Raw genomic sequence first — 57,365 nt, 5'->3', positions numbered from 1 at the left:
GCGAAATCGACACGCTCGACGACGGTACCCGCGTCGGCGCGCATCCCGATGAACTCAATATCGGTGCGCCGAGCTGATCAAGCCGCTCGCTTGGTGGGGCGAAGCGCATCGAATCCGTTTCGCCTCACCATCGTTCCGAGGGTCTTCCACCACGGCCGAGCCGGATCCGGCTCGCTTCCGTCGCCCATTCGGTGCAATTGATCGGTGTGCCACTGCAGGTCGAGTGCACCGTCGAGCATCGAGATGTCGGCAACCTTCCCCAACAACTTCCGCGCTCCGAACTCCACAGTCGGGACGTTCAATCGTTCCCGATCCGATTCCAGGAGAACGGTTGCCGCGTCGGGAATCGTGATCGTCGGCCGGCCGAGGCCGATCACGTCGCACGCGCCGGAAGCGAGTGCCTCGACCATCGCCGATCGCGAGCGGAAGCCGCCGGTGACCGCCAAGGGAATGTCGCCGGCAATCGCTCGGACTGTCTCGGCATACTCGAGGAAATATGCCTCTCGATCGCGAGTGCTCTGCTTCTGCGCTTTACCCATCATGGCCGGCGATTCATAACTGCCACCGCTGATCTCGATGAGATCGACCGACTCTTCGGTCAACGCGCGTACTACTTCTCGCGACTCGTCTTCGGAGAACCCGCCGCGCTGGAAATCAGCCGAGTTGAGTTTGACCGACACCGCGAATCCCGGAGCAACGGTAGAGCGTATCCGCCGAACGATTTCGATCAGAAAGCGTCGTCGACGCTCGGGATCTCCACCCCACTCGTCCGTCCGCTGATTGGACAAGGGCGAAAGGAACTGCGCAACAAGATAACCGTGCGCTGCGTGTATCTGCACGCCACCAAATCCGGAGGACTCGGCGACGCGAGCCGTTTCCGCGAACTTGTTGATGATCTCGTCGATCTCAGCAGTCGAGAGTTCTCGCGGCGTCGCCATTCCCGGAATCTTCAGCGCGATCGCGCTCGGGGCGACCGGTCTACCTCTGCTGGCAATCGGGTTGGATTGCCGCCCTGGGTGGTTCAGCTGCATCCAGATCTCGGCGCCGCCGTTTTTGGCAGTCTTGGCCCAGGCAGTCAGTGCTTCGGCATCACGATCGTCGTCGACCACGACGTTGCCCGGTTCGGCGATCTGTGATCGATCGACCATGACATTTCCGGTGATCAGCAACCCGAACCCACCATTGCCCCAACGACCGTACAAAGTCTCCAGTCGGGCTGACGGTCCATGTGCCCGGTCCCCTAGAGCCTCACTGAGCGCAGCTTTCATGGTCCGATTTCGCAGTATCTGCCCGCAGGGCAAAGTCAGCGATTCTCCGAGCGTGGTCATGAATGCCTCTCGCGTAAATGGGGGAAGAAGGTCAATGGCGGGGCGCAGAACCGAAGTGCCGCTTGGTATCGCGCACGAAGCTCGAGAAGATCAGTGAGTTGACCGGTAGCCCGCCGCGCACCGCGAGCGACAGCTTCGGACGCGGTGAGAATGCAAAGGTCCACTGCAGTCTCGAACCCACTGCGAGCTCGTCGACGCGGTAGTCCTCCGCGAAGGATTGGAACAGCGGCACATTCGATTGTTCGACGTAAAACGAGTGCCGACGCGTTTCGTCGTCCCAGGTGATGAACTTTTCGCGCATCTGCATTGCACCGCCGCCCACCTCCGCGATTCGTCGCGTGCCGACACCGTACGGGCGAGGCGAGGTGTAGTGAACTTTGGTGAGCATCCGGCACCACGACAACGGTTCGTCCGCGGTCAGACCAGCCCAGACGTCATCCGGTTGGGCGGTGAGGTCGATCGAATACGTGAAGATATGCGGTGCCGTGTCGAAAAAATCGGCACCGACCGGCTCGAGGTCGAACCAATGTGTCATCGCCTACTCCTGCCCAATTAGCCGTTACATGAAGTTACGGATACTTGACGACCGAAGTCAACCCCCGAATGCTCAGTTGGACCGAGCTTCAGAGCGCGAGAGCCCCTGCAGCGAAGCGATGACCTGTTCGAGCGGCTCGATACTTCGAGTCGTCTGGCACACCGCCACTGCACCTTCGACCGACGTGATCGTCAGGTTTGCCATCGATATTGCCTGCGCCGCAGGATAACCCGCCGTTTCGAGTTGCGATTCGATCAACTTCTGCCATCCCAGCATGACCTCAGCCGATACTTCCGCGACTTCTGGCTCACTGGCGCGTGCCAACCCGCCGGCAATCACCGGGCAGCCGATCGCGAAGTCCGAACGCGTGAGATTGAGTCGCCAGATGTCTCCGACCGCTTCGATCACGTCGGCAGTGGAACCGGTAGCCGCAGCCGAGCTGATTCGTCTGGTGATGATCGCACCGGCCGCGCGCACGGCTTCGACCATCAATTCGGTCTTACCGCCTGGAAAGTGATGGTAGATCGACCCACGGGGTGCGCCACTGTGTTTGATGACGTCACTGAAGGATGTCGCATCGACGCCGTTGCGGCTGATCAGTTCGACCGCACTGCGAATCATGCGATCACGTGAGCTCAGCTCTGCCATGTCACAGATCCTTCGGCCGTCGGTACACCTGTCAACTCATACGCTACGTTATGTATGACGACCGACATAGTGATGGGATGAAACAATGAGTGACGAGACAACCGCAACCGTCGATCCGGCGCAGATGACAGGCCTCGAACTTCTGCGCTGGATGGGAACGCAGGTCAACGACCGACCCAGCATTGGACGCCTCCTCGGCATGGAGATGCGCGAGGTCAACGAGGGATCCGTGAGCTTCGCCCTGACCCCGCGCGCCGATTTCAGCAACCCGCTCGGCACCGTGCACGGCGGAATCTGCGCAACGCTGCTCGATTCGGTCATGGGCTGCGCGGTACACACGACGCTTCCGGCCGGCGTCGGCTACACGACCCTCGAACTCAAGCTCAACTACATCCGCACTGTGCCTCTCGACGGTGACGAACTGACCGCCCACGGCAGTGTCATTCATGTGGGTGGGCGTACCGCGACCGCGGAGGGCAAGGTCTTGGACAAGAACGGCAAGTTGGTGGCGCACGGAACTACGACGTGCATGATTTTCCGCTGAGCCGACGAAGGATGGCGAGAACGCAACTGTGCCTGACGTGAGCAGGGCGCGAGTGCCGATGTACGATCGGCTCGTGACCCTGCTCACTGCGCACCTCTGGTGGCCCGACCGCTGACGGTCAGCCGCAACTGCGTGCTGCCCGGACCGACATCGGGTGGTCCAGCAGGCTCCTCTCAGGATCCCCGATCCGGCAAATGCCGTACGCGTCGTCGCTACGACCGCCAAGATCAGGTACCGAATCCACGAAGGAGAGTTAGTTGACCACCACCCCACTCAACCGTTCGCTCGAGCCTTTGGGCGTCTCCATCCCGTCGAAAGTGCCGACGCACTGGTACAACCTGGCGGCCGACCTCCCCGAGCCTGTTCCCCCGCACCTGCATCCGGGCACTCGTGAGCCGCTCGGCCCCGAGGACTTGGCGCCGCTGTTCCCGATGAACCTCATTGCGCAGGAAGTCGCAACCGAGCGCTACATCGAGATCCCGGAGACGGTTCGCGAGATCTACGGCATGTGGAGGCCCTCTCCCCTGTTCCGCGCACACCGACTCGAGCGCGCTCTGGGCACACCCGCCCGCATCTACTACAAGTACGAAGGCGTCAGCCCGGTCGGTTCGCACAAGCCGAATACTGCTGTCGCGCAGGCTTACTACAACGCAATCGAGGGAACCACCAAGCTCACCACCGAAACCGGTGCAGGCCAGTGGGGTGCGTCGCTGTCGTTCGCGGGCGCGCTGCTCGGACTCGAGGTCGAGGTATGGCAGGTTCGCTCGTCCTTCGATTCGAAGCCGTACCGCCGCATCCAGATGGAGGCGTACGGCGGAATCTGTCACCCATCGCCTTCCGATCTCACGGAAGCCGGACGCGCACTGCTGAAGTCGCATCCCGACACCACCGGCTCGCTGGGTATGGCGATCAGTGAGGCCGTCGAGGTCGCCGCGCAGGATCCGAACACACACTACTCACTCGGTAGCGTGCTGAACCACGTCATGCTGCACCAGACCGTGATCGGTCAGGAAGCAATGGTTCAGCTCGAAGAAGCCGGCGACGCCGTCCCCGACACCGTGTTCGGTTGCGCGGGTGGCGGTTCAAACCTCGCCGGACTCACCTTCCCGTTCCTGGGACGAAACCTTCGCGAAGGCACCAAGACTCGCCTGGTCGCCTGCGAGCCTTCGGCATGCCCGTCCCTCACCCAGGGCGAGTACCGCTACGACTTCGGTGACGTCGCCGGCCTCACCCCGCTGCTCAAGATGCACACTCTTGGCAAGGACTTCGTTCCGCCGGCCATCCATGCCGGTGGCCTTCGCTACCACGGCATGTCGCCGATGGTCTCGCATGCGGTCAACCTCGGACTCATGGATGCGATTGCCGTCGATCAGGACGACGCTCTCCAGGCCGGTCTGATCTTCGCGCGCGCCGAAGGAATCATCCCGGCTCCGGAATCGACCCACGCGGTTGCCGGCGCCATCGCTCACGCTCGTGCCGTCACCGAACCCGAGGTGATCGTAATCGGGCTTTCAGGCAACGGTCAGTTGGATCTCCCGGCGTACTCGCCCTACGTCTGACTCCGGCGGTGTGGTGGTCTCGAGTGTACGAGGCCACCACACTTCGTCACACCGAGCACGTTCTCTATTCGTATCCCAGTTCGTCGACGGAACGGACGGTGATCGAACTTGTCCCCAACACAGTGCCGGGGGCTATCCAAGGATCTTCCGGAACGGCGCCCGCGACCCGTCGTTCGCCGATGAACTCACCGGTACCCGGATCGATGATCAAGTCGCGACGCTCGTGAACACCGCTGAGCCCGAGTGCGATTCCGACCCGACCGTCAAGCGTGGTCTGTTCCACGGTCTCCACACCATCGATTCCGGCGATCGCGCGATACCACTGTGCTTTGAGGTCTGACGGCATCATGCCGGCTCTCAGTATTTCAATCGCGATGTGGAACATCGCTTCCGGCGTCGAACCGCGCGGCGCCGTGTAGTCGCGCAGCCATCGAAGCAACCCCTCGGGGTCAGCGGGCAGCGACCGATAGAAGTTGGGATCGTCCCAGTCGTCCGGAACGCAGTTGAAGTTGTCGCGATTGTCGTCGAAGAATCGGCCGCAGCGGGCGCGCCATTCCCCGTTTCGGGTTTCGTCGATGTACAGAGCTGATTCACTCTCCGGCGTCGTGCCGCCGAGCCACCGCGACTGGCCGGTTGACCGCCGCTCGAGCCATTCTTGTGTTTCGTCTGCCGGAATCCATAGCTGCGAACGGGTTTCGAGCAGGTAGGTGTAGCCGTTGCGTGGAGCGTCGGGACCTGCTTCGTAAGGAGATCCGTACTCCATCCCCTGTTGGACCCACGCGTGCTCCTCGACGAGTCGAAACGGTCCCTGTCGAGCGGAGATCATCTCGACCGATTCGAGCGAACGCGCGGCTTGCTGTAGGACGTGTTCGGCGGAGGCGAGTTCGATGGATGGCACCGGCAGCGACACACCACCCGTACTGCCTGTCTGCTCTGAAGGTGTGAACTGCACCAGCACCGCAGCCAGGCAGACCGCCATGAGCACCGCGGCACCGGCGTAGACCGAAGCGGGCACGCGCCGCAGAGCGAACCTGCGACTGGGTACCGGCGGAGAACTTTCGGCCGCTTTCGCGTCGGCGAGGACCCGATGCCGAATCGCTGCCAAGGCGTCGACGTCCGGCTTGTCGAGCGCATCGCGGAGTTCGAGCAACGTGTCGTCCAGGGGATCGGTCCGAGGATTCGGCATCAGTTCTCTCCCGAGGCTTGTTGGAGGTTTTCGGAGTCGAGCAGCAAAGTCCGCAGGCGAGTGCGCGTGCGGTGCAGCCTGGACCGGACGGTGCTGGCCGGCACGGACAGGATCTCCGCGATCTCGGTCGGCTCGAGATGGGCCCAGGACGAGAGGAGCAGCACGTCGCGTTCGTCCTCCGTCAGCTCGGCGAGTGCCGACGCGATCACCTCGAGGCGACGGGACGCGTCCACCCGAGCCGTGACAAGGTCTTCCGGCGCTGTCTCGGACACGACGCGTTCGCCATGTACCCGCGCGAGTGCGCGTTCGGCGCGATCCTGGGAACGAAAGTGTGCCCGGAGCAGGGTGTGGGTAATGCCGAACAGCCAAGCGCGAACGGGAGCCCGGCTAGGGTCATAGGTGGATCGACGATCGATCGCGACGGCAAAAGCCTCGGCGACGAGGTCGTCGGCATGATGTTCGCCTGCTCGAGCGCACACGTACCGGCGAAGATCGGCAGCATGGGCGTCGAAGAGCTGAGCGAAGACCTCCGCCACGCACGGGCCGTGCAGGTCCGGATCCGGTGTGCCGCGATCACCGGGCGGGCTCGAAGATGTCACGGTGATACTTGGTCGGTGCGGCCCGTAGCGTCCCCGGGCTGCCGCAGCGGGTAGCGATAGCGACACACGATCCGCACTTCCCCCGAGCATTCACCACGCGCAGCAGTCGGTTCTCAGTCTCTTGATCGGAGACCAAACGCTACCCGGCACTGACGCGAGGTAAGCCGTGGGAACGATCTCGCGGCAAGGATCAAGCCCGACCGGAGGCAAAACGAACCGTTCAGTTTGCTCGATCGGTTACGGTCTTTCGATGCAGCTTCGGTTGAAGGAACACTGGAAACTGGTCGCCCTCGGACTGGCGTTGATCGTGGCGATCGCGTTCATCGTCGTATCGGTGCTCTCCGACTCCAGTGAGGCGGCCTCGCCGAAGCAGAAGTTGGGCGGTCCGATCGTCGAGCAGGGCATTGTCGACGTGGACCTCTCCGGCCCTCCGCAACAAGCCTGGGAACTCGATGTTCGAACGCTCACGGATAACTCCGGCGACGTGCTGCTGTCGATGCCTTCCGGCCTCGATCGCTGCTACGGCTACGGAAACACGTACCAGGTCGGTGACGTGCTGGTGGCCGCGACTGCTTATCCCCTGCCCAAAACCGATGAGTCTTCGTCGAGTCAGGGAGTCGGTGCCGTTTCACTGGTCGGTGTGAATCCCGACGACGGAAGTCCTCTGTGGAAAACGCGAATCGGCGGAGTCATCGGCCAGTGCAGCCAGCAGAACGAATCCACGATCATCGCGTGCTGGGGCGATCGACGGATGATCTTTGTCGATACCGCGACCGGAACTCTGTTGTCCGACCTCGGAACCGACTTCGATCTCAGTGGTGCCGCCATCACCGGAGACACTGTGTACACGTCCGGTGAGAGAGTGGACGGAACCGTTCGCACACGAATTCTTGCCAGCGGCAACACCACCAATGTGACGGCCAACTTCGTTCGTACCTTCGAACCAAGTGAAAAGTTCGGATCGGTCTACACGATCCCGAGCACCAACACTGTCATTGCAATGGAACAGGGCGATGGCGGGGACCCACAGTACCGCTATCGAATCTACGATCTGGATTCCGGCGCAGAACGATTCAGATTCGAGGGTGATTCGCTTGTCCCTGCCGGGAACGGATTGTTCCTCACCAGTGTCGGCGGCAGATCAGGCTATGTAGGAACCCAAAATCTTTTGGCTACCGACGGATCCACGATTCGTGCGATACCGATTCCCTCTTCCTCATCGTCGTCCTACCCGAGTAAGCCCTCGACAGCGGTGCCGATGTTTCTCGGCGACGGCGCCTACGACCCGGAGTCCGGTGACGAACTTTGGCGCAGCTCACAAATCATCAATACCGAGATGGCCGGGACGGGAAGCGCCATTGCCGCAGTGGTAGGTAAAACAATCCTGGTCACGTCGCCGGAGACCCGCACAATCTCGGGTCTCGACGTCGAGAGTGGTCGACAGCTATGGCAGACACCCTGGCAAGACGCGTACTGGATTCGAAACGGAGCGACCGATGGCGACCACTTCGTCTTCAGCGACTACACCGGAATGCATTCGATCCGGGCTCGCGACGGAAAGATGATGTGGTCGGTACCCCTTCCGCCAGAGGTCGATCCGCGCGGGGTCGTCGTCTCGAATGCCGGCAAAAACGTGTCGTTCTCCTGGCAGAACCATTTCACCGTTTGGCGCTAGATGGCCGACTTGCCCTGAGCACTTGACGCTGCAGCCTGTCCCAACCGTGTTGGGCATTGGGCCTCAGTCATTGGCCAGATCTCGCTACTACATCCGCCTCGATGTGACGCTCGCAGCCGCTCCGCCCCATCGGCTGACGGTATTCGTGTCCCCGAAATCGGAGGACGGTCGGGGGGTCAAAACGCGCATCCAAATCCACAGAGGCGCGCTCTATCGCGATTTGATTCCCAGCGCGAGTTGCGAATTCGAGACGGATCAGAGCGGAGGGCTTTCTACCTCTTCGCTCAAAACCTCGGTTCCAGACAGCGAATATGACGCCGCAGATGCTTCGTAGAGCCACGAGACGAGCCCCGCAGCAAACTGGGTTGGTTCGCGAACCATCGGACCGCCGCCGGGAAGAAAGAAACGGCCGAATGTCATCTGATTCGTACTGGGGATTTCGATCTCCAATTGGAAGTATCGCTGCTCGAGTATCCGCTGAAAGCTGAACCTGACGATTCCGCCATAGAGCCAGTCGAGGGCGAGGGCTCGGACATCGCTTCTGATCGCAGATCTACGAGACAAGGCGCCCAGGGTGGCGGCGAATGTTTCGCCGAGACCGGAACTTTCGAGTGGCACGGTGACGCACATTCTCCAGAATCTTCCTCGCCGGTCCATGTACGGCTGGTAGAAATCGCGATTCAGGGAGCGATAGACGGGTAGAAGCGATCCGCGAATCTTATCCGCCAGGAAGACAGAAAAGCCCCGAAACATGTTCGAATACTTACGTCAATCGAAATCCTGTGGGGCTTCGATCATCGTTCCAGAACCTGAGAATAACGCGGCAACAAGGTACCGTGACCACGTTTCCTCGAGATCCGGTACGTAGATGTAGACAGGCCCCAGATTTATCGGTGCGGCGTGCCGAACTACATTAATAGCGGTCGACGGTTGCAGAACAGAATCCGTGACGACGAAGCCGAGCATGCTGTTTCCTGTGGCAGGGACGAATGTTCCGTCATCGTCGACAGAGCGTTGGCTGACCCCAATCCGGACCGGTTTGCCGCCAACTTCTGCCGAATACCCGGAATGGGGAACTCTACTTCCCCGCAGAATGGCCTGGATGTCGATGCCGCCGTCCCCGACTGGCACCGACTGGAACTCACGCACGTTGTGCAGTCACGATAGAGGTGAGCAGCGAGCGGATGCGATCGCGGTTTTTCGTCACGTAGGTACGCTCCTGATGACTCCGCGCAGAGACGAAGAGATGAACTCTACAAGCTTCCGGTTGGGGTTTGAACGAGGGTGCGGGACTTCGCAGCAACGCCACACCCACTGGCTGCTCTGAGCGGCAAGCATAAGGAGCTCAGATCAGGACTCCCTGCTTAGCATCGTTGTGTTAATACGAGGACGTAGAGGTCCTCACCAATCAAGTGAGCGTTGCGTTGCCAATCTGGTTCTTCCAGCCGGAAGTCAAGCAAAGTGATGAGCTTGTCCGAACCGCCAATTGCGTCGACGTCCGGCGCTTCGAGGGGCAAGACGTAGGTGGCTTTCCGGTCAGACGATTCCAGTTGCCAACAAAAAGACACGACGACGGTCCTTCCAACTGGACGTACAAGGACCTCGCTCATGTTCACCCAAGGCGTTCGGCCATACACGGGGGAATCTGGCATCTGGGCGTACCAACCTTCTGCGCCCTCTTCAGCCGGCGCAGAAGGTTCACTCAGGAAGGAACATGCGGCTTGAAGATAGTCCTCGACTTTCGCTGCGATTTCCCGCACGAGTGGGTCATTCAGCATGCTTCAGCTCCCGGCGTTTGAATCACCAACGGCTACTAATCTTTTCGGTATTGCAAATTTTCAATTCTCGGGTTCGCCGACGTGATACATGATGAACGGTCCCGGGTCGGGCATTATCAGAATGCTTCCGGGCCCTGACTCCGCCTGGCGTTCTTGGTAGACGCCTTCTGAGGCATCACGTGCGAAGTCGTCAGCAGTGAGTGGGTGGGTACCGTCCTCGATAACAGGGTCTTCAGGATCCGCATCATCGTTTATCTGCATGGGTTCATCGGTCATGACTGTCTGCTCTGTTCTTGGTGGCTGATCGGAGCTGATCGGTGAAATTTCGAATATGAGAGCACACGTGAACGAGATAGCTAACGTAGCCAGTGCCGCCGCACCGATCTGCAATCCACGACTGTTCAGTTCGTCATCTCCTCGCGCGGGTGGGCACTGAATTCTACCCATCCTCACCCGACAGTATTCCGATGTCCAGGGTGAGTCCTGAATAGACCGGAGAACCAGCGGTTCGAGTGACTACTTCACACACAGTGTTCTTACGCAGTTCGTCACTCCAATGACTCGCCACCGGCATTGCCATCGAACTAGGTCGCGGGCCATGGTCGAACAGAGCAACCGACGGCGTCTACACCGGAATGCACTCGATCCGGGCTCGCGACGGAAAGATGATGTGGTCGGTTCCCCTTCCGCCAGAGGCCGATCCGCGCAGGGCCATCGTCTCGAATGCCGGCAAAACGTGTCCTTCACGGCGCGTCGTACGGACGGATCTCACGGCGCAGCCCACTTGCCCTGAGCACCTGACGCTGCACTCCCGCCCGCACGGAATCCTCGGTGCCGATTACTCTCACATGGTTTCTGGCGCGAGTGATCGCCGTGTACAACAACTCCCGGGTCAGCAGTGACGACGCTTCGGCCGGCAGCATCACCGATACCGTGTCGTACTGACTGCCCTGGCTCCGGTGAATCGTCATCGCGTAGACGGTTTGGACTGACGAGAGCTGGCTCGGGTGAAGCAGAAACGCATCACTACCCCGCTGGAAGGCGGCAATAGGAACGCCATCCTCACGCTGCACGATCACCCCGGCGTCCCCGTTGTAGATCTTGGCCTCGTAGTCGTTGGCCGTCACCAACAGCGGCTGGCCCGGATACCACCGCGTCGGGTCCAGGAATTGCCCTGATGCCGTGCCGACCCACTCCATCGCTTGCTGCGCCCACCGCCCGACACCGTACGGTCCGTCACGATGGGCGCACAGAAGGCGGTGCGATTCCAGGCCTTTCAGTGCTCCGATCGCATCACCTTTCTCGGCCGACGCGGTAACCACCTCTGAACTCGCAACGATGTCGGCGCGCAGTGCGTCAACGTCCTCGGGAGAATGGAAGGAGACGGCGGGATCACCGCTGCGCAGGATACGCAGAACCTCAGCGGAATCTCCCGCTCGGACTGCCCTGGCCAGGAGTGCGATGGTTCCGTCGAAGCGGCGCCCACGGGAGAGTTGAATGATTCCGCCCCGCAGACGATCCTGCTCGTCCGCGCTCAGTGCCTCTTCGGATCCGGCGGCCGCGAGATCGTCACCCACCAACTGTGTCAGCGCCGGATTTCCACTGACTTCTACCGGGCGGGCGACAAGATCAGCAAGAACAGCGCCCGCGTCGACGGAGGTCAACTGATCGGGATCGCCGACGAGAAGTAGTCGGGCATCGGGGCGAACAGCCTCGAGCAGGCGCGCCATCAAGGTGAGCGAAACCATCGACGTCTCGTCGACGACGACCACGTCATAGGGAAGCCTGTTGGTGGCATTGTATTTGAAGCGGCTCGAACTCCCCCGCTGCCAACCGAGTAACCGGTGCAACGTCATGGCCGCGAGTTCTGAGGGAAGGCCAAGGCTCGCGGTCTGCTCACGAACGGACTCCTGCAGCCGTGCTGCAGCTTTACCCGTCGGCGCGGCCAGTCCGATCCGGGCGTTCGATCCCAGCTCTGCCGACAGAAGAGCGAGAATACGTGCGACCGTATGGGTCTTGCCGGTTCCGGGCCCACCGGCGATGACCGTGGTCCACTGTGTCGCGGCGAGAGCAGCGGCTATTCGTTGACGATCAGGGGCGGAGGTCGGCCCGTGCTCGTCGACGAACAACGAATCCAGGCGCGTTCGGACCGCTTTCAGGTCGGCGGGCGGCCACGTGGACGCACGCTCGTCGAGCACTCGCCGAATCGTCTGCTCCTGCAGAAAGTACCGATCGAGGTAGAGAAGCTCACCGTCGTCGGTGTCGACCAACCGGAGCGGTCTGAGAGGTCCGGCGTTGCCGCCGATCACCAGAGGGCTCAGCCGAAGGGCGGCAACGATCTCCGACGGTTCGGGCCACGGCAACGACGCAAGTTCGTCTTCCGTCGCGTTGTCGACGCTCACATCACGCATCCGTCGGAGATCGAGGCACACCGAACCTGATCGCACGGCCCGAACTGCCAACGCCGCGGCCAGCATCACTTCCTCGGAAGTTTCACCGCCAAGGCTGCACACCCGCGTCGCGACATGGACGTCAGCGGCAAGCAGAACCCCAGCTTCGTTGAAGATTCGCACGATCCCTTTGGCGCGCTGCGCCAATTGCGCCTCGGTCATCGGGCCTTCTCCCCTGCCGTGTTCGACGCATCGAGACCGGCCAGCAGATCCGATAGTTCAACCGTCAGCTGAGCAGGCGGTTTCCATTCGAATACACCACATCCCGGCGGACTGTCCGGGCCGAGCATCCCACGCACGAATTGATACTGCGCTCCTCCGAGATGGCGATGCGGATCGTAGTCGGGCAGTCGCCACCGCAGATACCGATGCAGCGCAACCGAATACAGCAAAGCCTGCAAGGGATAGTGCGAGCGCATCATCTCCGTCGCCATGAGTTCGCGCGTGTAGTTGGCAGCCGTCAGATCGCCGCGGCCGAGCCGGTTGGTCTTGTAGTCGACGATCACGAACGACGGGCCCGGGATCCGGAGGACGGCGTCGATACTGCCCGTCAGGAACCCGCGCATCGGTGACGACTCGACGCGGTCGAGATGGTCGGCGTAGGACGCAAGAATGTCGCCCGGGGGAAGGTGGCGCCTCAACAGTTCCGACACTCCGCGAAGTGTGACACTCATCGACACCGGATCGTCGCCACCGGCCAGTGGGAGTTCGAAATCGAGTTCGGGAAGGCGATCTTTCGGCGCGATCGTTGCCAAGGTTCCGAATCCCAGTGGAGTCTGCATCACCAGTAACAACGCATCCGCGAGTGCTTCGGAGTCGACCTCGGCCGCCCGAACCGAGACCGCCTCCGCGCAGCGCATACCGAGTTCCGCTCTCAGGTCTGAAGCAGCCGTGTCCACCACCTCGAGCACCTCGTGCACCAGCGTGCCGAATGCGGCGCCCGCCGGAAGTCCGTTCATCGGTGAAGGCAACGCTTCCAGCGGGGAAGAGGCGACGGTCCCGATATCTACGGAATCCTCCGGCTCGTCGTCCTTTTCGGGATCCTCGACCTCACTGTCGGTGGTCGTGACCGCGTGGTGAGCTCCGGCGGTGAGTGCCGAGTACGACGTACGACGCCACAGAGTGTCCAGGTCTCGATCGAAACGCGCCGCGGCCAGTTCGGACACGTCCGCGGCCGCCCTGGACCATTGGACAGGCGAGGGTGGATGCGGACCAACAGGTTCCACCGAGATCACGCCGGAAGCTGCTGCCGGCCAGGTTGCGAGACGTGCTGCGGTTGTACCGTCGTCGAGCACCTTGACTACCCGGGCGGGTTCGGCGATGCCGGGTGTACGTCCGAGCATCAACCGGTGCAGTGGCGAGCGCGAGGTCCCGTAGCTTGGTGCCCACCAGAGCACTAGTTGGCACTGCGCCCGGGTCAGCGCCACGTACAGCAGTCGTAGTTCTTCGCCCGCTTCTTCAGCCTCCGCAACAGTCTTTCTGGCGTTATACCCTGGGCCTTCCTGCCCACCGACGTCGAGGATGCGGCGTCCCTCCGGGCCGTGCAACAACTGCGTCGGCGAGTTGAAGCCGCCCACGCTCTCCCAACTGAACGGGACGTAGACGATCGGAAATTCGAGACCTTTGGTGGCGTGCACCGTTGCGATTTGCACTGCGGCAGCGTCACTGTCGAGGCGACGGCTTCGGTCGGTGGCACTCCCTGACGTCGGGTCCTTGATCCGATCGGAGAGCCAGCGAACCAATGCGCTCAACCCGAACGCTTCCTCAGTGGCGACGCGACCGAGAAGTTGTGCAACGTGCCGTAGATCGGTGAAATCTCGTTCGCCGGAAGGGGCCGCGAGTACACGTTTCTCCAGATTTGTTTCGGCGGAGATTCTTTCGAACACAGCCGCGAACCCGACGCGCGCGAACAGCCCGGAGTAGGAGCGCAGTTGACCTGCAAGTTCTGCGACGACGTTGTCGCCGTCCGCATCCAGTTCTTTGGAGGTGCGCCCGAAAATCGGTGAGAGGGCGGTCAACCGGACGCGATCAGACCGGTGCGGCTGCTCGATCGCCTGCAGCAGCCATAACCACTGCGTCGCACTGGGTGTTGCGAAAACACTGGACCCGCCAGTCAACACGGAAGGTACACCCACGGCATCGAGAGCATCGCGAATCATCGCCACGTGCTTGTGGGTGCGTACCAACACCGCGATGTCTCCCGGTTCGACCGGGCGTGGATTACCGTCGACTGCCAAGCGGGCATCGCTGCCCAGGAGACCGACCACGTCTGCTGCGACGTCGTCCGCGACGCGACTGCGAAGTCTGCCGACGGCCGGAAATCCTGAACGATTGAGCGGTCCGGCTCCGGTTCGCGGCAGATGGCGCACACGCATCGGCACCGGGCCGGACAACCGGGACTCCTTGTGGGAAGCCTCCACCGGATGCGCGACGATGCCCTCGTTACCGAGTGCGGCACCGCCGTAGAGGTGTTCGAGTGCCGCCAACAACCCTGGATCACTACGCCAATTGGTGGTCAGCTCCTGGTGTTCGTCCGCCTGATTGACCGCATCGAGATAACTCAGGACTTCTGCCCCGCGGAACGCATAGATAGCTTGTTTGGGGTCACCGACCAGGACCAAGGTGGTGTGCCCGTGGAAGGCCAACCGCAGAATGTCCCACTGCAAGGGATCGGTGTCCTGGAACTCGTCGATCAGCACGACCTTGAATTTCTCGCGCACCCGACGGCACGCGACGGGGCCGTGCTCCGGATCCGTCAATACGCCGTGCAACAGCGTCAAGAGATCGTTGAAGTCGCGAATTCCTTTGGTCCGCTTACGTCGTTCGACCTCGACACGAGCAGCAGCCGCGAACAGAACTCGCTGGCCGGGTGCGGTCTCCTCCTCGCCATCGGGTTCGAGAATTGCCTGGCCATCGCCGACCGCGCTTCGCGCAATGGCCAGCGCGTCCTTCGTGGAAAACGGCGGAGACGAGTCCGTCCGGCTGTAGCGGCCGAGGTACAAATCCGAGACGACCTCACTGATCAGGTCGTCGACCGATTCCACAAAACTTGTGTCCGGCTCACGTTCCCCGGCGATGCCGAGTCCGTCGAGCATCCGTTGGCAGAAACTGTGGGTGGTCGTGATGGTGCCGGCGTCGAACTCCGCGAGGGCACGCAGGAGTCGACGACGCCGCACGCCGATCTCCTCGTCGTCAGCTGTGGCGAGGTATGCCACCAGATCATCTTCCGACCGCCGTGCCGCCTCTGGGTCAACCAGTGCTGCGGACACTCCGGCGAATCTCTCCCTGGCACGCTCACGAAGTTCTTGAGTGGCAGCCCTACTGAATGTCACCAGCAGAACTTGCGAAATGTCAGCGAGGCCTTCGGCAACACAACGGGTCGCGAGTCCGACGATCGCGTAGGTCTTGCCTGTTCCGGCACTGGCCTCCAACACCGTGGTGCCGGTAGGCAGTGGCCCCAAAAGGTCGAAGTCCACGGGTTACTCCGCTCTTTCGTTGGCCAGCAGCGGATCCCAGAGTCGTCGGGCGAGAACTCCGAACCGAGTTGGTTCCTCGGCCCAGACGACTTCGTCGTCCGACGGCGGATCCGCAGCCAACTCCGCCAGTGTTCGAGCTTCTCCGAAAACGTAAGCGTTGCTTGGATCGATCATCTCGCCGTACTGCCCGGTCCACTGGGTGTCTGCACCGTTTGTCGCATCGTCGACCGACTCGCCACCAAAGCGTCGGCGCGCATATTCGGCTGAGGTAGCGGCCCACATCGGCAACGGACGCTGCAACCCCCGCTCGCGTAGGTCCACCAGTTGCTGCAGGATCTCGACCGAATTGCCTGGCGCATCGAGCACCGACCGTGCCGCTGCTATCTTTCCCCGACCCCGTCCGATGGAGACTGCATCGAGCGCACCGGGTCGTCCGTGTGCTTTCAAGGCGAGCAGGTTGATCCAGGCCGTCATCCGATGTTTAGGCGCCAGTGATGAATATGACGCTCGCACAACTGAATTGCCGTGCACACCGGTTACCGTTCCGGTGAGACGACGCCCGTCATCGAGGTCGATGTCGACGTCGACGGCCTCGGAGTCGCCGTCGAGGTGAGGCAATGCAAGACCGGCAAGTTGGTCTACCACCCACTCGACGTTGCCCAGAACCGTGGCGCCCAAGTTGTAGGGCGGCAAAGTACCGCGGCGCCACTCGGCTGCGCGGAAATCTGCGGAGCTGCGTCCAGCCAAGCGCGAGAGAAGCATTCGGTCACCCAGAGCCCAGGTGGACAGTGGATCGAGCTCGGTTGCCAGCGAATCCGCGATGTCGTCGTCGAGTTCCGGTACCCGGACGCCGAGGCGTTGGCGCAGAAAACCACGCGCGGGATGTACGAGGAAGTTCACCAGATCCGCGAGGTTCACTTCCTTGGTTTCTACCAGAGGCAACTCCGTCGACAAGACTGTCGGCAATTCGACGGGTGTTCCGGCGGCAGCCCTCGCACCGGCCAGCGCTGCCGTGTCGAAGCTGAACGGCTTGTCCGGTGAGAAGTTTCGATTGTCGAACGACTGCAACGGATGTCGTGTCAGCACTCCGTTCATCGCGTCGGAACCCACCGTCGCACTGAGTACGTCGAGGAGGCCGCTGAGGGGGATCGCCGGCGGTCTGACGACACCGGTGACCGGATCGGCACCGGTATACAACAGCAACAGGTGCTCACCCGCAGACATCACGGCATCGAGAAGCAGTTGCCTGTCTTCACTGCGCAGATCACGCTCCCCCACAACGGGATCACGGGACAAGATGTCGTCGCCGTCGACTCCACCAGTTCGGGGGAAGACCTCGTCGTCGAGCCCGATCAGCACGACGACGCGATGCGGCACCGAACGCATCGGAACCATCGTGCACACCGTCAGTTCGCCGGTTCGGAAATTGGCACGCGTAGGTCTGCCCGCGAGGCTGCGCGAGAGCATCGAGCGAACATCGGCCAGACGTAACACCGTCTCTCCGCCGAATTCGACAGCAGCTACCAACTCGCGGTGTGCCCCCGCGCTCTGCCAGGAATCGGCGGGCACTGTGTCGGTCAGCAGATCCAGAGCCCGCAGCAGCACGCGAAGCCATTCGGCCGGCGAATGCGGGCCGGCAAGATCGCGAAGCGAGACGGCCAGGCGATCGACGAACTCTGCGAAACGTCCACTCAGGTCGATGTCTGTGCCGTCCACGTCATCGAGTGGCAGCGCGAGATCCAACCAGGCATTTTCCGATTCGTCCGCGCTGACCCCCAACAAGATTCGGTCCATGGCGGTGTTGAAGGTGTTCTGCGGAAATGCGTCGAGACCGAACGTGGCACGCTGCCGACTACCGATTCCCCAGCGAGCACCCGCTTCCGTCGTCCATTCCCGCAGTCTTTCCAATTCGTCGTCACCCCACGAAAAACGTGTGCGGACGGGCTCGGTCGCGGCCAGGTCGAGGACCTCACTGGCTGTGGCCCTGCCGTCGGCCAATTCGAGGAGAGAGCCGAGAACGGCCAGGACAGGATTGGTCTGACGTAATCCGCGGTCTGCCAGCCTTACTCGAAGAAGATGCCCGGGGTGGCCATGGACGCCTTGCCCGAATGCAGCACGAACCAAGGGTGCGTACGTTTCGACGTCCGGGCACATCACGAGTACGTCACGCGGCTGCAATGTCGGGTCGTCCTCGAACAATCGGAGCAGACATTCGCGAAGCACCTCGACCTGCCGTGCCGGCCCGTGGCAAGCGTGGACCTGAACTGTCCCATCAGGTTCCGCTGAAACGCTGGGAGCACGATCTGCGATGACGTCGGCTTTGACCGTCGCCAGGAGGGATTTCGGGCCCGCTGGTTCAGGAAGATGCACCGACTCGAACTCGGCGGCGCCGAGGCTGATCTGAAGTTCACGAACGTCGCGAGCGAGACTCGACAGCAACGGATTGGCGGATATCAGGGCCGACCCGTCTTCCGAACGTCGGATCGCACTTTCACTTCGAGCTGGAATGCGCGAGCTCATCTTGTTCCACAACGCGGGGCTCGGATGCGGGAGCCAGACGTGCACGTCCCGATGCGCGCTCAGGGCGCTCAAGATCATTCGCTGATCGACCGGCAGACGTGTCGGCCCGAAGACCGACAGGCGTTCCGGTAGGTCGACCAAGGCCGGATCCTCGACCAGAGCGCGGCTCACCTGCCCCAATCGATCTGCGGGGCCCGGGAGGTCGATCCTGTCCGCGGCGATGCACCACAAACGTGCCTGCCACTCGAAATCCTCCGAGAGCGGTAACCCATGCCCGTCCGTCAACCGCCCGGCAGCCCAGTCGATCAGCATCTGCGGGCGTTGCGCGGCATAGCTGCGGAAGAGTTCGGTGACATGTGTGGCGGACGCAAACCGTCGACCCTCACGATGGCCTTCGAGATGCTTCGCCAGAACTCCGCACCAGGGCTCGCCCAGCGACTCGTCGATCACATCGAGAACCGTCCACACCAATCGCATCGGCGACCATGGATCGTCGTCTGCGGTGACACCACTGACCGCGGCCACGGACTCCGCGACCAGGCGCGCGGGTGAAGGAAACACGATGTTCGCAGAAATTCCGTCCTTTGCTGACAGTCCCGACGTGCCTAGCTGGGAGGACAGCCGCTGATTGAGCCAACGCTCGACGCCCTTGGCCGGCACCGCGACAGTTTCCCGGGCGAATGGATCCGACAACGGTGTACGGAGGAGCGTGGCCAACGCAGAGACCAACGTGTCCGAACGCTCGGCCCGGTACAACTTCAGCAATCTTCGCTCCCCTCACTACGTCCAGAGGTCCATCTCACCACGGCGCTGTGACAGACACGCCGAACCAGCCTCACGCAGCGGTGACGCGCAGGCAACATGACCGCAACCGGACGTTCGTACTGTGCGGGAATGACCAGTCCCGTCACCACACCTCGCCCCGCTGGAACCGGTCTCGACATCTCCGGCCTCGGCAAGACCTTCGAGATGGGACGTCGGTCGGTGACCGCGCTGACCGACGTGTCCCTCCAAACCAGCGAAGGCTCCTTTCTGTCTCTGCTCGGGCCGTCCGGTTGCGGGAAGTCCACCGTTCTCCGCATTCTTGCGGGCCTCGATACTCCGACGTCGGGAACGGCCCTTGTCAACGGGCAGTCCCCCGCCGAATTGCGCAAGCGTCGCGAACTCGGAATCGCGTTCCAGGATTCGGCTTTGCTGCCGTGGCGGACGGTGACCTCCAACATCAAACTGCCGCTTCAGGTGGCCGGCATCGATCCCGACCCCGACCAGATCGCCGACCTGATCGCGCTCGTCGGCCTCGAAGGATTCGAGAAGGCCAAGCCCGCTCAATTGTCAGGCGGTATGCGTCAGCGTGTGTCGATCGCACGATCACTCGTCGTCAAGCCGAGCGTCCTACTACTCGACGAGCCGTTCGGCGCGCTCGACGACATGACCAGACAACGGCTCAACATCGAATTGCTCAGAATCTGGACCGAGAAGCCGGCGACCACGTTGATGGTGACGCACGGAATCGCCGAAGCCGTGTTCCTCTCCGACGTCGTGGCCGTAATGACGCCGCGGCCCGGACGCGTCCTCGAAGTCGTGCCGATCGACCTGCCGCGCCCGCGGACACCCGAGATGATGCGGACACCCGAGTTCCACGAGATTCACGATTACCTCTCCGGACTACTCTTCGGAAAAGCAGGCGTCGCATGACAATTACCGATATCGAGAACGTCGCGACCGCTGCGGCGCAGCCATCTGTGCCGCGCCGGATCCGATTGAAGCGTCCGGCGTGGTTCGGCGGTGCAGTCGGCATCTGCGGACTGATCGCTCTCTGGTGGATTCTCTCGGCGGCCGGTGTTGCGGGAGGCACGATTCCGACGCCGTGGGTGGTTGTGTCGACGATGTTCGACGACGGTTGGTCGCTGTACGGACCCAATTTCACCGTCACGGCTTCCGGTGCGCTGCAGGGCTTTTTCTGGGGAAATCTGCTGGCGATCACGCTCGCCGTGCTTGTCGTTCTCATTCCGCCCATCGAGGGATTGGCCACGCAATTGGCAATCCTGAGCTACTGCACACCGCTGTTGGCGCTCGGCCCGATCATCCTGGTCGTCTTCGGCGGCCGGACCCCCACGATCTTTCTCGCCGCGATGTACTGCTTCTTCACCACGATGGTCGGCACGCTTGCGGGCCTGAGATCGGCAGACAAGACGAGCCTCGATCTAGTCGTCGCCTACGGCGGTGGACGTTGGCAGAAGTTCACCAAAGTTCAACTTGTGAGCGCACTTCCGAGCACCTTTGCCGCCCTCAAGATTGCTGCGCCCTCGGCCGTGCTGGGTGCAATTCTCGGTGAGTATCTCGGCGGGGTGGACAGCGGAATCGGCGTCGCACTCACGGCCGCTCAGACGTCGTACAACGTCCCGCGAACGTGGGGAATGGCCATCGCCGCCGCCTTGCTCGCCGGCCTGGGATACGCCGTCGTCGCAGCGATCGCCCGACTCGTCACGCCGTGGACGAGCGCTCCGGGAGCACAGAAATGACCGCGGTACGAGGAACATTGAGATTCCTCGCTCCGATTGCCATCGCCTCGGCGCTGTTGCTTGTCATCTGGGTGGTCTTCCTCAACGCCTTCCCCCAGGTGGGTCCGCGTGTAGGAAAGACGCCGGCCGACGTCTGGGAGTATCTGTTCTCCGGACCGAAATCCGCCGACGCTCGTTCGGGCATCGTCGACAACCTGTTCATCACTCTGCGCGACGCCGGTGTCGGTTTTGCCGTCGGACTGACTGCTGCGCTCGTGGTCGCATCCGTTTTTGTCGTTTCGCGCACTGTCGAACAGACTTTCATGCCCGTTGCGATGCTTCTACGATCTGTCCCTCTCGTTGCGATGACCCCGATCATCGTCCTGATATTCGGGCGCGGAATCGCGGGTGTGACGGTCATGGTTGCGATTGTGGTGTTCTTCCCTGCCCTTGTCATGATCATGGTCGGTCTGCGCGCCGCTCCGGCTCAGGCACAAGACCTCATTGCCGCGTACGGCGGGAGTCGTTGGACCGCATTGCGAATGGTGTCCGTACCGTCCGCACTTCCGGCGGTGTTTGCCGCCGCTAGGGTGTCAGTGCCCGGCGCTTTGATCGGAGCACTGATCGGCGAATGGCTCGGTAGCGGTCAAGGTTTGGGCTCGAGCATGATCAAAGCCATACCGCGCTACCAGTACAACGAACTGTGGGCATCGATCGTAGTGATCACCGTGGTGTCCATCATCCTCTACGCCGTGGTCGGGATCTTCGAAAACATCGCTCTGTCTCGTTTCGGTCCTTCGGCAGGCAAGTCGTGACATCTGTTAACACGACCTCAATAAACTCTGTCTCCCAAGCAAACTGAACGAAACCGACTGGCCCTAGTGTTCCGATTCATGACGCCATTCAAGCCCGTCCGCCAACTGGACCGCAGGGCCTTCTTCCGCTACTCCGCGCTGACCGGCATCGCAGTCGCCGGTAGTGCATCATTGCTCGCGTGCAGCAATGACTCCAGCAGTTCGAGTGGCGGAACCACGGACGACGGTTCCGAATTCGGAACAGTTGCAGTGCAGTTATCCTGGATCAAGAACATCGAGTTCGCCGGCGAGTACTTCGCTCTCGACAAGGGCTACTACAAGAATGCCGGCTTCGGAAATGTCGACCTGGTGGCAGGCGGCGCAGCCGGCACCGGCGTCGAAGCCGGCTTGGACACCGGCAAGGTGTGGATCGGAATGTCCGCACCGCAGCTCACAGCCCCCGCCGTGCTCGACGGACTGGAGGCAAAGATCGTCGGGGCGACATTCCAGAAGAACCCGTTTGTGATTGTCAGTTCCGCTGCGGCACCGATCAACTCACCACAGGACATGATCGGCAAGAAGATCGGCGTCCAGGATTCCAATCAGCTCGTCTTCGGAGCTCTCCTGGCAGCCAACGGCCTGACCGAAAGCCAGATGACGATCGTGCCCGCGCAGTTCGATCCGAGCCCCCTGGCAAACGGCGAGGTGGACGGCTGGGTCTCCTACGTGACCAACGAGCCGATCACACTGGCCGCCAAAGGTTTCCCCAACGCCCACTTCCTCTTCGCGGACTACAACCTGCCGTTGGTCGCCGAATCGTTCACGGTTCTCCAGTCCACCATCGACAACGAGAGAGACAAGCTCAAGGCATTTCTCAAGGCCGAGATCCAGGGATGGAAGGATGCGGTCGCCGATCCAGCAGAGTCGGCACGCCTAGCCGTCGAGGTCTACGGCAAGGACCAGAACCTGGAACTCGAAGAGCAGATCAAGGAAGCCACCGCACAGAACGATCTCGTGGTGTCGGCAGATACCAAAGCCAACGGGTTGTTCACGATGACACCCCAACTGATCGAACAGAACATCGCGGCACTGTCGAAAGCGGGACTGGAGATTACAGCGGACCAACTGTTCGACATGTCAATCCTAGAAGAGGTGTACGCCGAGAATCCGAGCCTGATCTGACCTCCACGTCAGCCGAAGATCGACCTGAGATTGGCATTGATCAACGTATTGAGCCGCTTTCGCATGCTGACAACATCCGGCTCAGACAGTATCGGATCGTCGAGGAAGAGCGTCCAACGCAGCATCGTGCTGTTTCCGATCGCCTCGATGTCGAATCGGATGACGGCGTCGGGGCGGTCCGGCCAGATCGACGACCAGATAACCAACTCCGGTTCTACAGCCCTGACGATCTCCGGTGCGATCTCGCTCTCGAGCAGTTCCAGCCAGTGCCGGGCGGGCTGGCGGTGCGGATCGATCAACTCTTCGAACATGAAGCGCGCAGGCGGCGGCTGGCTCCGGCGCCTCGTCGCGACTTGCTGCATGGCTCGAGCGTAACCGCCTACTAGTGGCATGCCAGTTCCTTCACCGTGCTGGATCCACGAAAACTGGGATAAACCGGGCACCGACGGAGGACACTCAGGAGCACATCCGTCTGGGAGGGCCGCTCATGCGTAAACGCCATCAAGTTCTGCTTGCAGTTTCCGCAGCGATCGGACTGTCGCTGACGCCGATCAATGCGTCGGCAACACCGAGCACGGGGGTGCACGGCGAAATTCTCGGGCAAGTGACTTTCGACGGCAAGGATTACGTCCTGCGCCAGATCACCATCGACCCCGGCGGTTCCACCGGTTGGCACTTCCATGACGGGACGCTCTACGCACTGATCGCGCAGGGCACGCTGAGCCACTACCGATCCGATTGCTCCGTCGACGGGATCTACAGCGCGGGAAATACATTGATCGAACCCAGCGGTTCGGACCATGTCCACATCGGAAACAACTCTCAGACAACACCACTGGTTCTCGAGGTCATTTACGTCAATCCGGCGGGGAGCCCCCTCTCTGAGGATGCTGCGCCTCCCAACTGCCAACTACCCGGCTGACGGCGCCGAAGCCGTAAACCGCACCGGCATCGATTCGAGTCCGGACACGAAGTTGGCGGCGCGTCGCTGCAACGGTGCGTCGGTGGCAAATGCCATGTCCGGCAGCCTGGCGAACAGTTGCTCGAACATGATCCGTCCCTCCAACCTGGCCAGCTGATTCCCCAGACAGAAGTGAGTTCCGAAGCCGAAGGCCACGTGCGGGTTCGGCGTGCGGCCGATATCGAACTGTTCGGCGTTCAGGAACACGGACTCGTCGAAATTTGCCGATTCGAAGAGCAGCAGCATCTTCTCTCCGGCCTTCAGCTGCGCACCGAAGAAATCGGTATCACGGGTCAGGGTTCGAGCCATGTTCTTGATGGGCGACGACCACCGCAGCATCTCCTCCATCGCCATAGGAATGGCATCGGAATCGTCGACCAGCGCGCGATGCTGGTCCGGATGGCGCAGCAACTGTTCCATGCCGCCGCTGAGCACGTGCCGTGTGGTCTCGTCACCGCCGATCAGGATCAGCAGGGATTCGTTGACGATTTCCTGATCGGAGAGGGCCTCGCCGTCGACCTCACTGTGAATCAACGTGCTCACCAAATCGTCGGCCGGGTCGCTCCTCCGCTCGGCGATGGTTCGCATCATGTACGCGGTGAAATCGACGTACGCAGCCATCATGGCCTGCAGTTGCTCCGGGGAAGCGTTGCTTCCCAATGCCTTCACCAGATCGTCCGACCACCGCAGAAACATCGCGCGTTCCTCCGGACGGACACCCAACATGTCGCCGATGACGGCCATGGGAAGCGGTGCTGCCAGGTCTGCGACGAAGTCGGCTTCTCCCTTTTCGCAGACGGCGTCGATCAGTTGATCGCAGATCTCCCGGATACGGCCGGCCTTGGCTTCGACCTTCTTACGTGTGAAACCCGCGTTGACCAGGCGTCGACGCGTGAGGTGCTGCGGGTCGTCCATGTCGATCATCTGCGGCAACGGACCCGTCTCGGGGCGGATGCCACCGGCATTGGAGAACAGTTCGGGATCCCGCTCGGCTGCGACGACGGCGTCGTAGCTCGCGGCCGCGGTGATGCTGTTGGCGTCGTCTCGGTACACGGGCTCGTGATCGCGCATCCAGGCGTACGCGTCGCGCACATTGCCGAGGTCTCCGCTGTAGAAGCGCCCGTCGATCAAATCGAAGGTCGGTCTGGTAGCCATCACTCCGCCTCTCACACAACCCTTGCCTCAATAAGTAGAACCTGTTCCTATATAGCGTGGGGCGTTTTCACCGAAGCCGAACCGGAAAACCTCCAGAATCAGCACGCGAGCCCGCCGGAGCAACGACCAGGAGACACGCATGGACGACGACACCGCCTCAGCGGGCATACCCACTTTCGCCGGCACATCGATACTGGTGACCGGCGGCGGTAGTGGCATCGGTCTGGGCATCGCGCGTTCGCTTGTTGCCTCCGGCGCTCACGTCACGATCTGCGGACGCACCAAGGAGAAACTTGATGCTGCCGCCGAATCGATCCGGCAGTCGAAGCCGGCAGGAACGGTCAGCGTCTGCCCTGCCGACGTCACGATCGAGTCAGACGTCGTCGCCGCTGTCGCCGCGGCGGTGTCCGTCACCGGAAAGCTCGACGGAGTCGTGGCCTGCGCCGGTGGGAACGAAACCATCGCACCGGTCACGCAACTCGACGTCGACGCGTGGCGCCGCACCGTCGACCTCAACGTCACGGGGACCATGCTGACGATCAAGCACGGCGCTCGGGCGCTGGTGGCAGGAGGCGGCGGATCCATCGTCGCGATCTCGTCGATCGCCAGCAGCAACACACATCGCTGGTTCGGCGCGTACGGCGTCTCGAAATCCGGCGTGGATCACCTGGTGCAGTTGGCAGCAGACGAACTGGGTGCCAGCAACATTCGTGTCAACGCGATCCGCCCGGGGCTGACCCGAACGGATCTGGTCGCGCTCATCACCGACGGTGGCCCCATCCTGGACGATTACCTGGCCAACACTCCGCTCGAACGCGTCGGCGAGGTCGAGGACGTCGCCGGACTCGCTTCCTTCCTCCTCGGACCTCAATCCACCTGGATCACCGGGCAGATCATCAACGTCGACGGAGGCCAAATGCTGCGCCGCGGACCGGATTTCCGCTCGATGCTCGAACCCGTCTACGGCTCCGACGGACTCCGCGGGGTGGTCGCGCCATGAGCTACACGATTCTGGGCAAGAAGGTCGAGATGCCCGTCGAAGTTCGCACCGCGTCCGCCTTCATGGCGCTGTACTCCGTACCCAGCGCAACCGCGCAGTCGATCATCGATTACACCGGCTTGACCGTGCTCCAGTACCGCCCCGGCCGGGCGCTGTGCGGCCTGGTTTTTGTCGACTACATCGACGGGGATCTGGGGCCGTACAACGAATTCGGAGTGACATACATGGTGCGCAGCCACACTGCGCCTCCCGAGACCTCGGTGCTGGGAGATCTACGTTCACTCGCTGCCGGAACTGCGGGGGCACTCATTCACGAGTTGCCGGTGGACGGCGAGTTCACCAAGGCCGCCGGCCGGGAGATCTGGGGATTCCCGAAGGTGCTCGCCGAGTTCGACACCGAGCACGTCGGCTCGGTCAAGCGCGGATCCGTCTCTCGCGACGGCAAACTCATCACACAGTTGAGTGTGAAATCCGGCGTCAGCGTGCCTGGCGGCGGAGCCAACATGTCATTGGCCGCGTACTCACATCTCGACGGCGCCACCAGGTGCACGTCGTGGGACATGGCACCGACCGGCGTCAAATCGCGCCCTGGTGGAGCAGAGGTTCAACTGGGCAGTCACCCGATGGCGGCAGAGCTTCGGAAACTTGGACTCCCCCGCCGGGCCCTGATGACCACGACCATCAAAAACCTGGCGATGACGTTCGGGGAGGCCACAACGATCTGAGTGTCGGCCGACGGCACCCCTTTCGGTCACGTGTGACTCGGGCTACACTCCTGGACGGTTGACCAACTCGCGTCAGACCGCCCGAAAGGACACTCGTGCAGATCACCCGACGCACCGTACTGGCAGGCGCTGCCGCCGCACCTGCGCTCGCCGCTCTGTCGACGAGCCAGGCCGTCGCAGCTTCGCCGACACGCTCAGTTTCACCCGCACGCACCGACAAGTCGTCGGCGTCGCTGCAGGTGGGCGTCGGAATTTCCGATGTGACCGGACCGGTCGCCGAAGTCGGCATGATGGGCTACTCAAGCTTCGATCAACGCGCCGAAGGCCTGCACCAGCGAATGCGCGCACGCGCCTTCATCTTCGAGTCCGGCGGGTCACGGGTCGCCTACGTGTGCGTCGACAACTGCATGATCTTCCAGTCCGTTCACGACGAGGTCCTGCGCCGACTGGCCGGGAGGTTCGGTGACATCTACACCGAACGCAACGTCATGTTGACGGCCATCCATTCACACGCGGCATGTGGTGGGGCCTCGCACAACTACGCGTACAACCTCGCAGTTCTCGGCTTCGAATTGCAGGTGTTCGAAGCCGAGGTCAACGGCATGGTCGAGGCGATCAGCGCTGCACACGAGAACCTGGCGCCAGGCACGGTCCGTTTCGGGCGGTCCGATCTCACCGATGCCAGCGTCAACCGCTCGCGAGTGGCATTCGACCTCAATCCCGAAGAGGACAAGGCCTACTACCCCGGCGGCAACGATCATCACATGCGTGTCCTGCGGATCAGCGGGGGCGGCAAGGACATCGGAGCGATCAACTGGTTCGCGACCCACTGCGCCTCGCTCACGAACGAGAACCATCTCATCTCCGGGGACAACAAGGGCGCCGCGGCGTACTTCTGGGAGCACGACGACCAGGGTGTGCGCTACCTCGACGGCGACGCCAGTTTCATCGCCGCTTTTCCGCAGACCAACAGCGGCGACATGTCACCCAACCTCTTCCTCGAGCCCGGCCGCGGACCGACCGACGACGAATTCGAGAATGCACGCATCATCGGGCTCCGCCAGGTAGCGGCGGCTCAAACTGCCTTCGACTCGGCCTCCGAAACCGTGGCCGGTGGCGTGGACAGTCGGATCATGTACCTGGACATGGCCAATCAGGTGGTGAGCGGAAGATTCACCCCGGATGGGCGCGAACACCGCACCGCACCGGCCGCGATCGGCGCGGCAATGAGCGCCGGAAGCGTCGAGGACGGACCGGCAATTCCGATCTTCCCCGAGGGCACCCGAAACCCCATGATCGACGCCTTGGGTGGTATGGATGCTCCTGTGCCTCAATGGCTTCAGGACGCACAGTCCCCCAAGCTCGTAGTCGTTCCGGTCGGCCTGCTGCCACCGGGCGGATGGGTGCCGAACGTACTCAAGATCCAGATCCTGCGGATCGGCCAGTTCTACATCGTCGGTGGCCCTGCGGAATTCACCATCGTCTCCGGATTACGGGTGCGTCGAACCGTCGCCGAGGAGCTTGGGGTCCCCCTCGAGAACGTCATCTTCCAGGGATACGCGAACTCGTACTCGAGCTACTGCACCACACCACAGGAATACGATTCGCAGCAATACGAGGGCGGTTCGACGATGTTCGGTCGTTACACGCTGCCGGCCTATCAGCAGGGGTATGCCGCCCTTGCAGCCGCGATGCGCGACGGCACCGAACCCCCTCGCGGCCCCGCGCCCGCCGACCTATCCGGGTTCCAACCCAGCTTCGGGCCTGGCGTCGACTTCGACGAGCCCTTGCCTGGAACACAATTCGGCGATGCAACCGTCCAGCCCGGCGACAGCTCACCGGGTGCGCAGGTTGCCGTCGAGTTCGTCACCGGCCACCCCAAGAACGACACTCACCGAAACGGGACCTTCTACGAGATCCAGCGCAATACCGGCGGATCCTGGACGCGCGTGGCAGACGACAACGACTGGTCCACCAAACTGCATTGGCGGCGGGTCGGGAGCAACGGTTCCGTCGTGCGCATCACGTGGGATGTTCCGGCCGATACTCCGGCGGGTACGTATCGAGTCCAACACTTCGGTGCGTCGAAGGCTCGGGGTAGCGGCGCGATCTCGCCCTTCTCCGGGGTGACCGCCGAATTCCGCCTCACCTGACTCGCAGTGGCTAGGTTCAGGCTGCGGTCGGGTGTAGCGAGGTGCTCGACGTCGACTGCTCTGACGCTGCCGGGCGGTCGATCTTCGCCGCGACGATCAGGACCAGCAGACCGGCGACGGTGACTGCCGCTCCCATCCAGATCGGGGAGGTGAAGCCGAGTCCCGCGGCGATGGTGATTCCGCCCAGCCATGCGCCGAGCGCGTTGCCGACGTTGAAGGCGGCGATGTTGGCACCTGAGGCCATGGTCGGTGCTGCCGACGCGTAGTTCATGATCCGCATCTGCAGACCGGGAACCGTCGCAAAACCGAAGGCGCCCATGAAGAACAGCGAGATCACGGTCATGACCTTGCTCTCGGCGGTAGCGGCGAACACGATCAGAACGATGGTCAGGATCGCGAGAATCCAGACCAGTGCCTTCGTCAGCGAGCGGTCGGCAGCCTTGGCGCCGAGGAAGTTACCGACGAACAGGCCCGAGCCGAAGAGGATGAGCAGCCACGGAACGCTGGACGTCGCGAATCCCGTTACCTCGGTGAGTGTGAAGGCGATGTAGGTGAAGGCTCCGAACATTCCGCCGTAGCCGAGGATGGTGATGGCAATCGAGAGCCAAACCTGCTTGTTGCGGAACGCCCCCAACTCTCCGCGCAATCCGCCGCCGGTCGTGCTTGCGGGCGTCGTCGGGACGAGTGCTGCAATTCCGATCAGAGCGATGACGCCGATGACGGTGATAGCCCAGAACGTCGAGCGCCATCCGAGTTGCTGGCCCAGCAGCGTGCCGAACGGAACGCCGAGAACATTGGCGATGGTCAGGCCCGCGAACATCATCGCGATGGCGCCGGCGCGCTTGTTGGGCGCGACCATGTCGGCGGCAACCACCGAGCCGATTCCGAAGAACGCACCGTGGCACAGCGCCGCGACGATGCGTCCGCCCATCATGACCTCGTACGACGGCGCGAGCGCGGACATCAGGTTGCCGATGATGAACAGCACCATGAGCGAGAGAAGGACCTTCTTGCGCTCGAAGCGGGTGACGGCAGCGGTCAGGAGGATCGCGCCGATCGCCACCGACAGTGCGTAGCCCGAGATCAGGTAGCCCGCGACGGACTCGGTGACCTCGAAGTCGGCCGATACCTCGGGCAGGAGGCCCATGATGACAAATTCGGTGAGGCCGATCCCGAACCCGCCCATAGCGAGGGCAATGAGACCCAATGGCATCTCGATGTTCCTTTCACAGATTAACGCGCAAGCCGTTAGCGGGCGTATGCAGTAGTTGCAGGCGCGCTATAAATAGTTGCACGCGCGCGCTACATGCGCAAGCTGGTAACCTTGAGCGGCACGAAACGGACAAGGAGAATCACATGGGGATCGCCGACGACGCCGTCGAAATCCGTTCGCAAGGGTGGCGCACGCTCGCAGCACTGCACGGCGCGCTCGACACCGAACTGGAACGCGCCCTCCAGCGTGAGCACAAATTGTCCGTCGTCGAATACACCGTGCTCGACGCACTGAGCCGCCAGGACGGCTGGCACATGCGCATGGCCCAGTTGGCCCGCGCTGCCGCACTGAGCAGCAGCGCCACGACGCGCTTGGTCAATCGACTCGAAGATCGTGGGCTACTGACGCGCATCCTGTGCGCCGACGACCGTCGAGGCATCTACACGGAGTTGACGCCGGCCGGCCGCGAGCTTCTCGAAAACGCCCGGCCGACGCACGACGCCACCCTCGAAGCCGCACTCGACGAGGCATGCAAGACACCCGAACTCGCGCCGTTGGTGCGCGCCCTCCACGAACTCCCTGTCGGCTAGAAGTCCGCCGGAAGCAGGGCACGCTCTTTGATGCCCGAGACCACCTGATCGACAAACACACCCGCGTCGACGACTGCCCGCCCACCACGCGCGGGGACCAGAACGTCGACGGTGCCGCCGTGCACCTCGTTGTCCCCGATCACCGCGATATACGGATCCCGGTGGGTGCGGGTCTCGCGGATGCGACGTCCCAACGATCCGCCCTTCGAACCTTTCGATCAAAAGCGCAGTCATACGTTCCATCGACCCGAGCAAGCCCCGATGGATCATGACGGGGCGAGCCTTGGATCCGTCCTCGGCGGTGTACCCGAGTTCGAACCGCTCCGGTTGGTTGAAGTCGAGTTGCACGGTCGAGAGTGTTTCCTCGCGGCCGTGCGCGGTCTCGTACTTGGACGTCGATCTTGGGACCGTAGAACGCTGCCTCCCCCTTTGCTTCCACGTACTCGATCGAGCGTGCATTCGGTGCTCGGCGAAGTTGATCCTCGGCGTCCGCCCACTGCTCGTCGGCGCCGAGGTACTGTCCCTCTCCCCTCTGATCGAGAGGCGGTACTTCCGTTCGGCAATCCCCAGAGTCGAGTAGCAGCGCTCGAGATTGATCTGTCTGACGCGGTTCAGCCCACTGAGAACTCCGGAGAGTTCACTGCGAAACATCGAGCCGAGTTCACGAACGCGGAAAGGTAGCTCGCGATAACTACGACCGCGAGCGGCGAATACCTGAGCGCGATGAGGACAGTTAGCCGGACGAAGGAGAAATGACTCTCCGCCTATCTTCATTTCAGGGAACATGTCGTCCGAGAACTTGGACCAATGCCCAGATCTCTCGTACAACTCTTTCTTCGCCATAACGGGGGTATAGACACCCCGGCAACCGGATCGCGCTGCTTGCTCGGCGGCGAACTTTTCGACTTCGCTCCTGATGATCGCGCCGTCCGGTAACCAGAGTGGGAGGCCCGCTCCGACGATGGGGGTGGTGGCGAAAAACTCCAGCTCGCACCCGAGTTCGCGGAGGTCAACGCTCATGAGAGCTCTCCAAATCGTTCAAGGGGAGACACACGGAGCGAAGAATCAAGAAAACACCCGGGGCGAAAACTCACGGGGCTGAAAGGGTTCGGTCAGCAGTTGCTAAACGAAGCGCCGGAAGAGAACCGGCGTCGTCGTGCTGTGCGCAATACTGACCATGTACGCGAGGTTACATCAACTTCCGACCCACCTACAGCCCGAATTGTCGGGCCTCTATGCTGACGCAACTGGGAAGGCGCAGCAGTAGCCAACGAAACACCCACGAAGAGCGAAGTTTCGGCAATCATGTCCGAACGTGAGGTTCTCGGATATGAGGAGGATGTGCGACGGTGCCGGACCACTTGCTCGAACAGTTGATCACCATTCCTTTGTTCACAGGAATCATCGGGTACATCACCAATTGGTCGGGCGTCCTGATGCTCTTTGCGCCGATCAACTTCCACGGGATCAAAGTGCCCGGCCTCAAACTGCTCTTCCCATTCCTCCCCCGGCGCGTCCAGGTGATCCCCGCGATCACGAGCGACGGCCGATTCGGATGGCAAGGCATCGTCCCCTCCCGTGCGGAGAAGATGGCGTCGATCGCCGTCGACAAATCCCTCGCGAAAGTCGGCAGCATCGCCGACTTCTACCGCGTCCTGGACCCGGACAGCATCGCCGAGCATTTGGTGAACATCTCGCGCAGTGAAGTGCGCGGCGTGGTCACCAGAATCATGACGGCCGAAAATCCTCAGCTGTGGCACAACCTTCCGACGTCGGTGAAGGAAGCCGTCTTCCGCAAGGTAGAGGACGATCTGCCGGCCAGCGTGCGCATGATCACCGACCGCATCGAAGAAGACATCGACGAGTTCATCGACGCGAAGCTGATGGTGATCCGCTACCTCTCCTCGCATCCCAAACTGCTCAACGACATCTTCCGCACGATGGGCAACAAAGAACTCCGGTTCATGCAGAACTTCGGCTTCTACTTCGGCTTCCCGATGGGCTTCGTGCTTGTCGGGATCCTCCACCTGGTTCCGCAGTGGTGGGTGCTTCCCATCGGTGGCGTGATCATCGGATACATCGTGAACTACCTCGGCATCACGATGATCTTCGAACCGATCACCCCCAGCCGTTGGGTGCCGTGGAGGCAGGGACTCTTCCTGAAGCGACGCACCGAGATCATCGCCGGGTACGCAAAAACCCTCGCTGATCACGTCGTGACGCTCGAGAACATCGGCACCGAACTCCTCGAAGGTCCCCGTTCGGACCGAACGCGGCGGATGCTCGATCAGGTACTGCGCGAATCCGTCGACGACGCAGCCGGCTGGGCAAAGTCGGTGGTCAAGATGACCGTCGGTTCGCAGAGCTACAAGCGTCTGCCCGGCCTGGCCACCACCGAAGTGCTCGACCTGTACCCAAGGGTCTTCGAGGACGCGGAGTTCGCCGAGAACCAGTCGGAGAAGATTCGTGTCTTCGTCACCGAACGCATGAGCATCCTTTCACCGGAAGATTTCAGCGAACTACTACGCTCAGCCGTCAAGCAGGACGAGTGGTTGTTGTTCGTACACGGGGCCGTGCTGGGCTCGTTTGCCGGTTTCCTACACCTCGCAATATTCGGAGTATGAGCATGAGTGAGCACGACCATCGCATGATCGTCGAAGCGGAATCGTACGACTGGGCTGCGGACATCACGCCGGTCGAATCCGTCGAAAAGCGTCTGATCCGTAGCCTTGTCGGGCTGACCGCCACGACGACGCTCACGTCGATCAAGTTGACAGGATGGGCTTTCGGAACGGCGAAGGAGGCGACGCGGCAGATCGTTCAGGCCGCCGCCGAAGCCGCGGCAGAGGCTGCGGAATCCGCCAACGTGAATTCCGAACGTCGGGCCGAGAACTCCAACGGAGACGGCTCGCGGACGGAGAATCTGCGGGCAGCGATGGCAACTCGTACCAATCGCAAACAGAGCGTCGAGGCCACTCTCGCGGCGCTGCGGGCACGCGGCGACAGGTTGCTGGACCGTTCCGCGGACGTGACCGATCGCGACGATCTGCACCCGGCCTACGACCGGATCCTCGACGAGATCGCACCCGACGAAGCCCGAATTCTTCGGCTGTTGGCCACCTCCGGTGCGCAACCGAGCGTCGATGTGCGCACGGCCCGGCCGTTCGGAGTCGGCTCGGAGATGATCGACGAGGGTCTGTCGATGATCGGAGAACTGGCGGGATGTCGACATCTGGACCGCATCAGCGCTTACCTGAACAACCTGCATCGGCTCGGTTTGGTGGCGTTCTCACGCGAGCCCGTCGAGGCCGACCGGTACCAGGTGGTCGAGGTGCAGCCGTCGGTGATCGAAGCGGTCAAACGTGCAGGAAGATCCAACAGGATTGTGCGTCGTAGCATCCTGTTGACGCCGTTCGGTGACGACTTCTGTCATACCTGTTTTTCACTGTAGGGCCTCCGGCCCTGTGCGCCTTTTTGGTAGTGGTAACTACCAAAAGGCGCACAGGGGGGTGCCCCTAAAGCCAGGTATCTTCTGTCGTGGTCGTCAGGAACGCTTCCAGATCGTCACGCCAGGTAGCCGGTACAGTCTTGTCCGGCTCGATGCCCGTGTACTGCCCACGATAGAAGAGCAGCGGGCGTTCGGTTTTGATCTCACTCATCGACGACACACGTCCGAAGACGACGTAGTGATCGCCGCCGTCGTGGACGGTTTCCACCGTGCAGTCGATGTGTGCCAGGGACTTTTCGATGATCGGCGAGCCCAGAGGTGATGGCGTCCAATCGATACCGGCGAACTTGTCCGGCTCACGTGACCCGAAACGAGCACATACCGCTTGCTGTTCCTCCGCCAACACGTTGACGGCGAACTTCCCGGTCCGCTCGATCGCCGCCCACGACCGAGAGCCCTTGGTGGGGCAGAACAACACCAAAGGCGGGTCGAGTGACAGGGCGGCAAAAGACTGGCACGCGAACCCGACGGGCTCACCTTCGTCGACTGTCGTGATGATGGTGATACCCGTGCAGAACTGCCCGAGAACCGTGCGGAACTGGCGTGGATCGATCGCCTGCTCCGCACTCACCGACGCGTCGGGCGAACTCACGGCTTCATTCCCACCGTGAAGTCGTGACCCCACAGGCTCACGGCCGTACTTTCCCTCGCGATCCAGTTTTCGTCCTCGACCTCGAGCCCCTCACAACCGAATTCGATGTCGAACCCGCCCGGAGTCTTCATGTAGAACGAGAGCATCTCGTCGTTGACGTGGCGACCGAGCGTCGCCGACATCTTGACCTTCTTGCGCAGTGCTCGGTCGAGGCACAGTCCGACGTCGTCGGAGTTCTCCACCTCGAGCATCAGGTGCACGATGCCCGTCGGGTTGGGCAACGGCAGGAACGCCAAGCTGTGGTGACGCGGGTTGCAGCCGAGGAACCTCAGCCACGCCGGGTCGCCGTCCGCGGGCCGGCCGACCATCTGCGGAGGCAGACGCATCGAATCGCGAAGTTTGAATCCGAGTACGTCGCGATAGAACCGCAGCGAAGCGTCGTCGTCGTCGGTGGTGAGCACAACGTGGCCGAGCCCCTGCTCGCCCGTCACGAACCTGTGCCCGTACGGGCTCACGATCCGGCGGTGTTCGAGAGCAGCGCCGTGGAAGACCTCGAGGGAGTTGCCCGAGGTGTCCTCGAACGCGATCATCTCGACGACGCGACGGTCCTTGAGCTGCTCCGCCGTGCCTTCCTTGAACGGAACACCGGCTGCCGACAACCTGTCACGGATATCCTGCAGCTCAGCCGCATTCGCGGTTTCCCAACCCGAGACGAGCAGACGGTCCGTGTCGTTCGGAACGATGACAAGACGCGCCGGGAAGTCGTCCATCCGCAGATACAGCGATTCCGCGTCGACGCCCTTGCCCTCGATCATTCCGAGGATCTTGAGTCCGTACTCGCGCCACGCGGCCATGTCGGTGGCACCAATGCGCATGTACGCCAGAGATCGAATACCCATCATTTACCTCCGTCGAGCAGGAAGTCGGTTGCGAGCCGGTTGAATTCGTCGAACTTCTCGAGCTGCGCCCAGTGACCGCAACCGCCGAAGACGTGGAGCTGCGCGCGCGGGATCATCTTGAGCGCGACCAGTGCGCCGTCGAGGGGGTTGACCCGATCCTCACGGCCCCAGATCAGCAACACGCGCTGACGAAGCTTGTACGCCTCGCGCCAGAGCATGCCGAGCTCGAAGTCGCCGCTGGAGAAGGACTTACCCATCGCCTTGGCCGCAGCCAGCGACTCGGGAGTGCTGGCGGCAGCAAAGCGTTCGTCGACGAGTTCCGGCGTGATCAGCTTCTGATCGAAGACCATGATCCGCAGGAATGCTTCGAGGTTCTCACGTGTGGGCTGGTAGCTGAACTTCCCGAGGTTCTTGACGCCCTCGGTGGGGTCCGGCGCAAACAGGTTGACACTGAGACCGCCGGGGCCCATCAGAACGAGGCGACCGGCACGGTCCGGGTAGTCGAGCGCAAAGCGAACGGCAGCGCCACCACCGAGCGAATTGCCCAGCAGATCAACGCGACCGGTGATCTCGAGCGTGTCCAGGAGATCGTTGAGCGCCGACGCACTGTGAACGAAGTACTGCGGATGCTCCGTCGGCTTGTCGGACTGCCCGTAACCGGGCTGATCGACCGCGATGACGTGAAAGCTCTTCGCCAACACCGGAATGTTGCGGGCAAAGTTCGACCACGACGACGCACCTGGGCCACCGCCGTGCAGCAGCACGATGGTCTTGTCGTTGCCGACGCCTGCCTCGTGAAAATGCAGTTTCAGATCGGGGCGCACTTGCGCGAACCGTGAGGTGGACTCGTAGGTGAGGGCTTCTTCGGTGGTTGTCACTGAGCCTCCTCTAGACCATCGTGTCGGTGATCGGCAGACCGAATTCGCCGGTTCCGAACATGACGTAAGCGCGTTCGGGATCGTTCGCGGCGTGGACGCGACCAGCGTGAGCGTCACGCCAGAAACGCTGAATCGGCGTGCCGTTCTGCAGCGCCGTGGCACCGGAGTTCTCGAAGAGCTTGTCGATCGAAGCGATCGCACGGCCAGTGGCGCGCACCTGGTCACGTCGAGCGCGCAGCCGCAGTTCCATCGGAACCTCTTCGCCCGCAAGGATCAACGCGTACTCGTCGGCGACGTTGCCGGAGAGCTGACGCCACGCGGCGTCGATGTCGCTGGACGCCTCGGCGATGCGCACCTTGGCGAACGGATCGTCCTTCGACTTCTCGCCGGCGAACGCAGCGCGAACGCGCTTGCCCTGGTGCTCGACGTGCGCTTCGTAAGCGCCGTATGCCATTCCGACGATCGGTGCCGAGATCGTGGTGGGGTGAATGGTTCCCCACGGCATCTTGTAGACCGGTGCGGTGTTCTTCTCGAGGCCCGGGGCGGTCAGCTCACTCATCGCCCGGAAGCTCAGCACGCGATGCGTAGGAACAAAAACATCCTTGACCACAACGGTATTGGAGCCGGTTCCACGCAGGCCGACCACATTCCACACGTCGTCGATCTGGTAGTCCTCGCGAGGAATCAGGTAGCTCACAAAATCGACTGCGCGGCCATCCTTGAACACCGGGCCACCGAGAACAGCCCAGCTGGCATGGTCACAACCCGAGGACCAAGCCCAAGCGCCGTTGACCTTGTATCCACCCTCCACTACTTCACCCATACCCATCGGGGCGTAAGAGGACGAGATTCGAACGTCAGTGTCGTTGCCCCACACGTCTTCCTGCGCCTGCTGAGAGAAGAGGGCGAGGTGCCAGTTGTGTACCCCGATAATCGAGGAGACCCACCCTGTGGAACCGCACGCGCTGGCGATCTTCTTGACCGCGGAGTAGAACAGCACCGGATCGGCTTCGTATCCGCCCCACTGCTTCGGCTGCAGCAAGCGGAAAAAGCCTGTTTCCTGAAGAGCCTTGATGGACTCGTCGGGGATACGACGCAGATCCTCGGTCTCCTGTGCGCGCTCGCGCAGTGCCGGCAGTAGTGCGTCGAGCCTCTGCATCACCTCATGGCTGTCATGGTTACCCACTTCGACGCTCCCGTCTTCCTCGATCGGTTGGTTCACTTACACTTGAGACTAGAACACGTTCTCTTTTCTGTCGAGACGCTGACAAAGGTCCCGTTTGTGGCCGCAATGCTGTAACAAGTGCCCCCAAAATCTGGCGGAACCGGATCGAGTTCTATAACGTGTTCTACTAACAGCTAGAAGGGATGTGAGGTCACAATGGCGCAGATTCGCGAGATCGACGTCGGAACGGTGCAGACTCGTTTCGCCCGCGGTTGGCACTGCCTGGGTCTACTGAAGACCTTCAAGGACGGCAAACCGCACGCGATCGAGGCTTTCGGTACGAAGCTCGTGGTGTTCGCCGACAGCAAGGGCGACATCAAAGTTCTCGACGGATACTGCCGTCACATGGGCGGTGACCTCACACAAGGCGAGGTCAAGGGCGATTCCATCGCTTGCCCCTTCCACGACTGGCGTTGGGGCGGCAACGGAAAGTGCACCGGCATTCCTTATGCCCGCCGCGTGCCTCCGCTCGCACGTACCCGCGCGTGGACGACCCTCGAGCAGAACGGTCAGCTCTTCGTCTGGAACGACCCCGAGGGCAACCCACCGCCCGAGGAGATCGTGATTCCTCGTATCGAGGGCGCGTACAGCGACGAATGGACCGACTGGACCTGGAACTCCATGGTCATCGAGGGTTCCAACTGCCGCGAGATCATCGACAACGTGGTCGACATGGCGCACTTCTACTACATCCACTACGCCTTCCCGACGTACTTCAAGAACGTCTTCGAAGGTGAGATCGCCACTCAGTACCTCAACACCACGGGCCGTCCCGACATCGGAATGGCCTCCCAGTACGGCGGCGACACGCTGCTTCGCTCCGAAGCTGCGTATTACGGACCGTCGTACATGGTCAATCCCCTGTGGAACAGCTACAGCGGATACGAGGTCGAGAGTGTGCTGATCAACTGCCACTACCCGATCAGCCCGGATTCGTTCGTGCTGCAGTGGGGCGTGACGGTGAAGAAGCCGACGGGCGTCTCGGACGAGATGGCCGACAAGTTGGCCGGCAAGTTCACCGAGGGCATCAGCGAGGGATTCCTGCAGGACGTCGCGATCTGGAAGAACAAGACCAAGATCGAGAATCCCCTTCTCTGCGAAGAAGACGGCCCCGTCTACCAGCTACGACGCTGGTACGAGCAGTTCTACGTGGACAAGGCCGACGTCACCGAGAAGATGACGCAGCGCTTCGAGTTCGAGGTGGACACCACCAAGGCAAACGAAGCCTGGCACGCCGAGGTCGAGGAAAACCTCGCACGCCAGAAGGCCGAGAAGGAAGCTGCAGCAGAAGCGGCAAAGAAGGAAGCAGAGGTCTAGTCGTGAGCGCCTCGATCGGAACCGACGCACGGTGGGCTCGTTGGGCCAAGGCACCGGATTTTGCCGGGCAAACGGCACGGCTCGAGGCGATCGCGGCCCAGACGATCGAGGACAAGCACGAATACCTCGACTCGGGTCTGCAGGAAGTCGACTGCAAGGCATGCGGTGCCTGCGTACTGGTTCGCAAGAACACGTACAAGCACACCAGCGTTCAGTGGACTTCCGACCCGGCGCTGCGTTGCCACACCTTTAAAGAAGCAATTGCTTCCGGTCAGTCGACGGCATTGAAAGACGGATGCCCGAAGCTGCACGACAGCATCGCCGACGCGGTCAGGGACGGCACCATCACAGTGCGTGACCCCGAGGTCAGCTGACCGAAACCAACCAACGAGGGCCGATCCGCACTGGGTCGGCCCTCGTTTTGCATCCGGTATCCGTTTCAGGCTGCTCCCGAACCGATGACCTGATCGAGAAACGGCCCGAACATCTCCCCCAGGTTCTCGGCGATCTGATCGGGAGCACCGAAGGACAACGTCACGTGACTGATCGCCAGACGCACTATCGTGCCGCCGAACATCTCGGCATGGATGCGGTCGACGTTCGCCCAACTGGTCATGAAGATCTCGGCCAACCTCGCGCTCGCATGTTCGAGCAGCGGAGTCCCGTCGGTGGTGACCAGGCTCAGCAGGTCATGTTGCGGACGGGGACCGACAATACTGACCACCATCGGATCCCGGGCACCGGCGTCGAAGAAGGCACGGAAGGCTGCCGAGACCGCGCCCCGCGGATCCGAATGATGCAGCGTTACTTCGCGTTCCACCTCTTCGAGAAACTCGTCGACAAACCGGATGAGGTATCCGGACGCCAATCCTTGGCGAGACGTGAACTCCTTGTACAACGTCTGCCGGCTCATACCCGCAGCTTCCGCGATATGCGCCATCGTGATGTCGCTCCACGATTTCTCGGTCAAGAGTTCGCGTGTGGCGTCGAGCGCTGACGCACGGAGAAGTTGACGAGCTGCCTCGTGGTACGGGACACGGGCACGAGCGGTGGACATATCGGGAAGATTTCCATCGCCCGTGCTCGGTGTCAAAACGGTGGACACGCAAGCCGCAGAAGTCACGAGCCCACTCAACGCACAGGTGCGGGGAGAAGGCCCGCTGCAAGTTCGGTCAGATCACTGTTCGAATCGGCGAGTACGTCGACACTGAAGTCCGCGGAGCGTTCAATCAGGGTTCGAACGGCGCGAATGTCCTTCGGCCGCCCCACGCTCACAGCACCGACGATACCTCCGTCGCGCATGCAGATCGCAGTGAAGTCGTAGGAGTTCACGTCTCCTCGCACAATCACGGTGTCGTCCGCGCCTGGCCAACCTGCTACCTGAATGTTTCGGCCGAATTGGTTCGACCAACTCCATGGGACAGATTCGAAGGGTTCTTCCTTCCCGACGATGGTCTTGGCAACTGCGACGGCGTGGTCCTGCGCGGTGTTCCAGTGCTCACCGCGGTGCATGCCGCCGAGGAAACCGTTGGGCACGTTGGCCACATCGCCGATCGCGTACACATTATCGACAGACGTCCTGAGGTATCCGTCTACCGAAATCCCGTTGTCCACTCCAATACCCGCAGCAGCAGCCATATCGGTATCGGGCAAGGATCCGATTGCAACCACGGCCAAGTCCGCTGTCCACTCGCGTCCGTCACGCGCGCGTGCGGTGACACCGTCGGCACCTGTCGTCAGCGTCTCGAGGTCGACTCCCGTCTGCAAGTCGACGCCTGCCAAGGCGTGCAGCGCGGCGATCTTCTCCGCTATCGACGGTGGAAGCAGCCTGGACAGGGGCAGCGGTTGCGCTTCGAGAACCTGCACACTGCAACCCAAGTCTCGTGCCGTTGATGCCACCTCCGATCCGATCAAGCCACCGCCGACCACCAGTAGCGAGGATCCTTCGATCAGCTGGGATTGCAAGCGTCGCATGTCTGCGATATCCCGAAGATAGTGAACGCGCTCGGAGTCTTCAGCGGCCAATCGTCGGGACCGTCCACCCGTGGCAAGAATCAGAACGTCGTAGGCGACGCTGTCCCCGTCGGCTGAAAGCACTGTGCGGGCATCTGTGTCGATTGCGGTAACAGTCGCGCCGATCCGAAGGTCGATACCCTGTTCGGCCCAGAACGTCGACGGCCGCAACCGAACCCGATCGATCGACGCTTTCCCGGACAGTAGTTCCTTCGACAACGCCGGGCGTCGGTACGGCTCCTCGGGTTCGCTGCCGATCAGAATGATGCTGCCGCCGAACCCTTCCTTGCGCAGGGCCTGCGCCGCACCGGAACCGGCGATGCCCGTGCCCACGATCACGACGGTGCGTGTGTCGGGCTCGCTGACCGCTGTCATCAGCGGTCCACCTCCACCATTTCGAAATCGACTTTGGCAGCACCACAATCAGGGCAGGACCAGTCTTCGGGAATCTCGTCCCAGCGAGTACCCGGCTCGATACCGTCATCGGGCCAGCCGATCGCTTCGTCGTATTCGAACCCGCACTGGAGGCAGCGGAACAATTTGTATGTAGTGGCAGTCTCGGACATCGGTTTTCCCTTCGCCGGTGGGTATTTCGATCAGGATTGTGTGACGAGAGTGAAGTCGATCTTCTCGCGGACGCCGCAGTCGGGACAACACCAATCGTCCGGGATACTCGACCACGGCGTGCCAGGCGGAAAGCCCTCTCGCGCAGCACCTGTCGATTCGGTGTACGTGTAGTCGCAGATCGGGCAGATATAGGCGTTCATGCATTCACCCCGTAGGCTGCGAGGATCTTGGCGCGCTTCTTCGGCGCGATGTTGACCTGAGTGATGTCACCTCGGTAGTGCTCGAGAACGCGGTGGTCCATCACCTTGCGCCACAGGGGCGGGACTGTTGCGAGCATGATCATGCTGGCGTAGCCGCTCGGGAGCTGAGGGGCCTCTTCCATACTGCGAAGCGCCTGGTAGCGACGTGTCGGATTCGCATGATGATCGCTGTGTCGCTGCAGGTGATAGAGAAAGACGTTGGTGCAGATGCGATCACTGTTCCAGCTGTGTGCCGGCGTGCATCGCTCGTACCGTCCGCTTGCGGTTTTCTGACGCAGGAGTCCGTAGTGCTCGAGGTAGTTAATCGCTTCGAGTAACGAGAACCCGATGAAGGCCTGGATCACGAGGTACGGCGCAATGCCGATCCCGAATACTGCAAGCGCGACACCGAACAGGACTACAGACATGAGCCAGGCATTGAGCACGTCGTTCTTGATGCTCCAGTGTGTGGTGCCCAAACGCTCGAAGCGGGTCTTCTCGAGATGCCAGGCCGACTTCAATCCCCCGCCGACGCTGCGCGGCCAGAATCCGTAGAGGGTCTCACCGAAGCGCGAGGTCGCCGGATCTTCCGGAGTCGAGACCCGCACATGGTGGCCACGGTTGTGTTCGAGGTAAAAGTGGCCGTAAGCACTTTGCGCGAGAACGATTTTGGACAACCAGCGCTCGACGCTCTCCTTCTTGTGCCCGAGTTCATGGGCGGTGTTGATGCCGATTCCGGCCGTCACACCGATCGTCACTGCGAGTCCGATATTGGAGAGAACGCTCAAATCCCAACGCGCCCAGATGTAGCAGGACAGGAAGAAGGCCGTGTACTGCAGCGGTAGATAGGCGTAGGTGCACCACCGGTAGAAGCGGTCGTTCTCGAGTTCGTCGATCACCTCGTCGGGCGGATTCTTCCCGTCCTCACCCGCCAGAATGTCGATGACAGGAATGAGGGCAAAAGCAATCAGTGGGCCGGTCCACCAGAAAACATTCCATCCGGTGGCGGTAACAAGCCCCACGGCGATGAAAGTTGCCGATGACGGAATCAGCGCCAACAGCCATAAGTAGCGTTTCCGGTCTCTCCAAGTTGCGAGCCGACCATCTGGCTCCGTGTACACCAACGCCGCCATCGAATTCTCCAGTTCTCGTTCGGATCAGGGAGTGCGTCCTGCGCGGCAACCCGCGACACGAACAACATCTATGTATAGAGAGTGGACAAATTATGGTGTTTTGTCAACGAATTTCAAGGTAAAACTTTTACAAATATGCCGATTTGTACATCAAGCAGGTGTGGAAGCAGATCAGAATTCGAGGAACCGAGGGCGCAAAAGCGCACCGAAAGGCGCCCGCGCCTCACGCGAAACGTACGACGCTTCGCCGTGCCGGGAATACAGGCGATCGGCTTCGTACCGCGGAAACACGTGGACGTGGTGGTGCCAGACGTCCTGGTTGCCCGCCGGTTCGTTGTGCTGCCTGGTCGAGACACCGTCACAGCCGTATTCTTCACGAATTGCAACAGCCACAGCCTGAACCAGGTCGAACACCGAGTGCCCGACGCTCGTGGGCAAAGTGTAGAGATTCTCGAAGTGTTCGATCGGTGACACAAGTACGTGGCCAGGGTTGCCCGGCCACCACTTCGGGGAAATCCGAGCAATTACGTTGTCGGTTCGGGCGACGAGGTCGGTCGACGCGTTGTGCTCGTCGAACTCGCCGAGCGCGTAGCGACAGAACGGGCAGCGGTACCCCGGCGGCTCATGATGCAACTCGTCTGCCCTCACCTCGCGATCTTCCCACGATCCCAACGTCTTCGATCCATGCAGAAAACCCCCCCAGATCTCCGATTTGGGTCAATTTCCCCAAAACAAAAGTTCGCTTACCCATACTGAAATGACCGACTGTCCCCGACGTGAGTGGGTCCTCATGGATACCGACGTATTGGTAGCGGGCGCCGGCCCGATCGGTTTGACCACCGCGATCGAGCTACGCAGACGCGGTATCTCATGTCGAATAATCGACCCCCTGGACGAACCGCGGCAATACGCGAAAGCCGTCGGGATTCAGCCACGCACTCTCGAACTCTTCGAGAACATGGGGGTGCTCCGCCAGGCACTCGACGCCTCGACAGTGATGCGCGGTCAAATCATGTACACGAACGGCGTCGAGGTCGGCCGCGTCGACCTCACCCTCCCCGAGGACGTTCCTTACTGGTTCCTCTGCCTGCCCCAGTACTCGACGGAGCGCATCCTCACCGAGCGCCTCGCCGAGCTGGGGACAACCGTCGAACGCGGAGTCGGCCTCTCCTCATTCGAACAATCCGACGACGCCGTCACCTGCACCCTCAGCGACAGCAGCGCCGTGACGACCCAGTACCTGGTGGGTTCCGACGGCGCGCACAGCGTGGTCCGCAAAGGGCTTGGCCTGAGCTTCGAGGGCGGCGCGTTTGCCGAAAGCTACATGCTCGGCGACGTCGAAGTCGACTGGTCGATCCCCAGCGGCTACTCCGTCCGCGCCAACCACACCGCCGACGACGGAACCACCGACGACCTACTCGTGTGCATCCCGCTCCCCGGACACAAGCGGTACCGCATGTCGATGCTCGTTCCGGACGATTTGATGCCGGACGAATCGTCGAACAAAGCCTCTGTACAACACGGCTTTTCAACAGGCAAAACACCTGAACTCCATCACGTCCAAGCCGTTCTCGACAGACTCTCCCCACAACCGACAACCGCCTCGATGCTGCGATGGTCCTCGGTCTTCCGCATCAGCCACCGCATCGTCGACGCTTACGGTCGCGGACGGGTTTTTGTCGCCGGCGATGCCGCGCACATCCATCCCCCGACTGGCGCGCAAGGCATGAACACCGGGATCCAGGACGCCCACAATCTCGCATGGAAGATAGCGCTCGCCGTCAAAGGCGTTGCAACAGCAGATCTTCTCGAGACCTACGACACCGAAAGGCGGCCGGTCGGTGAAGAAGTCGTCGGGATGACCGTCCGAAATGCTCGAGAAGGAATCGGTTCGGGAGAGTCCTCCATCGACACGGCAATGCGGCGCCAGGCTCAATTGTTGATCGACTACTCGGAGAGTCCGCTGAACACCGGGCGTGATTCTTCGAGTCCACACGTCCAACCGGGCGAGCGCGCACCCGATGCCCGCGGAATGCGCCGAGACGGTGTGCAGTATCCAATTCGGTTGTTCGACTTGCTGTCCGGAGTCGATCACACGTTACTGCTGACTTCGGACGGATCCGCAGAGAGCATCAACAGCCTCGAGAAGGTCGCCGACGCCGCCATTCGATCAGCGCACCGCATGTTGGACGTCTACGCGATAGTGCCACCGGGAACCGTGACCGTCGATTCGTTGGTGCCGATCATCGAGGACAACGACTCGCAACTGTGCGCCGCGTACGGGGTCGAAGGTACGGCGGCGCTGGTCATTCGCCCCGACGGCTACCTCGGATTCCGTGGTCACCCGGAGAACGTTTCCGACTACTTCACGAAAGTGTTTGCCGTCAAACAGGAATGAGCGAAGCGAACATCAACCGGATCTCCGGTGAGAGCTTCATCAACTCGACGTATCCACCCAACGGCCCGGCATCGAGGTAGGAGAACTCCATGCCGGCGCCCTCTACCCGACCTTGTTGCACCACCGACATTCCGCGACGCTCGGCCTCGAGCAACGTCGCCTCGTAATCGCTTGGAACCCAGGCCATGTGATGAACTCCGACGCCGTGAGTCTCCAGGAACTCCGTGTACAGGTTGCGTCCGGACACTGGTTGGATCAGCTCGAGCTGTTGGCTGCCCGCATATCCGATCGACACGTGCACGACATAGTCCGCGGGCTCCCCGCGATACGTTGTGGTCTCGGGGCCAAAGACGATGCCTGGCATACGCAGCCACCGCTCCACTCCCCACTGCCGAGTGAACTCCTGTTCGGCAGCCTCGATGTCCTCGACCACCCAGCAGATCTGGAAGATCGGTCCCGAGACCAACGGGTTCATGCCATTTTTCCGTTGTCGACCGAGTAGACGGCCCCGTGTATCGCCGAGGCGTCGTCGGAGGCCACGAAAGCCACCATCTTCGCAACGTCCTCGGCTTCCATCAAGCCACGCGGCGACGCAACTTTCATGACGAGATCGAAGTCGACTCCGTCGGGGAAGGTGAATCCGGTGACTTGAGGAGTCATCATGCCACCGGGGCAGATTGCGTTGACACGCAGAGATTTTCCGGTGAACTCCATCGCCATCGCTCGGGTCAGTCCGATGAGTCCGTGCTTGGCAGCGCAGTATCCAGCCGAGTACGCCTGTCCTTCCAGCCCCGCGATCGAGGAGACGTTGACGATGTTGCCGCCTCGTTCCAGCAAGTGCGGCAGTGCTGCGCGGGAAAGGAAGAACGGTCCGTTCAGATTGACCGCAAGGTCATGTGCCCATTCGGAATCCGCAATATCCGCCGTATGACGAAGCGAGTGCGATCCCGCCACGTTGACGAGGATGTCGATACCACCGAGTTCGTCGACGCACGCTTGCACGGCCGCATCACACTGAGCAGAATCCGAGACGTCCGTCGCTGCGTAACGACGCTCACCGTCCGTGCCGACCACCTCGACCATCGACTGCCGCAGCTTTTCCTTGTCACGGGCGACACCGAAAACCTTTGCGCCCCTGCGGTGGAGGATCTCGGTGACGGCGCGGCCCAACCCTGAGGACGCGCCGGTCACCAATGCCACTTTTCCGGCCAGTACGTCTGCCATGGCCTAGGAAGCCGCTGCTTCGCGCTGGAGTTCCAGCGCGATGTCGATCAACTGATCTTCCTGGCCGCCGACCAACTTGCGCTTGCCTGCGCGCACCAACAGCTCCGCGGACGACACTCCGTACCGCTCGGCCTGACGCTCGGCATGCTTGAGGAAGCTCGAGTACACGCCGGCGTAGCCCATCATCAGTGCCTGACGATCGAGCAGGCACTCCTGCGGCATTGCCGGGCGCACAACGTCTTCGGCAGCATCGGCGATCGCGAAGAAGTCGATACCGGTCTTGACTCCGATCTTGTCGCAAACACCGACAAAGGCCTCGACCGGGGCGTTGCCGGCACCCGCACCGAAACGTCGGGTGCTACCGTCGATCTGCTTGGCGCCCGCACGAACTGCCGCAATAGAATTGGCGACGCCCAGGCCCAGGTTCTCGTGGCCGTGGAAGCCGACCTGAGCATCGCTGCCGAGTTCCTGAACCAGTGCCTCGACGCGATCGGATACCTGCTCGAGTACCAGCGCGCCTGCCGAGTCGACCACGTACACACACTGGCAACCCGCGTCGGCCATGATGCGAGCCTGCTTGGCCAGCTTCTCCGGCGGAATCGAGTGAGCCATCATGAGGAATCCGACTGTTTCGAGTCCACGCTCACGCGCGAGGCCGAAGTGCTGAATGGATACGTCTGCCTCGGTGCAGTGAGTTGCGATGCGGCAGATGGACGCACCGTTGTCCTGCGCGATGACGATGTCGTCCTTGATGCCCAACCCGGGCAGCATCAGGAAGGCGATCTTCGCGTTGGTCGCCGTCTCGACTGCAGCTTTGATCAGTTCCTGCTCGGGAGTCTTCGAGAAGCCGTAGTTGAAGGAGGACCCGCCGAGGCCGTCGCCGTGAGTGACCTCGATGACCGGCACTCCGGCTCCGTCGAGGGCACCGACGATGGCCCGTACTTCTTCGACGGTGAACTGATGACGCTTGTGGTGGGAGCCGTCGCGCAGCGACGTGTCGGTGACGCGGATGTCCCAGCTCGAATCGAAATGAATCATGTCGCTCATGCCTTCACACTCAGAAGCTTCTGGGCGATTTCCTCGCCCACCTTGGTGGCTGCTGCCGTCATGATGTCGAGGTTGCCCGCGTACGGGGGCAGGAAGTCGCCTGCGCCTTCGACCTCGACGAACGTGGTGACTGTGGCATAGCCACCGGAAACGACACTCGGTTCGTCGAACTGCGGTTCGTTGAGCAATCGGTAACCCGGCACGTACTGCTGGATGTCCTTGACGACGCGGTGAATGGAGTCGGTGATCGCGGCTCGATCGGCGTCCTCGGGAATGGCGCAGAAGATGGTGTCGCGCATGATCATCGGCGGGTCTGCGGGGTTGAGGATGATGATCGCCTTACCGCGCTGGGCACCGCCGATGGTCTCGATACCGCGGCTGGTGGTCTTGGTGAACTCGTCGATGTTCGCGCGAGTTCCCGGGCCGGCGGACAACGATGCAACAGAGGCGACGATCTCGGCGTACGCCACGTCGACGACACGCGACACCGCGTAGACGATCGGAATGGTTGCCTGCCCACCGCAAGTGATCATGTTGACGTTGGGCGCGTCCAGGTGCTCACGCAGGTTCGCGGGCGGAACCACAGCCGGGCCGACCGCGGCCGGAGTCAGGTCGACGGCACGGATACCGGCGGCCTCGTAGCGGGGTGCTGCCTCGCGGTGCACGTATGCCGACGTCGCCTCGAAGACCAGGTCCGGTTTCTCCGCCTGGCTGAGCAACCAGTCGACGCCCTCGGCGGAGGTCTCGAGTCCCATCTTGCGAGCGCGAGCCAATCCTTCACTCTCGGGATCGATTCCGATCATCCATCGCGGCTCGAGCCACTCGGAGCGCTGCAGTTTGTACAACAGATCGGTGCTGATGTTTCCCGATCCGACGATCGCCACACTTGCCTTGGTCATGACTACTCCTAGGTGAACTGAAGAGAGACGGAGCCGAGGCCGCTGAACTCGGCTCGGAAGTTGTCGCCTGGATGAGCGTCGATCGCTCGCGTGCACGAACCCGGCAGAACGATGTCGCCGGCCTTGAGCCGAACTCCGAACGTGTCGACCTTCTGCGCCAACCACGCGACAGCGGTGACCGGGTTCCCGAGAACCGCATCGCTGCGCCCCTCCGCAATCCGCTCGCCGTTGCAGGTCAGCACCGCGTCGATCGCTTTGATGTCGATGTCCGACGGGCGAACTCGTTCCTTGCCGAGGATGAACCCCGCAGAGGAGGCGTTGTCCGCGATGGTGTCCGAGAGGCCGATCTTCCAGTCCTTGATCCGGCTGTCGATCAATTCGATGGACGGCGCGTAGGCGACAGTGGCGTCGATGACGTCCTGTTCGGTGCACCCGGCGCCCGGCAGATCTGCTCCCAGAATGAAGGCAACCTCCACCTCGACGCGTGGAAAGCAGAAGCGCGACGTGTCGACCGGACGGTTCTCGAACTCTTCCATCTCGGCGAGCAGGTGACCGTAATCGGGCTCGTCGACGCCCATCATCTGCTGCATGGCCAGTGACGAGAGCCCGACCTTGTGTCCGACCACCTTTGCGCCACCGGCAACACGACGCCGGATGTTGATGAGCTGGATCTCGTAAGCGTCGACGACGTCGATGTCCGGATACGCGGCAATCAGCGGACTGATCGGAGCGCGGTCCCGTTCCGCCGAATCGAGATGGTCGGCAAGTTCGCCGCGGATCTGCGTCGAGAGCATCGTTCAGGCCTTTCCGACTGTTGCGAATGTGGCTGCATGCTGGCCGGCACGACGGCCGGAGAACACGCAGTCGGCGAGCGACAATCCGCTCACATACGAGTTGGAACAGATACCGACGGCGGTACGGCCAGCGGCATACAGACCTGAGATACCCTCCCCGGACTCGTTTTTCACCATGCCGGACGATTCGTCGACCACCAATCCACCGAGCGTGAGCATCGGGCACGGATTCATCATGTTGGGCTTGATCGAGACGTCGTACATTGTGAACGGCGCTGACAGTACAGGCCTGACGAAGTCCGACGGTTTGCCCATCGGATCAGGTTGTCCGGCAGCGGCAGCGGAGTTGTGCGCGTCGACGGTGGCTTGAAGGCCGGCGACGTCTATCCCCGCTTTGCGGGCGACCTCGGCAATGGTGTTGCCACGCACTGCAGTACGCATCATTCCGGTGGTCTGCACCCGCTGGAACCACATCGACTGGTCACTGATCTGCGATTTCGCTTCGCGAACGAGTTCGGAATCTGCCAGCAGCCAACCGATTCCGCGGCTCTTCTCTGCCATCGCCTGACCGAGAGCGGCACCGTACCGGGACTCGTCGACGATCCGCTCGCCGGATTCACCCACCAGGACGGAACCGAGAAAAGCACTCGGCGGGACGATGAATCGCCAGGCGGAAACATTGCCGAGCTTGTCGGTGGCTCCCCCGGCTTCGATACCGAGGTTGATGCCTTTGCCGTCGTCCCCGGAGGTGCCGAGCGGGATACCGCCCTTGTAGGCGGGGGCATGGGTGCGCATCATCTCGCGATTGGATACGAAGCCGCCGGCGCTGAGGATCACGCCGCCGCGTGCCTGGATGCGAATCCGCTTGGCGTGCTTCTTCTCGATCTTTGCGATGAGTGCGTCGAGAATCGTGCGCAACTGCGGCGCGTAGACGCCGGGCTTGGAGGACAGGGATCCGAGCGTCGCGTGCCGGCGTCGAACTCCGGCAGGTGCGTCACGAAGCGTCAGCGCTTCGACGCCGATCACCCGGCCGTCCTGGATGATCAGCCGGTCAGCTCGCGTCTGGCCGAGCAACTGGACGCCCTTGGCCTCCGCGGACTTCGCGAGCGGGCCGTAGAGCATCTTTCCCGACGTGCCACGCCCCTTGGCGCGATGACCGCGCGGAGCAGGTTTCGCGATGTCACGGAACCCGCCGGCAGATTCGCTACCCGAGAAGTAGAGGTAGTGCTTGTTACTCGGATACGACGTCTTGTACGGACACAGTGAGGCCTCGAACGGAACGCCGTGACTGCGCAGCCAATCGATCGACGCCGGACTCTCGTCGACGAACCGGCCCAGGGTCTGCGGCGTCACCGCGTCACCGACCTCGCGGTTCAGGTAGGCAAGCATGGCTTCGGGACTGTCCTCGACGCCGGCTTCTTTTTGAATCACGGTGCCGCCGCCGGCGTAGTAGATTCCTCCGGAAATCGTGCTGGCTCCACCACCGAGCGCTCGGTCGATCGCCAAAACCGACGAACCGGCCGCTACCGCTTCGAGCGCCGCACTGGCGCCCGCCACACCGAACCCGACCACAAGGACGTCAACCGAAGTATCCCAGGTCACACCGCACCATCCTCAATCTCACTGCAACGTGTTTCGTTATCAATGACAACGTCCGGAAATACTTCCTGGCAGAAAGCATGGACTGACACCCCCATCATTCTATAACGTGTTCTACATGAGCAAGCAGGAATACGACATCGTCGTCGTCGGCAGTGGTGCCGCAGGTATGACAGCGGCCTTGACCGCAGCCCACCAGGGCTTGAGTGTGGTCATCGTGGAGAAAGCCGCCCACTACGGCGGATCTACCGCCCGTTCCGGTGGTGGGGTCTGGATCCCCAACAACGAGGCACTTCAAGCGGACGGTGTCACCGACACGCCGGAGGCTGCACGTTCCTACCTGCACAGCATCATCGGCGACGTCGTCGCTCCCGAACGCATCGACACCTATCTCGAGCGCGGCCCCGAGATGCTCTCGTTCGTGTTGAAGAACAGCCCTCTCGAACTGCAGTGGGTTCCCGGCTACTCCGACTACTACCCGGAAGCACCCGGCGGACGCCTCGGTGGCCGCAGTGTCGAGCCCACCCCGTTCGACGGCAACAAGTTGGGCGCCGACCGCAAGAACCTCGAGCCCGACTACGTCAAGGCCCCCAAGAACTTCGTCATCACCCAGGCCGACTACAAGTGGCTCAACCTGCTGATGCGCAATCCTCGCGGACCCCTGCGCGCCATGAAGGTCGGCATGCGATTCCTCGCAGCCAAGGCCACCAAGAAGGATCTGCTGGTTCGCGGCCAGGCACTGGTCGCCGGTATTCGACTCGGACTTCAGTCCGCCGGAGTGCCTATCCTGCTGAACACCCCGCTGACCTCCCTATACACCGAAGACGGCGCGGTTCGCGGCGTCAACGTCCTCATCGACGGCGAGGAGCAGGTCATCCGCGCTCGCCACGGAGTCGTGTTGGGATCGGGCGGATTCGAGCACAACAAGGAAATGCGTGAGAAGTACCAGCGCGCACCCATCGGCACCGAATGGACCGTCGGTGCGAAGGCAAACACCGGCGACGGCATCCGCGCAGGCCAAGAAGTGGGCGCTGCAGTCGATTTCATGGACGACGCCTGGTGGGGCCCGTCCATTCCGCTGACCGGCGGACCGTGGTTCGCTCTCTCCGAGCGCACCCTCCCGGGCTGCATGATGGTCAACATGTCGGGCAAGCGCTTCGGCAACGAGGCTGCCCCGTACGTCGAGGCAACCCATGCGATGTACGGCGGTGAGTACGGTCAGGGCGAGGGCCCCGGCGAGAACATCCCGACCTGGATGATTCTCGATCAGCGCTACCGCAACCGCTACACGTTTGCCGGTATCACTCCCCGCTCCCCCTTCCCCGGCCGCTGGCTCAAGGCCGGCATCGTGGTCAAGGCGGGAACCATCGCCGAATTGGCCGAGAAGACAGGGCTTCCCGTCGCATCGCTGACCGAAACCGTCGATCGGTTCAACGGCTTCGCGCGCAACGGCAAGGACGAGGACTTCGGACGCGGCGACAGTGGTTACGACGCGTACTACGGCGATCCCCGACTGAAGAACCCCAGCCTCGCCGAAATCAGCAAGGCTCCGTTCTACGCCATCAAGATGGTTCCGGGCGATCTCGGCACCAAGGGAGGTATCTGCACCGACGTCAACGGCCGAGCACTACGCGAAGACGGAAGCGTCATCGACGGCCTCTACGCCGCTGGCAACGCGAGCGCTCCGGTCATGGGCCACACCTACGCCGGACCAGGCGCGACCATCGGTCCCGCAATGACTTTCGGTTACCTGTCCGTACTCGACATCGTCGAGCGTGCAAAGAAGGCCGAGACCACCAAGGCACCTGCAGCTGAAAAGACGGCGGTCGACCATGCCAATTGATCCGAAGATCGCACTCGGCGCCGAGCTTGCGCCACAAGAATTCTCGTGGACCCCGTCGGACGTGCAGCACTACCACTTGGCACTAGGAGCAGGTGCTCGTCCGCTCGATCCGAACGAGCTGCGGTACCTCGACGACGAAAAGCCTCAGGTACTACCCACCTTTGCCACCGTCGCCGCCAATTTCCACGCCACCGAAGCACCGAAGGTGTCGTTCCCCGGCGTCGAAATCGATCTGGCGAAGGTGGTGCACGGAAGCCAGGAAGTCACTGTCCATCAGCCGATCCCAGCAAGTGGAAGTGGCCGCACCACAACTCGAATCGCCGAGGTCTGGGACAAGGGCAAGGCCGCGGTGATCGTGCAGGAATCAGTCACGGTCGACGCCGACGGCAACCCGCTGTGGACCGCTCGCTCGTCCATTTTCGCCCGCGGCGAGGGTGGTTTCGGGGGTGAACGTGGTCCGTCGGAGTCGATTACGCTTCCGGATCGAGAACCAGATGAGACAGTGGTGACGCCTGTGCTTCCACAGCAGGCTTTGCTCTACCGGATGTGCGGTGATCGGAATCCGTTGCACTCGGATCCGCAATTCGCCTCCGCGGCAGGCTTTCCAGCGCCTATCCTGCATGGACTGTGTACTTACGGAATGGTCTGCAAGACCGCAGTGGATACCATGCTCGACGGCGACAGCAGTCGGGTAGCCGGATTTCGGGCCCGCTTTGCCGGGGTCGTGTTTCCCGGCGAGAACTTGAGTATCCAGATCTGGAAAGACAATGGGCGACTCCTGATCTCAGCTTCTGTACTCGAGCGTGAAGCTCCTGCCCTGGCTGACGTAGTTCTCACTCTTGTCTGATACCAACCTGTCTGATACCCACCTGTTAGAACTCACCGTAGTTCTCGAACCCGATGGAGTAGCCCGAAGATGACGGCACAAGACGAAAAGTTCCGACTGTCCCGACGAGGTTTCATGGCCGCTGGAGCCGGCGCCGTGGCAGCGACCGCATTCGCCGGCTGGACGCCGGCCTATGCCGTCCCCGCCGGCTCCTCCGGCTCCGCGGGTGGGCCCGTCTCCACCCTCACCCCGCCGCCTGCCTTCCCCGAAGGCATCGCCCTCTACCAGCAGGCGTATCAGAACTGGTCCAAAGAGATCATGCTCGACGCGATCTGGACCTGTTCGCCCAAGACGCCCGAAGACGTAGTCCGCCTCGCCAACTGGGGCCATGCCAACGGCTACACCATCCGCCCCCGCGGTGCCATGCACGGCTGGACGCCGCTGACCATCGTCAACGGTGCGCCGATCGACAAGGTCATTCTCGCCGACACCACGGTCCATCTCACCGGCGTCTCCGTCAATGCGGGTGGTAGCCCGGCCACCGTCACCGCAGGACCCGGCGCGACCCTCGACGCCATCACGACGGCGTTGCAGGCACAGGGCCTCGGGTTCGCGAACCTGCCGGCACCAGGCGTGTTGACCATCGCCGGTTGCCTCGCCGTCGACGCTCACGGCGCAGCTCTCCCCGCCGAAGGCGAAGCGCATGTTCCCGGACAGACTTTCGGCTCACTCTCCAACCTCGTCACGTCCCTGACCGCAGTGGTCTGGAACGGTAGTGAATACGCGCTGAAGACGTATGCACGCAGCGACGCGGCGATCAAGCCGCTGCTGACTCACCTCGGACGCACCTTCCTCACCTCCGTCACCTTGCAGGCCGCCCCCAACTACCGCATGCGCTGCGTCAGCCACACCGACATCGGTTGGCAGGAACTCTTCGGTGCCCGCGGCGCTTCCGGACGCACCTTCGAGAAGTTTGTCCGCGAAAACGGTCGGGCAGAAGCAATCTGGTACCCCTTCACCGAACGTCCTTGGATGAAGGTGTGGTCACTTGCCCCCACCAAGCCGCCGTTCGCGCGTGAGGTGACCGGGCCGTACAACTACATCTTCTCCGACAACCTTCCCGAACCCGTGACCGATATGATCGGCCAGATCAACGCCGGAAACCCGGGCATTGCACCGGCATTCGGGCAGATCATGTACGCCACCACCGTTGCCGGACTCGCCGCGACCTTCTCCAACGACCTGTGGGGATGGTCCAAGGACGTCCAGTTCTACATCCGCGCCACTACCCTGCGCCTGACCGAGGGCGGCGGAGCCGTTATCACCTCTCGCGCCAACATCGGCCAGGTCATCCACGACTTCACCCAGTGGTTCAACGGCCGCATGGAGTACTACCGCTCCATCGGACAGTTCCCCCTCAACGGCCCCGTCGAAATCCGCTGCTGCGGCCTCGATCAACCATCGGACGTCGAGGTCGACTCGGCAGGCGCCCCCACCATCTCGGCCATGCGCCCACGCCCTGACCATCCGGAATGGGACACCGCCATCTGGCTCAACGTCCTCGGCGTCCCCGGAACCCCCGGTATGTTCGCGTTCTACCGCGAAATGGAACAGTGGATGCGCAATCACTACAACAACAACGACGCCACCTTCCGCCCCGAGTGGTCCAAGGGCTGGGCGTTCGGCCCAGACAAGCCGTACACCGACACCCCGATCATCAATCAGGGCCTCCCCCAGACCTACCGCGACGGCGTTCCATCGAGCGACAACTGGGACACCGCCAACGCCGCCTACAACGCGTTGGATCCGCACAAGGTCTTCAGCAACACCTTCCTGGACCAGTTGCTGCCTTGAGGTTCAAGTACTGAGCGCACACTCTGACAACTCGACGGTCGTCGCCACTCCCTTACTTTCGGGAGTGCGGCGGCCGTCGTGCGTTGTAGCGGCGGACATGAGGGAGTCCTCCGCATCTCGACCAAGGAACTGACTCAATCGCGATCTGGATGCATCGCCTCGTGCATGCTTTCCACCGCCCGGGCGTGGGTTGAGAGCTCTGACCGAGCAGACCGAATCGAGGCACTACTGCTGCGTGCCCCCTGCTCGGACGACGCCGAGTCCTCTCCGTGGTTCGAGGTAACTCCTGCGGGGTGCTCGGAGGTGTTGCTTTGCTCCTCCCTCTCCGCGCGGGCACGCAACAACGACTCGGACTTCGGGGTATTTCGCATCGGAACATTGTCCCAGATCCACCTCGTACGACTCACACCGAGCGCTCTCACCCCCGATGACCAGGCCGTTCCCGAACAGCAATACCTAGAAAGCTCGCAATAAAATATCTACAGCGGGCAGGGTAGACATTCTCGCGATGGTGTTGTATCTTTTTTCTCGTAGCAAGGAACGAGTCAAGAGATGCGGGAGAGATGAACTACCCGCAAGCAGTACCGCAGGGCAGGGACGTGCCGGGGCCGAATTCGTGTGTGAGTGTGTAGTCGGACCCGGCACCCCCCTTCAAAGCGGCTACCGGATGTCTTGTGCGAGTCCGGAAGTTCGAAAGAATGCAGTTATGTAAGTAAGTTCAACCCCATCCGGCCCCCGGCGCACCTCGCGCCGGGGGCCCCGTCCGTTCAGCGAAAGAAGCGAGCCATTTCGGCAGATACACCCCCGGGGGACCCGTCCGGCAGATTCGACGACGAGAACTACCCGGCATACAGCATGGGACATGCCGCCGAGATCCTCGGCGTCAGACAAGCTTTTCTTCGCAGCCTCGACGCCGCGAAACTGCTCACCCCGCAACGCTCCGAGGGCGGGCACCGCCGCTACTCCCGCTACCAGCTTCGCATCGCAGCTCGCGCGCACGACCTTGTAGCCAACGGCACGGCGCTCGACGCGGCTTGCCGCATCATCATCCTCGAAGACCAACTCACCGAAGCCCGTCGCATCAACGCCGAGCTTCAGCAAGCGCAGGACCTGCGGGAGGAACCGGACGCGGCACCCGAATGAGGGCTGCGCTGGAAATAGCAGTTGCGCCTATACGGTCGATCTGATCCCCCCTTCTTCCACCTGCGGTAAATTCGGCCAATTGGGACATTGCTAGGCGTCGGTTGCTCGATTTCCACGTCGAAGGGATCGCAGGCGTGAATTCCTCCCACCACCGCACTCGGGTGCGGCTAGTTGCTCTGTCGATCGCCTTGGCTGTTGCGGTCGCAACCGCTGCGTGCAGTTCCGACGAGGATTCCGCCACAAACACGGGCAGCGCCTCTCCCAGCACCTCGAGCAGTCGGGAATCCACCGAGATCGCGGATATCGTCCGCCGTCAGGTGGCCGACTTGGGCCTCAGTGCCGCTGTGTTCGGGGTGTGGCGAGGCGACGACGAAGTTGCTCTCGGCGCCGTCGGAGAGTCCCCTGTCGGAGTTCCGGCGACAACCGACATGCAGTTGCGCGTCGGCCAGCCGATGGAGCCGATGCTCTCGACCGTCCTGCTGCAACTCGACGAAGAGGGCACGCTGCCACTCGATCAACCGATCGCGGAGTGGGAACCGAACTTTCCGCGCGCAGATACGATCACTCCGCGAATGCTGGCCAACAGCACGTCGGGTATCTCCGACTACGTGACCGATCCGCAGTTCCTGAAACTCTTCACGGACAACCCGATGAAGGGCTGGACTGCTCAGGAGATCCTCGATCTAGCCAACTCCCGCCCACCGCTGTTCGAACCCGGCACCAGTTGGGCGTATGCGCACAGCGACCTGACGCTGCTCGGCGACGTCATGGAAAAGGCGACCGGAAAGCCGCTGG

Annotated in this window: 54 protein-coding genes and 1 pseudogene (2 of these 55 cut by a window edge); 23 read left to right on the top strand and 32 right to left on the bottom strand. The window is 62.0% G+C overall.

Features of this window, described 5'->3' with window-relative positions; genetic code table 11:
• Positions 1-77 carry the 3' end of an aldo/keto reductase gene (locus ACSW29_RS05730; RefSeq protein ID WP_448276798.1) on the top strand. It extends 799 nt beyond the left edge of the window, so 77 of the gene's 876 nt are visible here — the last part of the coding sequence; its start codon lies beyond the left edge, outside the window; the stop codon is at positions 75-77.
• Here the strand turns inward: ACSW29_RS05730 and ACSW29_RS05725 are convergent, their stop codons facing one another.
• The 3 genes from ACSW29_RS05725 to ACSW29_RS05715 form a co-directional block, all read right to left on the bottom strand.
• A complete protein-coding gene (locus ACSW29_RS05725) occupies positions 78-1,328 on the bottom strand; it encodes an NADH:flavin oxidoreductase/NADH oxidase family protein (RefSeq protein WP_317827431.1) in 1,251 nt (416 codons plus the stop codon).
• 31 nt (positions 1,329-1,359) lie between these two features.
• On the bottom strand, positions 1,360-1,863 hold the full coding sequence (locus ACSW29_RS05720; protein ID WP_448276797.1) for an SRPBCC family protein: 504 nt from the start codon (positions 1,861-1,863) through the stop codon (positions 1,360-1,362).
• A 72-nt stretch (positions 1,864-1,935) separates the two neighbouring features.
• Positions 1,936-2,511 carry a TetR/AcrR family transcriptional regulator gene (locus ACSW29_RS05715; protein ID WP_317827433.1) on the bottom strand — a complete coding sequence of 192 codons (576 nt, stop codon included), beginning with the start codon at positions 2,509-2,511 and terminating at the stop codon, positions 1,936-1,938.
• 85 nt (positions 2,512-2,596) lie between these two features.
• Between ACSW29_RS05715 and ACSW29_RS05710 the strand changes: the two genes are divergently transcribed.
• Complete coding sequence (locus tag ACSW29_RS05710; protein WP_317827434.1) at positions 2,597-3,055, top strand: PaaI family thioesterase; 459 nt, start codon at positions 2,597-2,599, stop codon at positions 3,053-3,055.
• A gap of 257 nt (positions 3,056-3,312) precedes the next feature.
• Entirely contained in the window at positions 3,313-4,614 is a 1,302-nt protein-coding gene (locus tag ACSW29_RS05705; protein WP_230814818.1) for a TrpB-like pyridoxal phosphate-dependent enzyme, read from the top strand.
• A 64-nt stretch (positions 4,615-4,678) separates the two neighbouring features.
• Here the strand turns inward: ACSW29_RS05705 and ACSW29_RS05700 are convergent, their stop codons facing one another.
• On the bottom strand, positions 4,679-5,800 hold the full coding sequence (locus ACSW29_RS05700; protein ID WP_448276796.1) for a CU044_5270 family protein: 1,122 nt from the start codon (positions 5,798-5,800) through the stop codon (positions 4,679-4,681).
• On the bottom strand, positions 5,800-6,399 hold the full coding sequence (locus ACSW29_RS05695) for an RNA polymerase sigma factor (RefSeq protein WP_317827436.1): 600 nt from the start codon (positions 6,397-6,399) through the stop codon (positions 5,800-5,802). The genes ACSW29_RS05700 and ACSW29_RS05695 overlap by 1 nt, the downstream gene beginning before the upstream one ends.
• Before the next feature lie 250 nt (positions 6,400-6,649).
• Here ACSW29_RS05695 and ACSW29_RS05690 point away from each other — a divergent pair, with 250 nt between their 5' ends.
• Positions 6,650-8,074 carry an outer membrane protein assembly factor BamB family protein gene (locus ACSW29_RS05690; protein ID WP_448276795.1) on the top strand — a complete coding sequence of 475 codons (1,425 nt, stop codon included), beginning with the start codon at positions 6,650-6,652 and terminating at the stop codon, positions 8,072-8,074.
• Positions 8,075-8,329: 255 nt separating this feature from the next.
• On the opposite strand, the gene ACSW29_RS05685 is transcribed toward ACSW29_RS05690, so the two are convergent.
• The 6 genes from ACSW29_RS05685 to recC all read right to left on the bottom strand — a co-directional run bounded on the left by ACSW29_RS05685 (position 8,330) and on the right by recC (position 19,063).
• On the bottom strand, positions 8,330-8,692 hold the full coding sequence (locus ACSW29_RS05685) for a hypothetical protein (protein WP_448276794.1): 363 nt from the start codon (positions 8,690-8,692) through the stop codon (positions 8,330-8,332).
• Positions 8,693-9,438: 746 nt separating this feature from the next.
• Positions 9,439-9,852: a hypothetical protein gene (locus ACSW29_RS05680; RefSeq protein ID WP_448276793.1), complete on the bottom strand. Its 414-nt coding sequence runs from the start codon at positions 9,850-9,852 to the stop codon at positions 9,439-9,441.
• 60 nt (positions 9,853-9,912) lie between these two features.
• Entirely contained in the window at positions 9,913-10,128 is a 216-nt protein-coding gene (locus ACSW29_RS05675) for a hypothetical protein (protein ID WP_448276792.1), read from the bottom strand.
• 467 nt (positions 10,129-10,595) lie between these two features.
• Entirely contained in the window at positions 10,596-12,464 is a 1,869-nt protein-coding gene (recD, locus tag ACSW29_RS05670; protein ID WP_448276791.1) for an exodeoxyribonuclease V subunit alpha, read from the bottom strand.
• Positions 12,461-15,778, bottom strand: coding sequence for a UvrD-helicase domain-containing protein (locus ACSW29_RS05665; protein WP_448276790.1), 3,318 nt, complete (start codon positions 15,776-15,778; stop codon positions 12,461-12,463). The genes recD and ACSW29_RS05665 overlap by 4 nt, the downstream gene beginning before the upstream one ends.
• A gap of 3 nt (positions 15,779-15,781) precedes the next feature.
• On the bottom strand, positions 15,782-19,063 hold the full coding sequence (gene recC / locus ACSW29_RS05660; RefSeq protein ID WP_448276788.1) for an exodeoxyribonuclease V subunit gamma: 3,282 nt from the start codon (positions 19,061-19,063) through the stop codon (positions 15,782-15,784).
• 96 nt (positions 19,064-19,159) lie between these two features.
• Here recC and ACSW29_RS05655 point away from each other — a divergent pair, with 96 nt between their 5' ends.
• From ACSW29_RS05655 to ACSW29_RS05640, 4 genes are all read left to right on the top strand, one after another.
• Complete coding sequence (locus ACSW29_RS05655; RefSeq protein ID WP_020906250.1) at positions 19,160-19,993, top strand: ABC transporter ATP-binding protein; 834 nt, start codon at positions 19,160-19,162, stop codon at positions 19,991-19,993.
• Complete coding sequence (locus ACSW29_RS05650) at positions 19,990-20,820, top strand: ABC transporter permease (protein ID WP_448276787.1); 831 nt, start codon at positions 19,990-19,992, stop codon at positions 20,818-20,820. The genes ACSW29_RS05655 and ACSW29_RS05650 overlap by 4 nt, the downstream gene beginning before the upstream one ends.
• Entirely contained in the window at positions 20,817-21,614 is a 798-nt protein-coding gene (locus ACSW29_RS05645) for an ABC transporter permease (protein WP_448276785.1), read from the top strand. Before ACSW29_RS05650 ends, ACSW29_RS05645 begins: the two co-directional genes overlap by 4 nt.
• A 78-nt stretch (positions 21,615-21,692) precedes the next feature.
• Positions 21,693-22,775, top strand: coding sequence for an ABC transporter substrate-binding protein (locus ACSW29_RS05640; RefSeq protein WP_448276783.1), 1,083 nt, complete (start codon positions 21,693-21,695; stop codon positions 22,773-22,775).
• Positions 22,776-22,783: 8 nt separating this feature from the next.
• Here ACSW29_RS05640 and ACSW29_RS05635 read toward each other — a convergent pair whose 3' ends face one another.
• On the bottom strand, positions 22,784-23,167 hold the full coding sequence (locus tag ACSW29_RS05635; RefSeq protein ID WP_448276781.1) for a hypothetical protein: 384 nt from the start codon (positions 23,165-23,167) through the stop codon (positions 22,784-22,786).
• A gap of 95 nt (positions 23,168-23,262) precedes the next feature.
• On the opposite strand from ACSW29_RS05635, the gene ACSW29_RS05630 reads away from it, so the two are divergent.
• Positions 23,263-23,697, top strand: a complete 435-nt coding sequence (locus ACSW29_RS05630) for a cupin (protein WP_448276779.1) — start codon at positions 23,263-23,265, stop codon at positions 23,695-23,697.
• On the opposite strand, the gene ACSW29_RS05625 is transcribed toward ACSW29_RS05630, so the two are convergent.
• Entirely contained in the window at positions 23,686-24,891 is a 1,206-nt protein-coding gene (locus ACSW29_RS05625) for a cytochrome P450 (RefSeq protein ID WP_448276778.1), read from the bottom strand. The two genes, ACSW29_RS05630 and ACSW29_RS05625, sit on opposite strands and share 12 nt — an antisense overlap.
• 139 nt (positions 24,892-25,030) lie before the next feature.
• Here ACSW29_RS05625 and ACSW29_RS05620 point away from each other — a divergent pair, with 139 nt between their 5' ends.
• From ACSW29_RS05620 to ACSW29_RS05610, 3 genes are all read left to right on the top strand, one after another.
• Positions 25,031-25,891: an SDR family oxidoreductase gene (locus tag ACSW29_RS05620; protein ID WP_230814801.1), complete on the top strand. Its 861-nt coding sequence runs from the start codon at positions 25,031-25,033 to the stop codon at positions 25,889-25,891.
• A complete protein-coding gene (locus ACSW29_RS05615) occupies positions 25,888-26,616 on the top strand; it encodes an acetoacetate decarboxylase family protein (protein WP_007734116.1) in 729 nt (242 codons plus the stop codon). Before ACSW29_RS05620 ends, ACSW29_RS05615 begins: the two co-directional genes overlap by 4 nt.
• Before the next feature lie 95 nt (positions 26,617-26,711).
• Entirely contained in the window at positions 26,712-28,769 is a 2,058-nt protein-coding gene (locus tag ACSW29_RS05610) for a neutral/alkaline ceramidase (protein WP_448276777.1), read from the top strand.
• A gap of 16 nt (positions 28,770-28,785) precedes the next feature.
• Here the strand turns inward: ACSW29_RS05610 and ACSW29_RS05605 are convergent, their stop codons facing one another.
• A complete protein-coding gene (locus ACSW29_RS05605) occupies positions 28,786-29,982 on the bottom strand; it encodes an MFS transporter (protein WP_448276775.1) in 1,197 nt (398 codons plus the stop codon).
• Positions 29,983-30,125: 143 nt separating this feature from the next.
• Here ACSW29_RS05605 and ACSW29_RS05600 point away from each other — a divergent pair, with 143 nt between their 5' ends.
• Complete coding sequence (locus ACSW29_RS05600; RefSeq protein WP_317827459.1) at positions 30,126-30,572, top strand: MarR family winged helix-turn-helix transcriptional regulator; 447 nt, start codon at positions 30,126-30,128, stop codon at positions 30,570-30,572.
• Here ACSW29_RS05600 and ACSW29_RS05595 read toward each other — a convergent pair.
• Both ACSW29_RS05595 and ACSW29_RS05590 read right to left on the bottom strand, forming a co-directional pair.
• A complete protein-coding gene (locus ACSW29_RS05595) occupies positions 30,569-30,766 on the bottom strand; it encodes a hypothetical protein (RefSeq protein WP_317827460.1) in 198 nt (65 codons plus the stop codon). The two genes, ACSW29_RS05600 and ACSW29_RS05595, sit on opposite strands and share 4 nt — an antisense overlap.
• 76 nt (positions 30,767-30,842) lie before the next feature.
• A pseudogene (locus ACSW29_RS05590) lies at positions 30,843-31,346 on the bottom strand (aminoacyl--tRNA ligase-related protein); the annotation flags it as partial.
• A 575-nt stretch (positions 31,347-31,921) separates the two neighbouring features.
• Here ACSW29_RS05590 and ACSW29_RS05585 point away from each other — a divergent pair.
• Positions 31,922-33,196: a DUF445 domain-containing protein gene (locus ACSW29_RS05585; RefSeq protein WP_007734105.1), complete on the top strand. Its 1,275-nt coding sequence runs from the start codon at positions 31,922-31,924 to the stop codon at positions 33,194-33,196.
• A gap of 2 nt (positions 33,197-33,198) precedes the next feature.
• A complete protein-coding gene (locus tag ACSW29_RS05580; protein ID WP_230814796.1) occupies positions 33,199-34,023 on the top strand; it encodes an Abi-alpha family protein in 825 nt (274 codons plus the stop codon).
• A 64-nt stretch (positions 34,024-34,087) separates the two neighbouring features.
• Here the strand turns inward: ACSW29_RS05580 and hsaB are convergent, their stop codons facing one another.
• From hsaB to hsaA, 4 genes are read right to left on the bottom strand one after another with little or no spacing between them, the layout of a single operon-like run.
• The gene (hsaB, locus tag ACSW29_RS05575; RefSeq protein ID WP_269590714.1) at positions 34,088-34,672 is read right to left on the bottom strand and encodes a 3-hydroxy-9,10-secoandrosta-1,3,5(10)-triene-9,17-dione monooxygenase reductase subunit; all 585 of its coding nucleotides are present in this window, start codon (positions 34,670-34,672) and stop codon (positions 34,088-34,090) included.
• Positions 34,669-35,571: an iron-dependent extradiol dioxygenase HsaC gene (hsaC, locus tag ACSW29_RS05570; protein WP_003945585.1), complete on the bottom strand. Its 903-nt coding sequence runs from the start codon at positions 35,569-35,571 to the stop codon at positions 34,669-34,671. The genes hsaB and hsaC overlap by 4 nt, the downstream gene beginning before the upstream one ends.
• Positions 35,571-36,449, bottom strand: coding sequence for a 4,5:9,10-diseco-3-hydroxy-5,9,17-trioxoandrosta-1(10),2-diene-4-oate hydrolase (hsaD, locus tag ACSW29_RS05565; RefSeq protein ID WP_003945808.1), 879 nt, complete (start codon positions 36,447-36,449; stop codon positions 35,571-35,573). The genes hsaC and hsaD overlap by 1 nt, the downstream gene beginning before the upstream one ends.
• Positions 36,450-36,459: 10 nt before the next feature.
• The gene (gene hsaA, locus ACSW29_RS05560; protein WP_269590724.1) at positions 36,460-37,635 is read right to left on the bottom strand and encodes a 3-hydroxy-9,10-secoandrosta-1,3,5(10)-triene-9,17-dione monooxygenase oxygenase subunit; all 1,176 of its coding nucleotides are present in this window, start codon (positions 37,633-37,635) and stop codon (positions 36,460-36,462) included.
• Positions 37,636-37,830: 195 nt separating this feature from the next.
• Here hsaA and ACSW29_RS05555 point away from each other — a divergent pair, with 195 nt between their 5' ends.
• Both ACSW29_RS05555 and ACSW29_RS05550 read left to right on the top strand, forming a co-directional pair.
• Positions 37,831-38,991 carry a Rieske 2Fe-2S domain-containing protein gene (locus tag ACSW29_RS05555; RefSeq protein ID WP_003945847.1) on the top strand — a complete coding sequence of 387 codons (1,161 nt, stop codon included), beginning with the start codon at positions 37,831-37,833 and terminating at the stop codon, positions 38,989-38,991.
• A 2-nt stretch (positions 38,992-38,993) separates the two neighbouring features.
• The gene (locus tag ACSW29_RS05550; RefSeq protein ID WP_317827463.1) at positions 38,994-39,365 is read left to right on the top strand and encodes a hypothetical protein; all 372 of its coding nucleotides are present in this window, start codon (positions 38,994-38,996) and stop codon (positions 39,363-39,365) included.
• Between the two features lie 65 nt (positions 39,366-39,430).
• On the opposite strand, the gene ACSW29_RS05545 is transcribed toward ACSW29_RS05550, so the two are convergent.
• From ACSW29_RS05545 to ACSW29_RS05520, 6 genes are all read right to left on the bottom strand, one after another.
• Positions 39,431-40,048, bottom strand: coding sequence for a TetR/AcrR family transcriptional regulator (locus tag ACSW29_RS05545; protein WP_317827464.1), 618 nt, complete (start codon positions 40,046-40,048; stop codon positions 39,431-39,433).
• A gap of 74 nt (positions 40,049-40,122) precedes the next feature.
• Positions 40,123-41,379, bottom strand: coding sequence for an NAD(P)/FAD-dependent oxidoreductase (locus tag ACSW29_RS05540; protein ID WP_448276772.1), 1,257 nt, complete (start codon positions 41,377-41,379; stop codon positions 40,123-40,125).
• On the bottom strand, positions 41,379-41,570 hold the full coding sequence (locus ACSW29_RS05535; RefSeq protein ID WP_060938438.1) for a rubredoxin: 192 nt from the start codon (positions 41,568-41,570) through the stop codon (positions 41,379-41,381). Before ACSW29_RS05535 ends, ACSW29_RS05540 begins: the two co-directional genes overlap by 1 nt.
• 30 nt (positions 41,571-41,600) lie before the next feature.
• Complete coding sequence (locus ACSW29_RS05530) at positions 41,601-41,771, bottom strand: rubredoxin (RefSeq protein WP_081098331.1); 171 nt, start codon at positions 41,769-41,771, stop codon at positions 41,601-41,603.
• A complete protein-coding gene (locus tag ACSW29_RS05525; protein ID WP_003945652.1) occupies positions 41,768-42,943 on the bottom strand; it encodes an alkane 1-monooxygenase in 1,176 nt (391 codons plus the stop codon). Before ACSW29_RS05525 ends, ACSW29_RS05530 begins: the two co-directional genes overlap by 4 nt.
• A 171-nt stretch (positions 42,944-43,114) precedes the next feature.
• Positions 43,115-43,591 carry an HIT family protein gene (locus ACSW29_RS05520; protein ID WP_031332834.1) on the bottom strand — a complete coding sequence of 159 codons (477 nt, stop codon included), beginning with the start codon at positions 43,589-43,591 and terminating at the stop codon, positions 43,115-43,117.
• Positions 43,592-43,733: 142 nt separating this feature from the next.
• On the opposite strand from ACSW29_RS05520, the gene ACSW29_RS05515 reads away from it, so the two are divergent.
• Positions 43,734-45,341: an FAD-dependent monooxygenase gene (locus ACSW29_RS05515; protein ID WP_448277406.1), complete on the top strand. Its 1,608-nt coding sequence runs from the start codon at positions 43,734-43,736 to the stop codon at positions 45,339-45,341.
• Here the strand turns inward: ACSW29_RS05515 and ACSW29_RS05510 are convergent.
• Genes ACSW29_RS05510 through ACSW29_RS05485 form a run of 6 tightly spaced genes read right to left on the bottom strand, consistent with a single transcriptional unit; the run spans position 45,328 to position 50,907 of the window.
• Entirely contained in the window at positions 45,328-45,816 is a 489-nt protein-coding gene (locus ACSW29_RS05510; protein ID WP_347871810.1) for a VOC family protein, read from the bottom strand. The two genes, ACSW29_RS05515 and ACSW29_RS05510, sit on opposite strands and share 14 nt — an antisense overlap.
• Positions 45,813-46,565 (bottom strand): SDR family NAD(P)-dependent oxidoreductase, encoded by a 753-nt coding sequence (locus ACSW29_RS05505; protein ID WP_317827467.1) that lies wholly within the window; start codon positions 46,563-46,565, stop codon positions 45,813-45,815. Before ACSW29_RS05505 ends, ACSW29_RS05510 begins: the two co-directional genes overlap by 4 nt.
• A 3-nt stretch (positions 46,566-46,568) precedes the next feature.
• The gene (gene dmpG / locus ACSW29_RS05500; protein WP_214886863.1) at positions 46,569-47,612 is read right to left on the bottom strand and encodes a 4-hydroxy-2-oxovalerate aldolase; all 1,044 of its coding nucleotides are present in this window, start codon (positions 47,610-47,612) and stop codon (positions 46,569-46,571) included.
• Positions 47,609-48,511 (bottom strand): acetaldehyde dehydrogenase (acetylating), encoded by a 903-nt coding sequence (locus tag ACSW29_RS05495; RefSeq protein WP_124568885.1) that lies wholly within the window; start codon positions 48,509-48,511, stop codon positions 47,609-47,611. The genes dmpG and ACSW29_RS05495 overlap by 4 nt, the downstream gene beginning before the upstream one ends.
• A gap of 8 nt (positions 48,512-48,519) precedes the next feature.
• Complete coding sequence (locus ACSW29_RS05490; RefSeq protein ID WP_230814787.1) at positions 48,520-49,305, bottom strand: 2-keto-4-pentenoate hydratase; 786 nt, start codon at positions 49,303-49,305, stop codon at positions 48,520-48,522.
• 3 nt (positions 49,306-49,308) lie between these two features.
• The gene (locus ACSW29_RS05485) at positions 49,309-50,907 is read right to left on the bottom strand and encodes an FAD-binding protein (RefSeq protein WP_448276767.1); all 1,599 of its coding nucleotides are present in this window, start codon (positions 50,905-50,907) and stop codon (positions 49,309-49,311) included.
• A 115-nt stretch (positions 50,908-51,022) separates the two neighbouring features.
• Between ACSW29_RS05485 and kstD the strand changes: the two genes are divergently transcribed.
• From kstD to ACSW29_RS05460, 5 genes are all read left to right on the top strand, one after another.
• On the top strand, positions 51,023-52,747 hold the full coding sequence (kstD, locus tag ACSW29_RS05480; protein WP_448276765.1) for a 3-oxosteroid 1-dehydrogenase: 1,725 nt from the start codon (positions 51,023-51,025) through the stop codon (positions 52,745-52,747).
• Positions 52,737-53,594, top strand: a complete 858-nt coding sequence (locus ACSW29_RS05475) for a MaoC/PaaZ C-terminal domain-containing protein (protein WP_019746891.1) — start codon at positions 52,737-52,739, stop codon at positions 53,592-53,594. Before kstD ends, ACSW29_RS05475 begins: the two co-directional genes overlap by 11 nt.
• A gap of 69 nt (positions 53,595-53,663) precedes the next feature.
• Entirely contained in the window at positions 53,664-55,427 is a 1,764-nt protein-coding gene (locus ACSW29_RS05470) for a cholesterol oxidase substrate-binding domain-containing protein (RefSeq protein WP_317827472.1), read from the top strand.
• Between the two features lie 855 nt (positions 55,428-56,282).
• A complete protein-coding gene (locus tag ACSW29_RS05465) occupies positions 56,283-56,570 on the top strand; it encodes a MerR family transcriptional regulator (RefSeq protein WP_230814783.1) in 288 nt (95 codons plus the stop codon).
• A 101-nt stretch (positions 56,571-56,671) separates the two neighbouring features.
• Positions 56,672-57,365, top strand: the 5' portion of a protein-coding gene (locus tag ACSW29_RS05460) for a serine hydrolase domain-containing protein (RefSeq protein ID WP_448276762.1). 527 nt of this gene lie beyond the right edge of the window; only the first 694 of its 1,221 coding nucleotides appear in the window; its start codon is at positions 56,672-56,674; its stop codon lies beyond the right edge, outside the window.

The organism is Rhodococcus sp. GB-02 (assembly GCF_053470465.1).
This window is presented reverse-complemented; position numbering and strand designations above follow the sequence as displayed.

Excerpts from the sequence above, each read along its gene's own strand:
- ACSW29_RS05725 (WP_317827431.1), bottom strand. The coding sequence starts at position 1,328 with ATGACCACGCTCGGAGAATCGCTGACTTTGCCCTGCGGGCAGATACTG.
- ACSW29_RS05720 (WP_448276797.1), bottom strand. The coding sequence starts at position 1,863 with ATGACACATTGGTTCGACCTCGAGCCGGTCGGTGCCGATTTTTTCGAC.
- ACSW29_RS05715 (WP_317827433.1), bottom strand. The coding sequence starts at position 2,511 with ATGGCAGAGCTGAGCTCACGTGATCGCATGATTCGCAGTGCGGTCGAA.
- ACSW29_RS05710 (WP_317827434.1), top strand. The coding sequence starts at position 2,597 with ATGAGTGACGAGACAACCGCAACCGTCGATCCGGCGCAGATGACAGGC.
- ACSW29_RS05700 (WP_448276796.1), bottom strand. The coding sequence starts at position 5,800 with ATGCCGAATCCTCGGACCGATCCCCTGGACGACACGTTGCTCGAACTC.
- ACSW29_RS05690 (WP_448276795.1), top strand. The coding sequence starts at position 6,650 with ATGCAGCTTCGGTTGAAGGAACACTGGAAACTGGTCGCCCTCGGACTG.
- ACSW29_RS05680 (WP_448276793.1), bottom strand. The coding sequence starts at position 9,852 with ATGCTGAATGACCCACTCGTGCGGGAAATCGCAGCGAAAGTCGAGGAC.
- ACSW29_RS05675 (WP_448276792.1), bottom strand. The coding sequence starts at position 10,128 with ATGACCGATGAACCCATGCAGATAAACGATGATGCGGATCCTGAAGAC.
- recD (WP_448276791.1), bottom strand. The coding sequence starts at position 12,464 with ATGACCGAGGCGCAATTGGCGCAGCGCGCCAAAGGGATCGTGCGAATC.
- ACSW29_RS05655 (WP_020906250.1), top strand. The coding sequence starts at position 19,160 with ATGACCGCAACCGGACGTTCGTACTGTGCGGGAATGACCAGTCCCGTC.
- ACSW29_RS05650 (WP_448276787.1), top strand. The coding sequence starts at position 19,990 with ATGACAATTACCGATATCGAGAACGTCGCGACCGCTGCGGCGCAGCCA.
- ACSW29_RS05645 (WP_448276785.1), top strand. The coding sequence starts at position 20,817 with ATGACCGCGGTACGAGGAACATTGAGATTCCTCGCTCCGATTGCCATC.
- ACSW29_RS05640 (WP_448276783.1), top strand. The coding sequence starts at position 21,693 with ATGACGCCATTCAAGCCCGTCCGCCAACTGGACCGCAGGGCCTTCTTC.
- ACSW29_RS05635 (WP_448276781.1), bottom strand. The coding sequence starts at position 23,167 with ATGCCACTAGTAGGCGGTTACGCTCGAGCCATGCAGCAAGTCGCGACG.
- ACSW29_RS05630 (WP_448276779.1), top strand. The coding sequence starts at position 23,263 with ATGCGTAAACGCCATCAAGTTCTGCTTGCAGTTTCCGCAGCGATCGGA.
- ACSW29_RS05625 (WP_448276778.1), bottom strand. The coding sequence starts at position 24,891 with ATGGCTACCAGACCGACCTTCGATTTGATCGACGGGCGCTTCTACAGC.
- ACSW29_RS05620 (WP_230814801.1), top strand. The coding sequence starts at position 25,031 with ATGGACGACGACACCGCCTCAGCGGGCATACCCACTTTCGCCGGCACA.
- ACSW29_RS05615 (WP_007734116.1), top strand. The coding sequence starts at position 25,888 with ATGAGCTACACGATTCTGGGCAAGAAGGTCGAGATGCCCGTCGAAGTT.
- ACSW29_RS05605 (WP_448276775.1), bottom strand. The coding sequence starts at position 29,982 with ATGCCATTGGGTCTCATTGCCCTCGCTATGGGCGGGTTCGGGATCGGC.
- ACSW29_RS05600 (WP_317827459.1), top strand. The coding sequence starts at position 30,126 with ATGGGGATCGCCGACGACGCCGTCGAAATCCGTTCGCAAGGGTGGCGC.
- ACSW29_RS05580 (WP_230814796.1), top strand. The coding sequence starts at position 33,199 with ATGAGTGAGCACGACCATCGCATGATCGTCGAAGCGGAATCGTACGAC.
- hsaC (WP_003945585.1), bottom strand. The coding sequence starts at position 35,571 with ATGGGTATTCGATCTCTGGCGTACATGCGCATTGGTGCCACCGACATG.
- ACSW29_RS05555 (WP_003945847.1), top strand. The coding sequence starts at position 37,831 with ATGGCGCAGATTCGCGAGATCGACGTCGGAACGGTGCAGACTCGTTTC.
- ACSW29_RS05545 (WP_317827464.1), bottom strand. The coding sequence starts at position 40,048 with ATGTCCACCGCTCGTGCCCGTGTCCCGTACCACGAGGCAGCTCGTCAA.
- ACSW29_RS05540 (WP_448276772.1), bottom strand. The coding sequence starts at position 41,379 with ATGACAGCGGTCAGCGAGCCCGACACACGCACCGTCGTGATCGTGGGC.
- ACSW29_RS05535 (WP_060938438.1), bottom strand. The coding sequence starts at position 41,570 with ATGTCCGAGACTGCCACTACATACAAATTGTTCCGCTGCCTCCAGTGC.
- ACSW29_RS05530 (WP_081098331.1), bottom strand. The coding sequence starts at position 41,771 with ATGAACGCCTATATCTGCCCGATCTGCGACTACACGTACACCGAATCG.
- ACSW29_RS05525 (WP_003945652.1), bottom strand. The coding sequence starts at position 42,943 with ATGGCGGCGTTGGTGTACACGGAGCCAGATGGTCGGCTCGCAACTTGG.
- ACSW29_RS05515 (WP_448277406.1), top strand. The coding sequence starts at position 43,734 with ATGGATACCGACGTATTGGTAGCGGGCGCCGGCCCGATCGGTTTGACC.
- ACSW29_RS05510 (WP_347871810.1), bottom strand. The coding sequence starts at position 45,816 with ATGAACCCGTTGGTCTCGGGACCGATCTTCCAGATCTGCTGGGTGGTC.
- ACSW29_RS05505 (WP_317827467.1), bottom strand. The coding sequence starts at position 46,565 with ATGGCAGACGTACTGGCCGGAAAAGTGGCATTGGTGACCGGCGCGTCC.
- dmpG (WP_214886863.1), bottom strand. The coding sequence starts at position 47,612 with ATGAGCGACATGATTCATTTCGATTCGAGCTGGGACATCCGCGTCACC.
- ACSW29_RS05495 (WP_124568885.1), bottom strand. The coding sequence starts at position 48,511 with ATGACCAAGGCAAGTGTGGCGATCGTCGGATCGGGAAACATCAGCACC.
- ACSW29_RS05490 (WP_230814787.1), bottom strand. The coding sequence starts at position 49,305 with ATGCTCTCGACGCAGATCCGCGGCGAACTTGCCGACCATCTCGATTCG.
- kstD (WP_448276765.1), top strand. The coding sequence starts at position 51,023 with ATGAGCAAGCAGGAATACGACATCGTCGTCGTCGGCAGTGGTGCCGCA.
- ACSW29_RS05475 (WP_019746891.1), top strand. The coding sequence starts at position 52,737 with ATGCCAATTGATCCGAAGATCGCACTCGGCGCCGAGCTTGCGCCACAA.
- ACSW29_RS05470 (WP_317827472.1), top strand. The coding sequence starts at position 53,664 with ATGACGGCACAAGACGAAAAGTTCCGACTGTCCCGACGAGGTTTCATG.
- ACSW29_RS05465 (WP_230814783.1), top strand. The coding sequence starts at position 56,283 with ATGGGACATGCCGCCGAGATCCTCGGCGTCAGACAAGCTTTTCTTCGC.